The organism is Specibacter sp. NPDC078692, from assembly GCF_040686835.1.
GTDB lineage: Bacteria > Actinomycetota > Actinomycetes > Actinomycetales > Micrococcaceae > Specibacter.
The window spans coordinates 33,961-91,631 of record NZ_JBFBLV010000016.1 but is presented as its reverse complement, the minus strand read 5'-3'; the positions used below and the strand labels follow the sequence as shown (position 1 = coordinate 91,631).

Genomic DNA, 57,671 nt, shown 5'->3' with positions numbered 1-57,671 from the left:
GCCATTGTTGTGGGCGGTGCTCCGGAAGCCGATCTGGGGACCGTTGAGGATCACGTTGCTGCTGTGAATGAGCTGATTGGCCAAGGCATGCGGCTCAAGGAAGCTGTTGCCGTGATCTCGCATGACGTGCACGTCAGCAAGCGCGATCTGTACAGCGCCGTTCTGGCCGCGAGGGGCTAACGGCTCGGGGGTCCTGGCGCGGGTCCGGCTCCGCCCCCGGCTCCGGAGGTCCGGCGTTGCCGCCCACGAACCCTTGCCGTCAAGCTGTGGCGCATGTCACACTTGGTTGACGGTAGTGAGCACGGCGATTGAGCCCGACGAGCAGCCGTTTTGGACCCGCCGTAGCGCCCCACAAGGAGTAGCGCATGTGTCGTCTTTTGCTCCCCAGTATTGCCCTCGCCGCCCTGCTTGCGGTCACGAGTTGTTCTAGCGGTGCGGATGGTCTCGCCAACAACGCGCCCACGGCCGCAGACAGTGTCGCGGCGCAAGAATCCGCCAATGGAAGTTCCGCGCCAGAATCCTCGGATAAGGCAAACATTGAGCTCGAGGCCAATACCAGTGGGCGCGTTTTTCCCTGCAACCTTGTCGATCAGTCACTACTTGCTGACGTGATCTCGGAGCCGATGTGGGATGAGGAAGCAACCTCAATACGGAAGAACGCGGAAAGCTGCACATGGGGTTCAGGTGTTGACCTCGGAGACGAAGTGACGCTCGTGTGGTCGCCCAATCAGTTCGACACACTCAAGCCTGCTGGCACTCCAGTTGGCGGATTGGGTGACTCGGCCTTCACCATGAGCAACCGCGTCAACGATCTAGAACATGATCGGCTACTGGGTCAGACCTCGATGTATGTGGAGTTTGATGAGCACCAGTTCCTGCTGCAAGTGCGCTCGGAGCAGCCGGTCTTTTTGGCCCAGCAGCGGCTCGCTGCGTCAATCATTGAGAACTGCGGCTCCGATTGCGGCCCAGTCAAGGCCGAGCCGAGCTCCAAGCCTGCGCTGGAAGACTCTGCGTGTGCACTGATCTCTGATGAGGAGGTCACCTCGATCACGGGGGTGGTTGCCAGCGGGGAGATTAGCGGTACCACCAGCCAGGGTTGCGGCTGGAATCACAAGGTCACCATCCTTGAGGTGGACGCCGAGCGTTGGGCGGACTTTCAAGAGCTTGAGAATGTGGTGCCGGTCTACGAAGTTGGCGACGAAGCCTTCTCCCGGGGCGAACAACTGATTCTCATGCAGGACGGACAGTACTGGTTCGTGATGAGCACTTCCGGCACAACGCAGGACAAGACAATACAACAGCTTTCAGAGCTCGGTAAGCTCATCGCGTCACGGATGTAGACGGCCCATATAGCGCGCCCGTCAGTCGGCCTCTCGGCCCGCCAGCCTCTCGACCCGTCCGCCGCGGTGCCTCGCAACACCAGCTGTGCAGTTGCACAGCCAAAGCTACAGGAGTAGTGCGTCCATGCGTAGACACCTGTGTTCGGCGAGAACTACCGTGAAGTAGAACACTTTTCCCGCCGCACCGTCCTTGTGAGTCTTGGCTGCCATCTTCGGCGTCGTGGTTCGCAGGGGCTTCAAGACAAAGGAGTCACCATGACCGTGAGCCCAGCCGCCACCCACACCAGCGCCGCCCCGATCAGCGCCGATCAGGCCGAGCGCGAACGCACCCTGCTGGCAAGCGTCCCCACCGGTTTGCTCATCAACGGCGAATGGCGACCCGCAGCATCCGGCAAAACCTTTAATGTGGAGGACCCATCCACGGGAGAAGTGCTGCTCGCTGTGGCAGACGCCGGCGCCGAAGACGGTGCCGCAGCCCTAGATGCTGCTGTCGCCGTACAGGCAGAATGGGCCGCGACCCCTGCTCGCGAACGTGCCGAAATTCTGCGCCGTGGCTTTGACATGGTCACCGCCCGCGCCGACGATTTTGCCCTCCTTATGACTCTGGAAATGGGCAAGCCGTTGGCCGAAGCCCAAGGCGAAGTGAAGTACGGTGCCGAATTCCTGCGCTGGTTCTCCGAAGAAGCTACCCGCACCTTTGGCCGCTACTCAAGCAACCCCGAGGGCACCGCGCAGATCCTGGTCCAGAAAAAGCCCGTTGGCCCCTGCCTGCTGATCACCCCGTGGAACTTCCCCCTCGCCATGGCAACGCGCAAGATCGCCCCCGCCATTGCCGCCGGCTGCACCATGGTGCTCAAGCCCGCCAATCTGACGCCGCTGACCAGCCAACTCTTCGCCCAGGTCATGCTGGAGGCAGGCCTGCCCGCCGGAGTCCTAAACGTTATCGCCACCACCGACGCTGGCGGCGTAACGGGTCCGCTCATCCAGGATTCACGACTGCGCAAGCTCTCCTTCACCGGCTCCACCCCCGTCGGCAAACGCCTCCTCGTCGACGCCGCCGCCAACGTCCTGCGCACTTCCATGGAGCTCGGCGGCAACGCCCCGTTCCTGGTCTTCGAAGATGCCAATCTGGACGCCGCCGTGGAAGGCGCCATGGCTGCCAAGCTCCGCAATATGGGCGAGGCCTGCACCGCCGCCAACCGGTTCCTGGTCCACGAATCCGTAGCCGATGAATTCGCCAACCGCTTTGCCGCCCGCATGGGTGACATGACCACGGGCCGCGGCACCGATCCGGGCACCAAGGTGGGTCCGCTGATCGACGCCAAGAGCCGGGACAAGGTCCACTCCCTGGTCAGCGACGCCGTGGCCGACGGCGCCCGCGCCATCACCGGCGGCGCCCCTGCCGAGGGCCCCGGCTACTTCTACAAGCCCACGGTCCTGCAGGGCGTGGAGCCCGGCTCGCGCATCCTCACCGAGGAAATTTTCGGTCCTGTGGCCCCGATTGTCACGTTCAAAAACGAGGACGAGGCAGTGGCCCTCGCCAACGACACCGAATACGGCTTGGTCGCCTACGTCTTCACGCGCGACCACAACCGCGGACTGCGCATGGCCAACCGCATCGAGACCGGCATGATGGGCCTGAACGCGGGCGTCATCTCCAACGCGGCCGCACCCTTCGGCGGCGTCAAGCAGTCTGGTCTGGGTCGCGAAGGCAGCGTGGAGGGCATCGAGGAATACCTGTACACGCAGTACGTGGGCTTCCCGAACCCGAGCAACGTCTGAGGCAGTTTCTTCTTGGCTATCGTCCCCATCGCCTGAAGAACGACGCCGGAATCCACCGTGCGCGTATCCGTCCCCAGAGTGTGGCTTGAGTTTGGAGACGGGCGGTGACGGTTTCCACAGCGTCCGCCAGATCATCGCGCCCCGCTGGGGTTTCGCCAACGGATGCTGTGAGCGCAACGCCGTAAGCATCTTCTTCGTAGGCCTGGCGCAGGAGCGCCAGGCCTACTGGGGTTGTGGGCCCTAGCATGGTTGCGAGTTCCTGCGCATGCAGTGCCGGGGTGCGCGAGGCATCGTGCGCGTAACCAAAGTCGGTGGCCGTGTCCATAAGTTCACGCCACGCCAACACGGGCAGAGCTTCGCCGCTGGCACCTCCTGTACACCCAGCAGAGGTGGGGGTACGCAGCAGAGCCAGGCGCCGGCGTCGAACATTACCTCTGACCATGGCCGGGATCAACAACAGCAGCACTAGCAGCAACCCGGCACCCACGCCCGGGAGCCAGCGGGGTGCATCAGCAGCCTGCCCCGGACTTCCCGGAGCGGCGGCAGCGGTAGTTGTGGCGGACGTTGTGGTGGGGGTGGCGGCAGCCTCGGTGGTGGGGACGGCCGGCGCGCTGGCGGCAGGGTCAGAACTCGTTTCCTCCTGCGCGTAATCAGGCACAGAACCACGCCCGGGAGTGGGCTCGAACGGGACCCAGCCCAATCCCTCGAAATACAGTTCGGGCCAGGCATGGGCATCGCGTCCCGTGGCCCGGTAGCCGAACAGGGTGAGCCCGTCGCGCTTGACGACCTCCGTGGTGACAGCCCCGGGCGCATACCCCACCGCAATGCGAGAAGGGATGCCCAGTTCGCGCGCCATGACGGCCATGGCGGCAGAGAAATGCACACAATAACCGCTCTTGTTTTTCAGGAAGGATTCCAGCACTGCCATGCCGGAACCGTCATAGCCATCTTCGGCAGGGGTGTCGAGACTGTAGCTGAACTCCGAAGAACGCAGATAATTTTGCAGCGCCATGGCCTGGGCATAGGGCGTGCCGGCGTTCCCCGCCACCGTTTGGGCGGTCTCGCTGACCAGCTTCGGGACGTCGTTAGGGAGGGTGGTGAACACCTGCTCCAGTGTCGGGGTGGGCGTTCCGGTGGCTAGCTCCAACCGGGCCGGGGTCAACTCCGGCACCTCGCTGTGCACCACATAGGACTGGTTGGCGATGGAGGAACCAGCGCCCTTGATGGTGGCAGTGGTGGGGTCCCAGCGCCACTTGCCACCCAAGTCCTCAACGGCAACCGTTCCGGCCGGGGCAGGCAGCCACTCACTACGCAGCCCTGCCGGGGTGATCCAGGTGAGCGTTTTTATCCGGGGGATGACGGGGCTGGCATCGGGCTCCGGAGCAACGTTGTTCAGATCGGGGTCCAGACCCGTAGAGAACGGCGATGGCCGCCACGATTTACCGGTGAAGTCCTCCAAGGTATTGACCCGGATGTATTGGGCGGAGGGGGTGTTGCTCAGGTAGTTGAGGTGCGTCTGAGCCGACTGTTCCCGTAGATTCCGGCCGAGGGAAATCATCGGGTCAAGGCTGGTTGCTCCGCTCTGTTCGTTGAACCGCGTGCCTTGCGGAAAAGCGCCCTGCTTAAAACCGGGCACTACTGCTGGCAGCATCGACATCAGCAGAACCACGGCCGCCCCCATCGCGAGCGCCTGCGGCAGGGTACCGCTGGGGAATCGGGGAACGTCGGTGCGCAGTTTTCCCTCCGGCGCGTACCACCGGCAGCAACCCAGCACCAGCAGGAATCCTGCCGCGGGACCCACGAAACCCCAGAATTCCAGACCGGACCTTGTCATGAGCGCCGATGGCACCATCATCAGCAAGAACCCGAGCGAACTGGCCGCCGGCAAAGCCACGGTAATAGCCAGGGTGTCCAGCAACAGGGCGATGAAGCCTAGACCCGCGGCGATAAGGAAAAACATGGGCTGCACCGACGGCGCCGGTGTCAGAGTGTTCATGATGACGGTGGAGGCTTCGGAGACCATGAGTTGCGCGGACGCGAGTGTTTCGGCAGTGGGAAAGATGCCCAAGATCGCCGTGGTCGGGAAAAAGACCATGGTCAGCCCCAGTAACCAGCCCGCTAGCGCACCGAGCGGCGCAAAGGGACTCAGCCCGGGGCGCCGCCGCAGTAGTGCGGGCAAGAAAAGGGTTGCGGCAACCACGACGGCGGCACGCGGGAACCAGCCGAAATCCACCAGGAGTCCCTTGAGTGCCAGCGAGGAGCCCATGACAGCAGTGAAGATGACCAGCGCCAGAATCCAGCGGGCTGGCCCCGTGTTGGGGGCCCTTGCAGGGGGTGCGCCCTTCCCTCGTGTGCCGTTCCCGCTGCGATCCGAGGCGGACAGCTTGGTGGTGCTCGTGGGGCGCTGATTGGCATCGTGGCGGATTGTCATGGTGCCAGCCTCACGGAGTTGCTGCGGTCAAGCTGCAACCAGACTTCTTCTAGTGGGTCCGATGGGGTCAAGGCCGCAGCCCGCCATCCTGCACCTCGCAGGATTTCTAGGGCCGGCGCAACGTCGAGTGGATCCTGACAGAGGACCAAGGCGTAGGCGCTCTGTGTGGATTCGGCAATGGCGGCAAGCTGCCGGGCTTGGGGCTCGGTGAGTACACCTGTCACGGCCACGAGCGGTCCGCGGCGTCGGCCACGGTGGAGCTTGTGAGCGAGTTGGTTGCCAAACGGGGCAGCGGCATCGGATGGTGAGGGGGTTGTGCCAGTTGCGGTTGTTGCCGAACTTGGCGTAGCTGTCGTTGCATCTCCGCCGAGCTCCAGCGCAGCCAATGCGGCAGCCACGTCAAAAATACCTTGGCTGCCACTGAAATCTTCGGCCTCCGGAACAATGGCCGAGACGGAGGAGGCGAAACCGGGGCTGCCCTCCTGATCCAGGACGCGCAGCAAATAGCCGCGCTCCAGGAGGTGAGCGGTTATGGATACTACCGCTCTGACCGCCGACTCAAAAGTAGCGTTGGTTCGCAACCCCGAACCGGAAAACCCTGAGCCGGAAAACCCTGAACCAGCAGAACCCGAACCGGAGAATCTTGCCCCGGACAGCCCAGCCACCGAAACACCGGTGGCGCTTCTCCTGCTCGGTGCTGACATTGCGCGGTGCGCGGCGCCAAAAGCATCCGGGCGCAAGTCCAACACCATGGCGGCCTCGGGTGCGGTGACAGATTCTTCGGCACGAACCATCAGCTTGCCTTGCCGGGCGGTTACGGGCCAGTGCACCCGGCGCAGGGGATCTCCAGGGCGGTATTCGCGCGTCATGGCATCGTCGTGGCTGGCGTGGGCCAATTCCTTGGTGGTGCGGGAGCCGTCTTGGCCCCGGCCATCAGAGAGTGAGATGGTTGCCAGCTCTATGGCAGCTGGGGCGACGGTGAGTTTTCCGCCGTCGTCCAGTTTTCGCTGCAGGAAGGCCACGCCGAAGGGATCGGAGAACTGGGCCCGCAGCGGTCCCACGCTGAACACTCCGCGACGGGTCGGGACCACCTGGTAGTGGTAGCGGCTAAGCAGGCCCCGCGGCACGGTGGGGTTGGGGAATTCGAAGGTGGGGGAGTCGTGGAAACTGTACGGTAGATTCTCCACGAGTTGGGCCCGCGAGCCGCCGGGTGCGTGTCCTCGCACGTCCAAGACGACGGATACTTCACTGCCGGCGCGGGCTAGTGAGGGGGAGAGGTAGCGTTTGAGGGACAGGCCCGGCTTGAACCAGAACAGTCCGGCGCAGGCCACCCCTGGCAGCGCCAAACAGAAGATGGCCAGCGTCAGTAGATCGCGCCGGCCCAGCACTATCGCTAGCAACAAAGCCAGTGCCCCTGTGCCAAGAAGCAGCCAGCCGCGCAGTGTGAAGGGAGGAAAGGGCGCCACGTCAGAGCCTACTGAAACCGGGCGTCCTTCACGGCGCGCCCATCTGCTTGTCCAGGAACCGGCACCGTGGCCAGCAAATCGGCTATGACACTGGCTGCGGTGGCGCCGCGGCTAGCGGCACCACGCTCTACCAGCAAACGGTGGGCCAAAACCGGTCCGGCCAGCGCACGAATATCATCGGGCAGCACAAAGCCGCGGCCAGACAAGGCGGCCGTGGCCTTCGCCGCACGCAGCAGCTGCAGCAGCGCTCGCGGACTGGCGCCGAGGAGGAGCTCAGGACTGGATCGGGTGGCCTGCCCCAGGGCCACTGTATAGGCGCGTACGGCGGGGGCCACATGGATTGCGGCAACGGTCGCGATCATGGCGGTGACCTGTTCGGCCGTGGCAACGCTCTCCACCTGATCCAGCGGGTTCACCGACTGGTGGGTTTCCAACATGGACAACTCGGCGTCGGTGTCCGGGTAGCCCAGCGAAATCCGCGCCATAAAGCGATCGCGCTGAGCTTCGGGCAGCGGGTAGGTGCCTTCCATTTCAATGGGGTTCTGGGTGGCGATCACCATGAACGGGGCGGCCAAACTATACGTCTTCCCGTCCACACTCACCTGGTGTTCGGCCATGGATTCCAGCAGCGCCGATTGGGTTTTCGCCGACGCCCGGTTGATCTCGTCCCCAATAACAATGTTGGCGAAAATGGCTCCGGGCCGGAACTCAAAGGACTGCGTGGACTGGTTGAAAATGGAGACGCCGGTAATATCGCTCGGCAATAGATCCGGGGTGAACTGGATGCGGTTGACCGTGCAGTGCACCGTGCGCGCCAGCGACTTCGCCAGCAGCGTCTTACCCACGCCGGGCACGTCCTCCAGCAGCAGATGCCCGCCGGCCAGTAGCACCGTCAGCGCCAGCCGTACCTGTTCTTCCTTACCGTCGATCACGGTGTTCATCACGGCCATGATGCGCTGGCTCAGCTGCGCAAATCGCGTGGCCTCCATGGGTGCGGCCGCTGCGTGGTTCGCCGCGGCTTGCGCAGTCGCCGCGGCTTGCGCAGTGCCTGGAACGGCAGCGCCCGCGCTCGGGGGCACACTCGGCGGCACGGGTGCAGAGCGCGAGTTTCCTGCTCCGGTGTCTGCCAGCAATGTCTCGTGCGGGCCCATGCCCCACCTCTCGGGTCGATTCGCTACTTCTACACTTCACTACTTTTCTGCAATGGGCCACAACGCACCTGCGCTGGTCCCTGTGCCCTACGCTACTAGCTTGTCCACCAATTGGGGCCTCTGCGGCGGCAAAAGAAGTGGGCGGTAAAGTAAAAGACCATGTGCACCAATGATGTTCCCCGCCCCTACCGCCCAGAAGAGCTCCCTTCAAAGGAGCACACGCACGACGCCGGCACTCGCCCGGGAGCCTTCGCGCCAGCTCCGGCGCCGCTGCCCGTGCCGGTTCATGACAACCACACACACTTTGACTTTGGTGATTCACCCGTTGATCTGGTTGCGGCGCTGGATGCAGCCGAGGCTGTAGGTGTTGCCGGTGCCGTCCAAGTGGGCTGCGATCTGCCCTCCTCCCGCTTCACAGTTGCTGCGGTTGACGCGGATCCGCGTTTGCTCGGTGCCGTGGCCATTCACCCCAACGATGCCCCCGAGCTGGCCACTGCCGGGACCCTAGATGCGGCCCTGGCAGAAATTGATGCGATGGCGGCCCATCCTCGTATTCGTGCCATTGGTGAAACTGGTTTGGACTACTTCAGAACGGGTGCGGACGGGGTGGCTGCCCAACACCATTCCTTCCGTGAACACCTTGAGATTGCCAAGCAACGGGAGCTGGCTCTGCAGATTCATTGCCGCGACGCGCATGTGGATGTACTCAAGACTCTGGCGGAAGTAGGGGCGCCCCCGCGGTTGGTCTTCCACTGCTTCTCCGGTGATGCTGAATTGGCACAGATCTGTAACGAAAATGGCTGGTATATGTCCTTTTCGGGAACCTTGACGTTTAAGAATGCTCACAATCTTCGCCATGCCCTTGCCGTCGCTGACCCGTCGTTGGTGCTGGTCGAGACCGACGCACCATTTTTGACCCCTCACCCGTTCAGAGGCCGCCCCAATGCCAGTTATATGCTGCCGTACACGGTGCAAAGCATGGCACAACTCATGGAGCTGGATTTGAGCACAATGGGCCACCTATTGCGCAAAAATACGGAATCCGTGTACGGATCTTGGGCAGACTAGTGCTGTTGCTTGCCTCACTTTTATCCAACTAAGCCTTGTCCGTAATGTCACGATTGGGTTACGCTGGGTAACTATTAGCCGTGGTCGGGGAAGGCCAACGGGTGAAATGCTGCTGGAGCTACCGTTCGAAGTTGCTCCAGAGCCACCGTTCGTAAGAACAATTTTGTCATGTGCCGGCCGCAGAATTTTGCGGCCTGTTTCGGTCAGGGTTGCTCCTTACTTCTCCGTGCCCGGGTGCTCTAGTAGTTACGGGAACTCGTGTCTTCTCTCCTCACCGTCAATGGCAAATTGAGCTATTTGAAGCTTGCCTGCCAGGCAGCAGTCTTGTTGGCGCTCGTCGTAGCGCTCTTGGCTTTCATAACGGCCACTAAAACCGTCACCTTGGTGGTGGATGGCCAAAGCAGCTCAGTTCAAGCCTACGGTGGGTCCGTTGGTGACGTGCTCCAGGAAGCGGACATTTCCGTGACCGCTGCTGATCACGTTTCACCGGCTCTAGAGACCAGTGTTGAAAGCGGTTCAGTCATTACCGTCAACACGGCCAAGGAAATTACCGTGAGCCTGGATGGGGCAGAGCAAACTGTCACCACCACCTCCACGAAGATTGGCGGCTTGATCAGCCAAATGGGCATCGCCGCCAATGCTCGGGTTTCCCTCCCCGCAGACGCTCTGCTCGCCAACTCCAGTGGCTTGAGCATCATCACCCCCAAGCAGATCACCCTCGTGGCCGACGGCGAGAAGTCGGTCAAGACCACCACCGCCCACACGATTTCCGATTTCCTGAGCGAAACCGGTGTGACCCTAGCCGAGACTGACCAGCTATCGGCACCTGCCGGGGCACCCGTGGTAGAGAACATGGTTGTCAAGGTGACCCGAGTGAACAACGCAGGAACCGCTCAGGCAACTGAGGATGTCCCGTTCGAGACCGAACAAAGCGTTGACGCGGCACTCTTCAAGGACGAGAAAAAGACCGTCAGTGCCGGTGTTGCTGGCACGTTGGAGAAGACGTTCCGCACTGTCACCGTTGACGGCGTTGAAGTTAGCCGTACCGAAACCGGATCTAAGGTTCTCAAGGCTCCTGTCGCTGCCAAGGTCAGCGTTGGTAGCAAGGAACGCCCCGCGCCGAAGGCTGAAAAGGCTGCAGCCGCCGCAGCTGGTGGTGCCAACACTGGCGCCAGCGCACCGGCCATGTCCAACGAGGCCATGTGGGATGCCATTGCCCAGTGTGAAGCAACGGGCAACTGGTCCATCAATACCGGCAACGGTTACTACGGTGGCTTGCAGTTTGATATCCAGACCTGGCTCGGTGCCGGCGGCGGGGCCTACGCCCCGAACGCAAGCTTGGCCACCAAGGCCCAGCAAATTGACATTGCCAACCGTGTCTACGCCCAGCGCGGACTGCAGCCGTGGGGTTGCGCTCACGCGGCAGGATAACCCTCACACTCTGGCGGCGCTCCACGAAAGCACCGCCGCAAAGCGGCAACCATCACACACTCCTTTACCGGTCTCAAGGCCGGTAGGGGAGTGTGTGCGTTAATAGCGGCTACCATTATTGGGTGACCTCCCCGCAATCCAGCCCCGCAACCCAGCCACTGCTGGGCGCCACCGAAATCCGCCGACTGGCTGAAGAAATCGGTGTGCGTCCCACTAAAACGCTGGGACAAAACTTTGTCATCGACGGCAACACCATTCGCCGCATTGTGGCAGCAGCCAATGTTGACCCCGGTGAAACGGTTCTGGAAGTGGGTCCCGGACTGGGCTCCCTCACACTTGGCCTGCTCGATGCCGCGGCCCGCGTGGTGGCTGTTGAGATCGACCCGGTTCTAGCGGCCAAGCTGCCATCGACGGTGGCTGCGTTCCGCCCGGAGAAGGCTGCCAACCTTGAAGTTGTGCTCTCCGACGCCATGCGCGTCCTTGAACTCCCGGCCGAGCCCACAGCACTGGTAGCGAATCTGCCCTACAACGTGGCTGTCCCTGTTGTCCTGCACTTACTGGAACATTTCCCTTCCCTGCAGCACGGCTTGGTCATGGTGCAAGACGAGGTAGCCGACAGAATGGTTGCCGGCCCCGGATCTAAAACCTATGGTGTGCCCTCAGTCAAGGGCGCCTGGTACTCCAAGATGCGCAAGGCCGGAGTCATTGGGATGAACGTGTTTTGGCCGGCCCCGAAAATTTCCTCCGGGCTGGTGGCCTTTTCACGTCACGAACCCCCGGTAACCAGCGCCTCACGTGAAGAAGTTTTTGCTGTCATTGACGCAGCTTTTGCTCAGCGACGTAAAACACTACGAGCAGCCTTGGCCGGTTGGGCAGGAGGCGCCGCCGAAGCAGAAGCGTACCTGCGCAAAGCTGGTGTAGATCCCAGCGCCCGCGGTGAAGTCATAGATGTGGCAGCCTATGCCCGCATCGCCGAAGCAAAGCTCACTGCCTAGTCCATGAACACCATGAACGAGGCCGGTCTCTGGGCCCCCGCCGAGCCCCGGGTCAAGGTACGCGCCCCGGGCAAGATCAATGCCTTTTTTCAGGTCGGGCCGCTGCGCGAAGACGGCTACCACGCCGTCGCCAGCACCTATTTGGCTGTTTCCCTCTATGAGGAAGTAGCAGCCACTGCCCGTGCCGACACTCTGCCCACGGATATCACCGTCTCCATCCATCCGGATAGTTCCCTTTCTCCGGAGCAGTTGGCAGGCATTCCGCTGGACGGGAAAAATCTAGTGGTGAAGGCTGCCCGGCTGGTTGCCGACATTGCCGAAAACCCTAGTGGTGTCCATCTGGAAATCACCAAACATGTGCCCATCGCTGGCGGTATGGGTGGCGGCTCGGCAGACGCGGCCGCCACACTCGTGGCCTGCGACGCGCTCTGGCATACGGGCCTCTCCCGCGAAGAGCTGGCCCAGCTAGGGTCCGAACTTGGTGCGGACGTGCCGTTCGCGCTCATGGGGGGAGCCGCCGTCGGACTTGGCATTGGGGATGAGCTCACAGCAGCACTCGCGCCAACGCCGCTGCACTGGGTGCTAGTGCCGGCGGACTTCGGTCTGTCCACCCCTGTGGTGTATGGGACGCTGGATACCTTGCGTGCGGCAGGCAGCATTGCGGCCCCGGTTCCGGGGCAAGTTGAGGCGGGAGTCTTGACGGCGCTGCGGGCAGGGGATGCGAAGGCACTTGCACCGTGGCTGCACAACGACCTCCAAGCGGCAGCCGAGTATCTGGCGCCGTCGCTGACGGAGGTGTTGGCTGCGGGCAAGAGTTTGGGTGCGCTGGCTGGGCTCGTCTCCGGTTCAGGTCCCACTCTGGCATTCTTGGCCGCGGACGCGCATCATGCGCAGTTGCTGGCATCGGCGCTGGCCGAACTGGGGCACCCGGGGTTGCCGGTTGAGGGCCCCGTGCACGGCGCACAGATCATTTTGTAGCATTAACGTTTGAACTAATACCGTAAAAGAAAGTGGTACCACGTGGCTCATTTGCTGGGCGGGGAGAACCTCAGCGTCTCCTTCGCGACCCGAACCGTGCTCGACGGCGTCAGCGTCGGCTTGGAAGAGGGCGACCGCATTGGCATTGTCGGCCGTAACGGTGATGGCAAGTCCACGCTGATGCGTCTGCTCGCTGGCCGCCAAACCGCAGATTCTGGCCGTGTCACCGTGCGCGGCGGCGTCCAGGTCAGCTACCTGGACCAGACGGACGTGCTCGACGGCGATGACACCGTGGGCTTCGCGATTGTGGGGGAGGCCGCCGATCACGAGTGGGCCTCCAACCCCAAGATTCGCGAGATCATGGGCGCTTTGGTGGGCGAGGTTGATTGGCACGCCAACATCCACACGCTCTCCGGTGGCCAGAAGCGCCGCGTGGCCCTGGCCAAGCTGCTCATTGGCGATGACGATGTCATCATGCTCGATGAGCCCACCAACCACCTCGACGTGGAAGGCGTTGCCTGGCTGGCACGTCACCTCAAGGCGCGCTGGCGTGCCAATGAAGGCGCCTTCGTGGTGGTCACCCACGATCGCTGGTTCCTCGATGAAGTCTGCACCCGTACCTGGGAAGTTCATGACGGCACCATTGACCCGTTCGACGGCGGTTATGCCGCCTATGTTTTGGCCCGCGCCGAGCGTGACCGCTCGGCAGCCGTCGTGGAATCCAAGCGTGTGCAGCTGGTCAAGAAGGAACTGGCGTGGCTGCGCCGCGGCGCACCTGCGCGAACTGCCAAGCCCAAGTTCCGCATTGAGGCTGCCAATGAGCTGATTGCCGATGTTCCGGAGCCCCGCGATTCCGTGGCGCTGTCCAAGATGGCCACCGCACGTCTGGGCAAGGACGTCATCGACTTAGAAAACGTCTCCCTGACCATTGGCGAGGGCGAGGGTGCCAAGAACCTGTTTAACAACATCACCTTGCGCCTGGCGCCGGGGGAGCGGCTGGGACTGGTTGGTGTCAATGGTGCCGGTAAGACCACCTTGCTGCGCCTGCTCAACGGTGAAGTCGAGCCGTCGTCCGGGAAGATGAAGACCGGTTCAACTGTCAAGACCGCCGTGCTGACCCAGGAGGTGCGTGAGCTGGACGATGTCTTGACCATGCGCGTCGTGGAGGTCATCGAGCGGGAGAAGCGCTCCTTTGAGGTGGCTGGCAAGGAGATGAGCGCTGGCCAGCTCGTGGAGCAGCTCGGTTTCACCAAGGAAAAGCAGTGGACCATGGTGAAGGACCTCTCCGGTGGTGAGCGCCGGCGCCTGCAACTGCTTCGCCTACTGGTGGGCGAGCCCAACGTGCTCATGCTTGATGAGCCCACCAACGACCTGGACACCGACACTTTGGCTGCCGTGGAAGACGTGCTCGATGGTTGGCCGGGCACGCTTGTGGTGGTCTCGCACGATCGTTACTTGCTGGAGCGCGTCACCGATCATCAGATGGCATTGCTGGGCGACGGCAAGATCCGTGGCCTGGTCAGAGGCGTTGACGAGTACCTGGAGCTGCGCGAAAACGCGGGGCTTTCGCCGTCCTCTTCGTCGCCAGCGGCTGCGGTTGCTGCCCCCCCCGGTCCCACCGAAGGTCAGAAGCGCGATGCCCGCAAGGTGCTGAACCGTCTGGAGCGTCAGCTGGGCAAGAACTCGGCCGCTGACGCCAAGATTCACACCCAGATGGCTGAGAACGTGGGCAACTATGATGTCCTCGCTGACCTGCAAGCCAAGCTGGCCAAGCTCGCCACCGAGCGTGAAGGTCTGGAACTGGAATGGCTGCAGGCCTCGGAGGTCCTCGAGTAGCCCTGCCGAGCCTGCCGAGCCTGAACACATACGCACCATTCGTTGTTACTGACGCGTCCAGACACCTTGACGAGTCAGTAACAACGAATGGTGCGTATGTGTTTATAGCTCAGCGCGTATACGCACTGTTCACGCCCAATAGTGCGTATGTGTTCGGGCGCGGAGTCGTTAATTCCTCCACATCCAGCCCCCAACGGCGTCTCATCCCCATGGACGACGTCGGTGCTATCGCCGCCACTGTTTGTGCCTCACCCTTGATTCATGAGCCAGTCAAGAAGCGCGAAGACCAAGGCCCTCGAGCGGGCAATGACAGTCCGCGGCGGGGTCGCACGGCGCAAGGACCTCGTGGCGGCCGGGTTTACCGCGTGGGATCTGGCGCAGGCGCAAACCATGGAGGTGGTGAGCAAGGTGGCCTCTGGCTACTACGCCCTGTCAGATGCCTCGCCTGTTGACGTCTGGCTGGCTCAACACCAAGCCAGACGGACTTGCCTGAGCAAGGTTGCCGACTTGGGACTTTGGCTGCTGAAAAAACCTGAACAAATCCATGTAGCGGCAGCCCATGGCAATAAAATTCCGGGCTTCGTAGTTCACCGAGCCAAAGGTGGCCAGACTCTTATGGACATCCTGCGACAGTGTGTGTGCTGCGGAAGTGAGCTGGAAGCCCTCGTCGTGCTGGAATCCGCGGTGGTGGACAAACAATGCACCATCGCCGATTTAAGAGACGAGTTTGTTCGAAGGCGCGACACCGCGGGGCGCGCTATCGTGGCCATGATTGATCCGCAGTCTATGTCCATCACCGAAACATGCGGGCGCTACCACTTGAAGGGTGCCGGCTATAACGTCCAAGGGCAGGCCTACATTCGCAGCGCCGGTCACTTGGATCTGCTGGTCGATGGAGTTCTGGGCATCGAGACGGACGGCGAAAAATATCACAATGATCCAAGGCAGTGGAAAGAAGATCTACGCAAGGACACCATGTATGTCCTCGAAGGGGTCTGGCGGCTAAGAATTCCGGCCGCAGTGGTGATGTACCAACCAGAACTCATGCTCAGCTGGGTCAAGCAAGCCCTGGCCATGATCGCTTCAAAGTGAGCCGGTTTTTGTGAGCTTTGACACTCCGATGCGTAGATGCGGCAGAAATTAGTGCGGCGCCACGGCCCTCAACTCGCGCAACATGCCATGGCCGTGGCACACTATATTCTCGTGAGCTTCCAGCGGGAGCAGGTCGCTCATGGTCCGCCCTGGTGTAACGGCAGCACCCCAGCCTTTGGAGCTGTGGAGTACAGGTTCGAATCCTGTGGGCGGAACCACCTTCCAAACGGTCAGGCTTGTCGGCCGAGCAGGTACCTCGAGCAGGTACCATGGAACTGATTCCCATTGCGTACGTTTGACATCGGACTAGGGTCCGGGCAGGAGCGCCACTTAGTGAGCCCCCAAGACATCACCAGCAACAATCCGGCGGCTGTCATAGTTCTCGCTGCAGGCGCAGGCACTCGAATGAAGTCACGCACCCCCAAAATTCTTCACACCATCGGTGGTATTTCCATGGTGGGCCACGCGCTTGCGGCGGCCAAGGGGCTCAGCCCGGCCAAGCTGGCTGTGGTGGTGCGCCACGAGCGCGATCTCGTCGCAGCCCACATCTCGGCGCTGGATAGCACCGCTGACATTGTTGACCAGGATGGCATTCCCGGAACCGGCCGCGCCGTCCAGCAGGCCCTCGAGGCGCTCGACGCCCAGGCCCCCGTGGCAGGCACCGTGGTTGTCACTTACGGGGATGTTCCGCTGTTGACCACCGAGCTGCTGGCCGAACTCGTCGCCACGCACAACGCTGATTCCAACGCCGTCACCGTCCTGACCGCGGTCCTTGACGACGCAGCCGGTTACGGCCGGATCCTGCGCGATGCCACCGATGGCACCGTCCTGGGCATCCGTGAGCACAAGGACGCCACTGACGAAGAGCGTGAAATTCGTGAGATCAACTCCGGCATTTACGCCTTCGACGCCGCCGTCCTGCGCACCGCCCTGCAGAGTGTCACCACGGATAACAACCAGGGCGAGATGTACCTCACCGATGTTCTTTCCCTAGCAAGGAACGACGGCGGCCGGGTCGCCGCGGTCTCCACCTCCGACCGCTGGCAGGTTGAAGGCGCCAACGATCGCGTACAGCTCGCAGCGCTGGGCACCGAACACAACCGCCGCATAGTCGAAGGTTGGATGCGCGCAGGCGTGAGCATCATCGACCCCGCCACCACGTGGATCGATTCCACCGTGGAACTGGCCGAAGACGTCACCATCTTGCCCGGCACTCAACTGCACGGCACCACCACAGTGGCGCGCGACGCCGTCGTGGGTCCAGATTCCACACTGACGGATGTCCAGATTGCTGAGGGCGCCGAAGTGACGCGCACCCACGGCACCGGTGCCATCATCGGAGCCGGCGCTCACGTTGGACCCTTCACGTATCTGCGTCCCGGCACCGTTTTGGGCGCCGACGGCAAGATTGGCGCGTTCTACGAAACCAAGAACGTCACGATCGGTCGCGGCTCCAAACTCTCGCACCTGGGCTATGCCGGCGACGCCGAGATTGGTGAGGACACCAATATTGGTTGCGGCAACATCACTGCAAACTTCGACGGCGTCAACAAGCACCGCACGGTCATTGGATCCGGTGTGCGCACGGGATCCAACACCGTATTCGTGGCCCCTGTGACAGTGGGGGACGGTGCCTTCACAGGCGCCGGCGCCATTGTCCGTAAGGACGTTCCCGCTGGCGCGCTCACCTTGACGGTGGCCCCGCAGCGCAACGCCGAAGGCTGGACCTCCGAGCACCGCCCGGGAAGCATCTCCGCGCAAGCCGCGGAAAATGCAAGCAACTAAAACTTCTCACCAACCCCACCACTGCGAGAAAGTAAATCATGAGCGAACTAAGTCATAACGTCGACAGGAAACTGGTTCTGGCAACCGGCCGGGCACACCCGGAGCTGGCCGAGGAAGTGGCGCGTTGCCTGAACACCGAGTTGCTGCCGATGTCGGCGTACAACTTCGCCAACGGCGAGATCTACGTTCGCTCGGGGGAGAGCGTGCGCGGCAAGGAAGTGTTCATCATTCAGGCGCACCCGGCTCCGTTGAACAACTGGCTGATGGAGCAGCTCATCATGGTTGACTCCATGAAGCGCGCCTCGGCCGCTGCGATCACGGTCGTTGCACCGTTCTACCCGTACTCCCGCCAAGACAAGAAGGGCCGTGGGCGCGAACCGATCTCGGCCCGTCTGGTTGCCGATCTGTACAAGACCGCTGGCGCGGACCGCATCATGAGCGTTGACCTGCACACCGCGCAGATCCAAGGCTTCTTCGACGGCCCGGTGGACCACTTGTTCGCCATCCCGCTGTTGGCAGAGCACATCCGCAACATTGTGGGCGACGACGAAGTCACCGTGGTCTCACCGGACACCGGCCGTGTACGCGTTGCTGAGCAGTGGGCCGAGCGTTTGGGCGGTGCCCCGTTGGCGTTCGTGCACAAGTCCCGTGACTTGACGATGCCCAACCAGGCCGTTTCCAAGACTGTTGTGGGACAGGTCGAGGGACGCACCTGCGTGCTCATTGATGACATGATCGACACCGGTGGAACCATCGCCGGAGCCGTCCGCGTCCTCAAGGATGCCGGTGCCAAGGACGTCATTATCGCCGCCACGCACGCCGTGTTCTCCGATCCTGCCGCCGAGCGTTTGGCTAACTGTGGTGCACGTGAAGTAGTTGTCACAAACACCTTGCCGATCCCGGAAGAGAAGCGCTTCCCGACCCTGACGGTGCTCTCAATCGCACCCCTGTTGGCCCGCGCCATCAAGGAAGTCTTCGAAGACGGTTCCGTTACTAGCCTGTTCGACGGCGACGCCTAACACTCGGTTTTTGCTTGCCACACGGCCGCTTTCCTTCACGGGGAGGCGGCCGTTTGTCTCTGCCCGCCCGCCCCGACATGCCTACGCCGTACTCCCTGCCCGGTGACCTACCTCTTGCGCCACACTCTCACCCCCCGATGCCACACCCTCCCGCCCCGGTCCGTGGACACCCTATCCGTTGCCCACTGCCGCATTCCTCGCCTTACCTCATGCGCCGGACTGGTGCTGAGTTCGGCGCATGGTCTTCTTGGCGCCGGACTGGTGACGGGCTTGGCGTATAAAGAACTTTGAGTTACAGCATGCGCTGGATTCAGATGTCAGCCCGGCGCATAAAGTAACGTTCGTTCCTCCACAGCCGGGTACTGGGCTGACCTATCCACAATCACGACGGCGGGGCTGCCGCGGCCGCCGTTGGATGGACACACTAGGGTGCATGACACTTTCAGCAGCAGCAAAGTACCGTTCTGTAGCGGATGAAGTTGCCTGGTTTGGCAAGGTCGCAAGAAGAAAGGACTTGTTGGTCAGGGGATGTACGGCCTGGAGTCTGAAGCAGGCCGTAAGCGCTGGAATTATCAGCCAGGTTGGACGTGGCTACTATGCGCTGCCGGATGCTGATCCGCTTGATATACACCTAGCCCTGTATCAGGCGCGGCGGACATGCTTCACCAAGGCAGAGCAGCTGGGGCTGTGGGTTATTAAACGGCCACTCTTTCCGCATGTTGCCGCAGCGCATGGCAGGCCAATTTCTGGGTGTGTGGTTCACAAAGTCAGTGGACCCCAGACCTTGATGGACATCCTGCGCCAATGCGTCAAGTGTGGCTCCGAGGTGGACGGCCTAGCAGCTCTAGAATCTGCAGTGGTCCTCAAGGAGTGCACCATCCCTGACCTTCGCGCCGAATTCACCAGGCGCGAAGACTCCGGTGCAAGGGCCATCATTGACATGATTGACCCACAAGCCATGTCCATCGCGGAAACCGTGGCCAGATACTACCTGCGCAAGGCCGGGCTTAACGTCCAAGGCCAGTTCTATGTCAAGGGTGTTGGCCATTTAGATCTATTGGTTGAAGGCCTTTTGGGTGTGGAAACTGACGGTGAGACCTACCACAATACAGAGAGCGGGTGGGCTGAGGATCTGCGGCGTGACAACCTGCTGGTGATCAAAGGTTTATGGTGCTTGCACATTCCTGCGAAGGTGGTGCTGGGGAACCCGGACGTCATGTTGGCATGGGTGCGAGAAGCGCTGGCGACGATCACTTCTGCGCCACACTGACGGAGGGATCCGGCGCATAACGTCACTGAACTTCCGGTATGCGCCACACTGCAAGTGAGTTGGGAGCGTGGCCTTCCCGGCGCCGAACTGTTCATCAGTTGAGCGCATAGCAAAAGTAGGGTTCCATATCCAGCCGCCCAGCCCCGCACCCAGGCCAGCCGCACTTTGCTACCCTTCCGGTCTGCTAAACTTGTGCAGTAAACCTTGGCGAGGGACGCTTGAAAAAGTGTCCGTGATCGACTGGGTCCCACAGCTCCTGGCATTCATGTTGCGGATTGTGTTGACCTGTTTAGTCCACGCCCACCATGAAGAAGGAGCATTTTTTATGTCTGAATTGAGCCTCAACGGCGAACTGCGCAACGAATTCGGCAAGGGCGCGGCACGCCGCATCCGCCGTGCCAAGCAGATCCCTGCTGTTATCTACGGCCACGGCGCAGCCCCCCTGCACTTGGTTCTGCCGGAGCGCGAGACCGTTCGCGCCATCCGCGGTGCTAACGCTCTGCTGACCATCACCATCGACGGCGAAAAGCACCTCGCCTTGGTCAAAGACGTTCAGCGCGATCCCGTACTGCAGATCGTCGAGCACATCGACCTGCTGACCGTTAAGAAGGGTGAGCAGGTCATCGTTGATGTTCCCGTGCACCTCGTTGGCGAGCCTGCTCCCTCCATAGTTGTGAACCAGGAAGAAATGACCGTCAGCCTCTCCGCTGATGCAACCGACGTTCCTGTCCGCATCGAGTTCGACATCAATGGCCGCACCGCCAACGATCACGTCCACGCTTCTGACCTGGTTCTGCCTAAGGGCTCCACCTTGGTCACCGAAGGTACCTTGCTGATCGCTCACTTCGCTGAGCCGGTTGTTGCTGCTGAAGCTGACACCGAAGCTGCTGCTGAGTAATCAGCACCACTAATGAGTGAAACTTGGCTTGTAGTCGGGCTCGGGAATCCCGGGCCCGGCTACAGCCGTAACAGGCACAATATTGGCTACATGGTGGTTGAGGAACTTGCCTCCCGCCTTGGAGCCACTTTCAAGACCCATAAAGCTAAGGCTTTGGTGGCCACTGGTCGTCTAGCCATGGGCGGGCACAAGCTGATCTTGGCCAAACCCACCGTCTTCATGAACCTCAATGGAGGTCCGACGGCGGCACTCGCCAAGTTCTATAACCTCCCCGCCGCGAATGTCATCGCCGTCCACGACGAAATTGATATCCCCTTCGACACCGTCAAAGTGAAAATTGGTGGCGGAGAAGGCGGACACAACGGTCTGCGGGACATTTCCCGGACCTTGGGCACCAAGGATTATTACCGTGTGCGTGCCGGTGTAGGCCGCCCGCCGGGCCGTGCCGACGCCGCCAGCCATGTGTTGCGCGACTTTTCCACGGCAGAAAACAAAACCCTCCCATTCCTGATCGATAACGCAGCTGACGCCGTGGAATTGCTGGTCGCCGAGGGCCTGCTGGCCGGGCAGGAGAAGTTCCACTAAAACGCCAATGTGACTTTTTCTGTGGTTTGTTTCACAGTCGCTGTTACAATGGCTCAAGGTCACTCACGCATGTAATTGATGCTCAGGTCATGCGGACGATTCGTGGCCCAGAGGGTGAATAAGTATGATGAGCCTGTGGGGAATCAGCGCATCTCAGCGCCCTCCGGAACGGCAGTCGCGGTCTGAACGAAGGGCACTGGGGGCCGGTGAACGGCACCAATGGTCTTCGCTCGTGCGCCTAGAGGACATAGATATTGTCCGAGCTTATCTGACTGACCCGGCGCTCCATGGGGCTGTCATTCTAGGCCCGCGAGGCGTGGGCAAGACCACACTTGCCCGCAAGGTCGCTCGCCGCCTTGAGAAAAACTCACATGTCGTCAGGCTTTTTGGCGCAGGTGTGCCAACTGACGTTCCCTACTCCATATTCTCCATCCAGTTGGCCAGGCTCAACGCCCGCCAGAGCGAAAGCCCGTCGGCCATTCTAGGCGCGTTGGTTGATCAAATATTTCAGGATGCCCATGGCTTGCCCATAGTGCTGATACTGGATGACCTGCCAGGCGTCGACACTCTGAGTATGGGCGTGCTCATGCACCTAGTTCTCGGAGGCAAGGCGAAGCTGCTCGTCGCGGCCCGGTCGTTAGCAGATTTTCCCGAAGACCTTGTCTGGATGATTAAGGACGGCCTGCTGGCCAGACAACGGTTGGAGCCGTTCTCCAGGGCTGAGGTGCGCGAGCTTCTGTCCAAGGCACTCGACGGTCCCGTTGCCGAATCAGTGGTGGCAACACTTTATGCCGTCAGCGCCGGAAACCCGCTGGTCCTGCAGGCGCTGGTCTACGAATATCTCCAAAGCGGTGTACTGCGCGCCAACGACGGCGTCTGGATACAGGTGGGCAGCCTTGACGAGGGCACCGAGGATGTCCTGCTTGAGCTGGTTGAGTCCCGCATGGCGCGTGAATCACCAGAGATGCGCACCCATCTGGAGAAGTTCTCGCTGCTTAATCATGTGCCGTTGGCTCTGGCTCTCAACGTGTTGGGAGCAGAGGCGGTCACTGCGCTGGAAGACCGCGGCTTTCTGGTTATTGCCGCCAACCGCAGCAAGACAGTGAGCTTTGCTGAACCCTATGTGGGGGAAACTGTCCGCAACCAGCTGTCGGCATACCAAAAGGCCAGCTACTTCGAAGACCTCTCAGAACTTCAGGCTTTGGACGCTGCCCTCTTGAGTCCGCAGGAATTGTTGATCTTTGCCAGCTGGATTAATGAGGCGGGTCTGGCAATGGAGCCAGAAGTGGCCTTGGCCGCAGCTCAGGCAGCGCTGCAGCTATTTGATCCACAGCTTGCCTTGGCCTGTGCCAGCCACATTCGCCCCGACCACCCACTGGCTGTCCAAGCTGCACAAAAACGCAGCCGGGCCCACCACCTCATGGCAAACTATGCCAAGGCTGTTGACGCCCTTGACACTATTTCCATTCCGGTTTTGAACGCACTGTCCCCGGAGGCTTACGCATCCTGGGCCATGGACCTGACAGTTTCGCTCGCCTGTCTGCCCGGCACAAAATTCCGCATCAACAAGATTCTCGCCGAGACCGAGGCACGAATCCTCCAGGCGTCACCAGAGGAGCGCCTGAGCGCCGAAAAGTTCTACAATCTGGCTCGTTTTGAGGTGCACATCAATCGTGGCGAGTTCGCGCAGGTGCTCCATGACCTCAGCATCGCCAGCAAGGATGCCCATGACAGGTCCTACCGCTTGAATTGTGCCTGCCTCCTGACGATGGCTCTCGCCGCAACGGGACATGAGCTTGACGCGATCGAACTTTCACGGGTGGTTGACGAAGAAGCTGAACGTTACAACATTGTCTTGCGAATGAAGGAATGGCGCCTGTTCGGGAGCCTTCTGGCCCTGGTCTGGAGCGGACAGTGGCGAAGTTGCGAGAGCGCCCTGCAGCAGGTCATCGAGTACTCCAACAACTCCCTCCGCTATCGTGGCGGGGGAATGGAACTTGCCCTCGGAATGGCCTACATGTTTGCCGGCAGGGACATGCAGGCGGCTGAAATTCTGCTCATTGCCGCCGCCCAACTGGAAGTCAGGGACACCTACACAAGCTCGGAACTGGTGTATTCAGCGCTGGCCTGCGTTCATGCGCGTCTGGGTGACGAGGAGCAGGGGCGCAGGTATTTGACCCTGGCGAAGGGATCCGTACGTCACAGCATGTGGGTGAACCGGACACTCTCAGACTACTTTCAGGCCCTGGCCACCCATGCGATGGGTGACCCTGCAGCGGTTGGCATGCTCGTGACGGCGGCAGAGCGTGACTTTGCCGAGGGCAGGCCCACGCCGGCCGCCAGCGGACTGCGCGCAGCGATCATGTGCGGCGCCATCGGACAGCATGATCTGCTGGAACAGGTAGCCCAGAGCTGTCAAGGACCGTTGGCCACCATCAGCGTGCTGCTCGCGCGGGCGGCGCGAGCCACACCTGCCACGGGTGAAAACGGTGCCCAGCTGGCCATGGACGCGGCCGGGCAAGCACGCGCCCTTGAGCTGCCGGACTTGGCGCGCCACGCCAACGAGCTTGCACTGGAACTTGCCTCAGCGGCCGGAGACAAGAAGCTGGCCAGGGAAGCCCGGAATGGCATGCGCGGCCTGGAACGGGCGGATGTGCAGGAGCAAGTACAAGGATCCGGCAATGTGCCGCTGACACCACGTGAGCTACAAGTTGCCCGGCATGCGAACAAAGGCATGAGCAACAGGGACATTGCGGGCAAGATCGGAGTTTCCGTGCGAACCGTGGAGGGCCACCTCTATCAAGTGTTCGCAAAACTGGGCATCACCTCCCGCTCTGCGCTGGAAGAATGGGTCCATCTATGACGGGGCCGTTGCGGGGCACGTCCAGTGTACTGAACATGCCGTTTTGCCGACAGGAAGAACTTGCAGACATAGTCTCGGCAATCCGTGGAGAGGATTGCAGAGCCGTCTTCCTGACCGCCGACAGTGGTCTGGGTGGGTCCACAATTCTGGCAAAACTGGCGGAAGTCGCTCAGGAACATGTCCCTGTACTGATGGTGCGCGGTTCGCAATCGCTGGCACGCATCCCCTTTGGTGTGCTGAGCCCGTACCTCAATCTGCAGGACACGCCCACGGAAGCCTTCAGATTGGGAGTGATACGCCAGGTACTGGCGACTATCGATGCCCGCCAGAGTGAACTCGCAGGCGCCGAAGCCGGCGGCGGTGACCTGCCACTGGTGGTGATCGATGATGCGCACGCCATCGACGAAGGCACGGCGGAACTCATTGTCAGCCTTGTCATGTCAGGAACCATCAACGTGGTGGCGTCGCACTCCAAACGGCACAGGCTGCCGGAACCGTTGCCGAGACTATGGTCCACGGGTATGGCCGAGAACATTATTCTGCACCCGCTGAGCCAGGAACAGGGACACACTTTTTGTGAACTCATGCTTTCCGGCCCTGTTTCGCCCGCCACAAGTTGGCATTACTGGTCGACAGCTGCAGGCAATCCCCTGTTCCTGCACCTGCTCGTCAACGAAGCTGTGGAGCAGGGCCACCTGCATCAGAAATCGGGAACGTGGGTGGGAGAATACGAATCCCAGGCGCATGGCAGGGGTTTGGAGGAGGCTGTCCAGACCGTCCTGCGGGGACTGTCTAGGGACGGCCAGGAGGCACTTAACCTCATTGCCCTGGCGGAACCACTGGCGGAATCCGACCTCCGGGGCCTTGTTTCGGAACAGGTCATACAAGAACTACTTGACTGGCCCTTGGTCAGTTACCAGTCGCCGTCTTCGGATCTCTTGGTGCTGGCGAACCCGATCTATGGGCAGGTGATTCGGGAGATCGTCCCGCTCGCCCAGAGTCGGGTGCTTCACGAGCAGCTGATCGGTGATTTGACGGACGACGGCGGAAACAGGGAATCGCTGCTACGCCGGGTCCTGTGGGCGGTTGAGGTGGGCATAGAGGTCGGTGATGCAATCCTTTTGCGCGCAGCAATCCTGGCCAGCAAGCTGTTCCAGTCCACCACGTCCCTGCATTTGGCGCAGGAAATTTACGGAGCGAATTTCCAGCTTAGAGCCACGATGGTCAAAGCCAGGGCCAAATACAACTTGGGCGATTACCGTGGCGCGTTCACGCTCATGGAGTTGCCACAGGATCCTGCCAATGTGCAGGATTTGGTTTTTGGGGCGCTGTTGAGGGCATCGACAAGGTCTGCGCTGGGGATGCCCGTGGCGATGCTCATGGCCGATGCGCAGGACCTGCGGACTGCCGGGGAGAAGCTGGCCTTCGCCGACCCCGGCAATGCGGAAGCCATCATCGGTTACTCCCATGGCAGTGCCTTGATGGTGGAGTTGATAGCACTCTCACGCGCCGGGCGGTACGCGGAGATGACCGAGCTGACGGCTATGCTCTCAGCCCAGCAGGGGCTCCCCGCCGCCGAGGAGATCAACCGGGCAATGGCGCTGACAATGGACTCTGAGCGGTTGACAGCACAAGGCTTCCCGGAGCAGGGCGCGCAGCGGGCAGCTGAGGCGTACTCCCTGGAACACTCGGAGGAAAATGATGTGTTTTTCCTGCCGGAAAGCATCATGCTGCGCCACTTGACAGCGATGCTGTGTGCCGGCTACTGGTCGGCGGCGGCAGCGGTCATGGACCAGTTTTCGTTGGAAGAGGGCCCCATTGTTTTCACCTTCGGCGGCGGTGCCAGTGTGGTGCGGGGCATGGGCTCGGTGCGCGCCGGAGCATTCTCCGACGCGCTCAAGGTCCTCCTCGGCGGCCTTGATTCCCTGCAGCGCAGCGATCCGCAGCAGCTCCTTGGCTATTGCACGGCCATGGCCGCCTACAGTGCTGCACGGCTTGGGCAGCGCGAGCTGGCTCACAGACTGGTGAGAGACCATGTGGAAAGCACCGGCATATTTTTGGTGCTGGCCCATGAACGTGCCTATCTTTCGGCAGCGCGCCAGCTTTTATTGCCCGACGGCGGTGGGCTGGCTGAGCTTTTAGCGCAGGCCGACGTGGCGCATGACTCGGAATCGGCCATGATTGAACTGAACGCGCTCGTGTTAGCACTGGAGCTGGGGGATGAGAGCGTTGCCGCCCGTGTTGCGGACTTGGCTGCCGGAGTGGAAGGTCCCTGGGCCCGCGGCATGTGCCTGTACGCGGATTCGCTACATGCCGGCGACGGACAGAGGCTAAAAGAAGCCGGAGAGCTCTTGAGCCAGGCGGGTGTCATGGGGTTTGCCAGGTTGGCACTGGCCAAATCGTCCGCCCTGCTTAGCGGGGCCGGGTTGCAGGATCAGGCCCGCATTGCACGGCAGGGATTGCGGAAGCTTTCAGCTACGTCCGGGCCTGCGATCCAGCCTGCGAGTTCCGGCAAAGGTGGTGCGCTGACCAAGCGTGAACGTCAAATCGCCAGTTTTGCGGCGCAGGGCATGACCGACCGTGATATTGCCGTGGAGCTGACGCTTTCCCTGCGCACAGTCGAAGGCCACCTGTACCGGGCCTACGCGAAGCTGGGAATCTCCGCCCGTGAGGAACTGCCGCAAGCGCTCTAGCTGGCGCGAGTGTGTCGATCCACCACTTGCGTTGGTATGTCCTGCCGCTAACAACGTGAGACTGCGCAAATCTGAGGGCACTCACCCCTCTTCCCCGTAGCTTCCGCAGCTAACTGAGTACTCATGGACGAAATCGAGTACTCAGTTTTTCAAGAGTCCAGTACTTATCACTCGTGTTTTGCCGTTGGTGGTGTCGTTGACTAGAGGTGTTGTAAAGGTCTCAACGGTCTCACCAGGGGAAGGTTTCATAATGCTCAAATTCTTAACCGCCGTAGTTAGTCATGACGGGACATCAGAAAATTCACTGAGCAACAATTCTCCTGAAGGGTTGATTCTGCAACCCTGCCCTAAACCGGCAGTAACCCTGCACAGCCGTAGCGGCTGTACTCCACAATCGGAGCCGGCGACGGATAAGCCTTCTGAGACCAAGGCTTTCCCCCAGCCGTCGTCGGCTCCTTCCTCTTGGATCATGCTGTTCCCCGCATCACTTCGCGGAGCAAGCAAATGACCGAGCTGAGATTTCTCCCGCACCTGCGCCGCCCAGTTGACAGCTCTGCCAACGCCAAAGACAAGGGCAGCGTCCTGCGGACTAAACACAGTGTGTGGGATGCACGGCCCGTCCAGCCCTCAGCACGCATTACTGAAATAAAATGGAGCGCACGGTACGCCACTAGGCTGCGGATCAGCGATGCCATGGTCTCCATAGTCGTCGTAGCCGTGGCCTACTTGTTGCGATTTGGCATTCCCGCCCTTCAGGATTCATCGAATTTGACGGAAATCGGCTACCTGTGGGTTGGCCTTGCCGTTGTGGTGTTGTGGAACTTAGACCTCGCCTACTGCCGGTCCCGGGAAAAACGTGTCTTCGGTACTGGCGCCACCGAGTACCACCGGGTGGTCCAGGCAACGCTGCGGACCTTTGGCATCATGGCGATCATCCTGCTAGTGTTCCAGATCGATGTGTCCCGCGGCTTCTTTGCGGCGGCACTACCTCTTGGAATCGTTTTAGTCGTTGGCGAGCGGTGGCTGTGGCGCCGGTGGCTGAGCCGCCAGCGAAGCGCTGGAAGGTCGCTGTCCAAAGTTGTTGTGCTGGGAAACCCGCAAGATGTTGAGTACGTCATTGGGCAGCTGCGCGACAACCTGTCAACCGGATACATGGTGGCTGGGGCCGCACTGACAGCCTTGCAGCCAAACATGGAATTGCTGCCTCCATGGTACGGGGTGCCGGTGCTTTCCACCGCTGCGGACATTGCCGACGTGGTTGCCCAAACCGGTGCAGAGGCAGTTGTGGTGGCCGGGGCACTGCCTGGCGGGCCCAAAGCCATCCAGGAACTTGGCTGGCGCCTGGAAGACATGGCCACCGAATTGGTGCTGTCCTCAAGCCTGACCAATGTTGCCGGACCCCGAGTGCATTTCAGGCCCATGGAGGGCCTTCCTCTCATGCACGTGGAACTGCCCCAATACTCGGGTGGCAAGCACGTTTTCAAACGATTCATGGACGTGACACTAGCCGCGACCGCCATGACCGTTCTCCTGCCCGTCTTCCTTGTTCTGGCGCTCATCGTCAAGCTCGACAGCCCCGGACCGGTCTTGTTCTTCCAAGAACGAGTTGGCCGCAACGGCGATAAGTTCAAGATGCTCAAGTTCCGTTCAATGGTGGTTGACGCCGAAGAGAAGCTGGCTTCGCTGCAGGGCAGCAATGAGGGAGCCGGCGTCCTGTTCAAGATCCCCAACGATCCACGGGTCACCCGGTGTGGACGTTGGATGCGCAGGTTCTCTCTCGATGAACTGCCCCAACTTTGGAACGTTCTGGCCGGACATATGAGTATGGTGGGCCCCCGCCCACCACTTGCACGGGAGGTTGCCGAATACCAGCAGCCAGTTCATCGCAGACTCCTGATTAAGCCGGGGATTACCGGACTGTGGCAAATCAATGGCCGTTCGAATCTCGTCTGGGATGAGGCGGTGCGTCTTGATTTGTACTACGTGGAGAACTGGTCGCTCACAGGAGACATTGTCATCCTATGGCGCACGTTCAAGGCAGTAGTTGCGCCCGTCGGGGCGTATTAGGCCAACGCGCTTCAGCGCTAGCCATAACTGAAAAGAAATGGAATTAATATCATGGTCTCGATTCCCCACCCACTGCAGCAGATCAACCTGCTGTCCGAAAATGCCGTTTTGAAAGTTGCCGTGATTGGTGCCGGATACTGGGGGCCCAACCTCGCCAGAAACTTTAAGGCCAGCCCTGACTGGGAGCTGAGCGCAATTGTTGATATGGACATTGAACGTGCCCTGAAAATTGCTCGTCCACTGGGCGATGTGCCGGTCTTTGCATCCCTCGATGAGCTATTTGCAGGCACTGATGTTGATGCTGTCGCCATCGCTACCCCAGCCCGCACACACTATGCCGTGGCCATGGCTGCCATGCGGGCAGGAAAGCACGTGGTGGTGGAAAAGCCCTTGGCAGACCAGTGGGAGCACGGGGTGGAGATGGTGGAATTTGCTGCAGCCGCCGGTCTCACTCTCATGGCCGACCACACTTACTGCTATACGCCCGCTGCACTGAAGATCCGGGAATTGATCGCAGAAGATGCTCTGGGTGAAGTCCTCTTCATCGATTCGGTACGGATCAACCTGGGCCTGATTCAGCCGGACGTGGACGTCTTCTGGGACCTGGCACCCCACGACCTTTCCGTCATCGACTTCATCCTGCCGGGCGGTCTGGCGCCAACAACAGTTGCAGCCCAAGGGGCGGATCCGTTGGGCAGTGGAAAAGCCTGTGTTGGACACCTGACATTTGAACTTCCCAACAACGCCATGGCCCACATCAACGTGAACTGGCTGAGCCCCACAAAAATACGACGCATGGTCATTGGTGGTTCCAAACGGACTCTGGTCTGGGACGACCTCAACCCGCAGCAGCGCCTGAGCGTCTACGACCGGGGTGTCAACATCGAGAAAGCTTCCACAACAGCGGCCCAGCGCAATACGCAGGCAGTGTCCTATCGGCTGGGTGACACCTGGTCTCCAGCTCTTCCTGAAAAGGAGGCATTGGGTGCCATGGTGCAGGAATTCGCCGACAGCATCAGGGGGGTGCGCCCATCCCGCACCGGCGGCTTGTCAGGACTTCGCGTCCTGGCCGTGCTGGAGGCGGCAAGTAAGAGTTTGGCAGCAGACGGCGAACACAGCCGGGTAGCAGATTATGAGTCTCAATTGGAGGGAACACGATGAGTCAACTAGACGGAGCAACAGTTCTTGTCACTGGCGGGGCAGGTTTCATAGGCAGCCACCTGGTTGACCATTTGCTGGAGTCAGCTGATGTTGCCCACGTGACAGTCGTCGACAATCTTGTGAACGGTTCTTTGGACAATTTGGACCACCGGCTCGTCGATCCGAGATTCACGATGGTGGTCGGTGACATCAGGGATGGTTCGGTCCTGGAAACATCCCTCAAAGGTATTTCGGTGGTCTTCCATCTCGCCTGCCTGGGAGTGCGCCACAGCCTGCATGCTCCGGTTGAAAACCATGACGTGAATGCTTCTGGGACGCTCAAACTCTTGGAAGAATCCCGTGCTGCCGGAGTACAACGATTCATCAATGTCAGTTCCAGCGAGGTATTTGGGACCGCACAATTTGTGCCAATGACGGAAACGCATCCGACATGGCCTGAAACCGTCTACGGGGGCAGCAAATTGGCCGGGGAAGCATATGCCCGGGCCTTCTTTCGCACTTATGGGTTCCCAACGGTCGTTGTTCGCCCCTTCAACACCTTTGGGCCGCGAAGCCATTTTGAAGGTGACAGCGGTGAGATGATCCCTCGCACCATAGTTCGTATGCTTGCGGGACAATCCCCCGTAATTTTTGGCAGCGGCGAACAGACCCGGGACTTTATGCATGTTTCGGACACGGTCCGCGGCTTGGTGGGACTGGCCAATTGTGACGAGGCAATTGGGCAGACAGTTAATTTTGGTTCCGGCACGGAAATCACCATGAACACCCTTTGTAAGGTGATTGCACAAGCGATGGACCGCACTGATCTGTCTCCCGAGCACTTGCCCGGGCGTCCCGGGGATGTCGGAAGACTGCTCGTGGATGGATCTTTCATTCAGAAACTGACCGGCTTTCAGCCGGAGATGTCCTTTGAAGCAGGTATCCGTGACGTGGTGAACTGGTTCGCCCAAAAGTCGTCCGACTCCGCCGATCTTATTAGCCGCGTAGCTGACACCAATTGGAATTCCCTATCCGAGGTAGTGTCAAAATGACGGCCCACGTCGACAGCGTCGAAGATGCGGTGCTGGAACGCATCAATGTCATGCGCCCGTGGATGGGAGAGGAAGAAGCCGAAGCCGTGGCTGCTGTCATCGCCTCTGGTTGGGTGGCGCAGGGCCCCAAGGTCGCCCAATTTGAGACGGAGTTTGCCGCTGCCCAGGCTGCGCGGCACGCCGTTGCCACCTCAAATTGCACGACGGCGCTCCACCTCGCCTTGGTGGTGGCCGGGATCAAGGCCGGCGACGACGTCGTCATTCCTTCCTTTTCCTTTATTGCCACAGCCAACGCGCCAACGTACGTTGGGGCACGGCCCGTTTTTGCCGACGTCGAACTTGAAACCGGGAATGTCACAGCCGAAACCATCGCAGCGGCCCTGACCCCCAACACCCGTGCAGTGATTGTGGTTGACCAGGGTGGCATGCCCGTTGACCTTGACCCGATCAGGGCCCTGTGCGACCCGCTCGGGATCACCGTCATTGAGGACGCTGCCTGCGGTGCAGGGTCCACATACCGTGGGAAGCCTGTGGGCGCGGGTGCGGAGCTGGCTGCCTGGTCGTTCCATCCCCGCAAGATCCTCACCACGGGGGAGGGTGGCATGCTCACCAGCTCCCGTGCCGAATGGGCGCAAAAGGCTGCCAAGCTGCGTGAACACGCCATGAGTGCATCGGCCGCCAGCCGGCACTCCTCGGTCCTGGCACCTCCTGAGGAATACACGGAGATTGGCTTCAACTTCCGTATGACTGACATGCAGGCTGCCGTGGGGCTGGTCCAGCTGGGCCGGCTTGCCGAGGCAGTGCAGCGTCGACGGGACATCGCTGCCGAATACACCGAAGCACTTGCCGGTGTGCCTGGACTGAGAATTTCAGCGGACCCCGACCACGGCACCAGCAACTTCCAGTCGTTCTGGCTGGAAGTGCTCCCGGGCTACGGCACCACCCGGGAAGGGTTGCTGGAACACCTGGCGAACCAGGGCATATCCGCACGCCGGGGCATCATGGCCGCCCACCGCCAGCCCGCCTACCGCGGCAGGGATACCGGAACCGCCAGCCTGGCCGTGACGGAAAGGCTCACCGACAACACGCTCATCCTGCCCGTGTACCACCAGCTGGACCCAGACGACCAGGACCGGGTCATTGCCGCGGTGCGCACAGGGGGAAGGAAGTAGCCATGCCTGAGATCATCCTCGTGGCCGCAAGCGGGCTGGCGCGTGAAGTTCTGGCGTGCATCCGAAATTCGGGAACCGCCGACGTGATCGGTTTCCTTGACGATGACCCAGCACTGGCCGGCCGGGACCTCGACGGTGTGCCGGTGCTCGGCCGGATCAACGACGCCACGGCCTATCCCACCGCATCATTCGTGCTGTGCGCAGGCAAGGGTGGAACACGGGAGAAGATCGCCTTCGTGCTGGCAGGGTTGGGCATCGGCAGTGTCAGGTACACCTCGGTGGTGGACAAGAGCGTGGCGGTGACCGACGGATCAATCATTGGTGCCGGCTGCATCCTGCTGGCCAACGTGGTCCTGACGGCCGGGGTCAGGCTCGGCAGCCATGTGGTGGCCATGCCCCAGGTGACCTTCACGCACGACGACGATGCGGACGACTTCGCGACCCTCGCCGCGGGCGTCTCACTGGGAGGCGGGGTCCACGTGGGACGCCGGGCCTACCTGGGCATGAACTCCAGCGTGCGCGAACACCTCTCCATCGGTGCCGGGGCCACTGTCGGCATGGGTGCCGCAGTCCTGCAGGACGTGCCCGACGACGAAACCTGGGCAGGCGTTCCGGCCCGCCCGCTGCGTGGGGGGCAAACCCCGGCGCCGGCTCCAAACTCCACGAACGGGAGGCACTGACATGGAATCGATTCCCCTGGTCGACCTGCAGGCACAGCAGGCGGAAATCGCGGATGAAATTCGCGAGGAAATTGACTACATACTGTGGTCGGCGGCGTTCATCGGCGGCCCGGCCGTGGCCCGCTTTGAAAAGGCCTACGCAGAATTCACCGGGACCCGGCATTGCGTGGGAGTTGGCAACGGCACGGATGCGCTGGAACTCGCGCTTCGCGCCACCGGGGTGCGGGCACGAGGGGAAGTGATCCTCCCGGCAAATTCCTTTGTCGCAACAGCGGAAGCCGTGGCCCGCATTGGTGCCGTGCCGGTGTTTGTGGACGTGGACCCGCTGCACCTTCTCATAGACCCGGAGAAGGTTGCCGACGCCGTCGGTCCCAGGACCCAGGCAATCGTCCCCGTTCACCTCTTTGGCCAGTTGGCGCCCATGCCCCAGATCATGGAGATTGCGCTCGCAGCCGGGGTGCCCGTCATTGAGGATGCGGCCCAGTCCCAGGGAGCGCAGCATGCCGGTCAGGTGTCTGGATCGTTCGGGGCTGCCGCAGCCACCAGCTTCTATCCCGGCAAGAACCTTGGTGCCGCAGGCGACGCGGGTGCCGTCACCACCAACGATCCCGAGATTGCTGCGATGGTGCGCGTCCTCGGCGCGCACGGCAGCTCCTCTAAGTACGTGCACGACGTCGTCGGGATGAACTCGCGCTTGGACACCATCCAGGCAGTGGTGCTCAACGCCAAATTGCAGCGGCTGCCGCGCTGGAACGCCATGCGGCGCGAGGCCGCAGCCCGCTACAGCGCGATGCTGGGTAGGGTTCCCGGCGTAGTGGCTCCGGTTGGCCGGGCTGATTACGAGGACGCATGGCACCTGTACGTGGTTCAGGTGGATAACCGCGATGCCGTGCTGGCGGAGTTGAATGCCGCGGGCATCGGAGCCGGAATCCACTACCCAACGCCCATCCACCTGACCAAGGCCTTCTCCTACATTGGCAAGGGTCTGGGTGACTTCCCGGTAGCCGAGGCTGCAGCGTCCCGGATTCTGTCATTGCCCCTGTTCCCGCACATCTCGGTGAAGCAGCAGGAACGGGTTTTCGGGGTGGTTCGAGGGAGTCGTCGGGGTATTTCGATGCAGGTGGGGGATAAGTTATGAGAATATTAGTCTGTCCACACGAAATGGTCATGGGTGGCAGTCAAATAAATGCGATCGAATTTGCTTCGAAGATAAAAAATCATGGCCATGAAGCAGTGATTTACGCGCCCTCAGGAATTTTGGTGGATTACGCCAGAAGTCTTGGATTACAAGTTATCGAATCGCCGGATGCGTCTTCCAAATTAGAGCTCAAGTGGATGCTCGGCCTCATGAAGATTGTCAAGAATCATCAAATAGACCTGATACATACCTATGAGTGGGGGCCTTCCACAGCAGCAATGTTCAGTGCGCATCTGCTGCAGGCGACCCCCATGCTAATGACTGTTCTATCGATGGAAGTTCCTGAATTTCTTCCAACACATATACCCATCGTCGTCGGCACAAAAGAACTCTACGAAAAACAAATAGAGAAACGACCGGCGGTTCTAATGGAGCCGGTAATTGACTTGACAATTAATTACCCGCAGGACCAAGCGCAAGCTAGAAAAAGCCTTGAAATAGCCATGGATGACTTTGTCGTAAGTATTGTTTGCCGACTAACCACGGAGCTTGAAAAGGCCCAAGGAGTATTGAGAGCCATCGCAGTTGCCGGTGAATTGGCAGCAAGAATTCCGATGAGACTTATTATTGCAGGAGATGGGCCAATCTTGGCTGAAGTTACAGACCAAGCAAATGCTATTAATAAGCAAGTTGGGCGTGAGGTTGTCATAATCACGGGCAATTTAACGGACCCATCGCCAGTTTATGCATGTTCTGACGTCAGTGTGGGAATGGGATCGTCAGCGATCAAAGGTATGGCTTTTGGGAAACCATTAATAGTTCAGGGCGCCGGGGGGTATTGGAAGTTACTTACACAAGAGACGTACCCGGAATTTCTTGATCACGGGTGGTACGGGAAGAACGGTGGCGGAGACGATGACCTAAAGCGAAGTCTTGTTGCTCTGGCTAAATCTCCTCAGTACATACATGAATTAGGATTATTTGGACGACAAATCGTTGAAAGCCGATACAACATTGAGTCCGCAGCAATTGAACTGGCAAATCTCTACAATCAGACAAGGTCGTGTTCATCAGTACAAACTCTGAGATCATTCAAATCACTTAAGTCAATAGCAATATCAACCATGCGGATAACGAAATACAAGTCCGTTGTATTGACGCGAAGGGCTTTCAACAAGCTGAAGCGACTCAGCGGACTGAAGAGTGATTCCCCATGACCGAGTCTACTAATTTGTCGACTCCAACTCTGAAAAATGCCTTGGCCTGGAGTGGTTTGAGCAACTTAGTTTTGCGGGTCGGAACATTGAGTATGGGCATAGTTCTGGCCAGAATTCTTTCCCCTGAGGACTTCGGTGTCTACGCTGTCGCGTTAACAGTTCAAACCATCCTTATGACCATGGCTGATTTTGGGCTAAGTGCTGATCTAATCCGAAGCAAGGATCATGAAAGACGTGCTCCGACAGTTGCCACATTGGGCGTGCTTACCGGGTTAATATTTGCAACAAGTATGGCTTTTTCGAGTACCTTCGTTGCGAATAGTATGGGAAGTCCTGAAGCTAGCGATGTCATATTCATTCTATCTTTCACCCTGGTTCTCAGCGGTGTTGGAATAGTGCCGTATGCCAAACTGCAAAGAAACTTTGAACAGAAAAAGATATTCTCGATATCGATGGTGGACTTCATAGTCAGCACGACTGTGACAATTCTTCTCTTAGTTCTTGGTCTGGGTGTCATTTCATTGGCCTATGCGCGGATTGCTGCGCAAGCCTGTGCCGTAGTCCTCCAGTTCATCTTGGCGAGACAGGGTCTTAAATTTGGCTACAATAGATCGCTGGTCATGTCGGTGCTCAAGTTCGGTGGTCCCATTGCCGCGGCTAACCTGCTTTCGTGGTCGCTGCTAAGCGTTGACAACGTCGTTATCGCCCGGTTGGCGGGACCGGTTTCACTTGGATTTTACGTACTGGCTTTCAATATCTCCAATTGGCCAATGAGTGCCCTTGGGCAAGTTATTAGATCGGTATCTTTGCCCGCCTTCTCGAGAGCGGCCGGTGAAGGTAACGGCCAAAATCTAACAACGGCCGTCGCCCTGACCTGGGGTATTGGACTGCCAGCGGGGCTGTTTTTAGCGGTTCTATCGGAACCATTGATTAGTCTGATATATGGTGAAAAATGGAGTCTTGCTGCCCCAGTTCTTGCGGCCCTGGGAATCTTCGGCGCCTTTAGGCTCGTTTTTGACGTTTGGGTTGCGTATTTATTGGCCTGCGGCAAATCCTTGGCCGTACTATTGGTCCAAATAGTATGGTTTTGTTCCTTGATTCCTGCGATGATCGCAGCAACTCATTTGTTTGGGATCGTCGGAGGCGGTTGGGCTCATGTTGTCGTCGGAGTCATGGTTGTGCTACCGGCTTATATATGGGCACTTCGTGGTACGCGGGCGGATTTGCGGGGTCTGGCAAAAGTTGGTTGGCCACCCGTCCTGGCTGGAGTTCCCACTTGGTTCGTCGCACATTTTGTAGCAAATTTAGTGTCGTCGCCGATTTTGGCAATCGGTCTAGGTGGAATTGCTGGGGGTGCCGTATATGTCGCGCTTCTTTTCCGGTGGTATGCCAGAATCGTTCGTTCCGCGCTCCTAATGAAACAAGGGGCAAATAATCATGTTGCGGATGTAATTGGGAACGTATCCAATGGTTTGAATCCAAGATCAGATGCAATCACTGAATCCAGCAGTACCTGAACGTTTAGTCTTGAACTTCCCGGATATGTGGTCATGTTGAAAGGAGAATTTATGATGTCAGTCCATAAGTATGTTGGTGGAGCTGAGCTTAGTGCGTGCGGCTTGACTGCCATAAGTGGTTTTTATGCCGTTGTCGACGTCCTGTTGGTGCGGCTTGCCGTCATACTACATCCAGATTTTCCCGGTTTGACTATTTTGACCTGCAATCCATTAAGGCCCTTAGAAACTTTCGGGACGGTATGCGGGCTTTATGCAAATTTACCCAATACGGCCGGTCAGAGAAAGGGGGCTTGTGTGCGAATGGGTCGCGTCGGCATTTGGGTCAGACGCCGAGGGGATGCCAGCGGGCGAGCTTCTTTTGCCGTGTTCCTCCGGGTACTGGATGAACGATTTTGCGGAATCAATTTGGTTGGCAATGATGAGTACGAACGTGGCCCTACTCGCCCAGTTCTTCGGCGGTCTGTGTTGTCTGCGGAAAACAGAGATGGGGGCCGCTCAAATGTCGAGTGCGGCGGATGATTCTCGGGTCTCAGGTCTCGCAATTGTGGCTGCTGTGGAGCGCCGCCAGCGTGTGACGCCATCAGCACGACCAATGGGGCCCCCTGCTCGGGTCTCTGTTGTTATACCTTGCTACAACTACGCACGCTTTCTTGGTGCTGCAGTTGGTAGCGTCCTGGCGCAAGAAGACGTTCAAGTCGATGTAGTCATTGTCGATGACGCATCAACCGACGACAGTTTGGATCTTGCGCAGGTACTCTCGACCGCAGACGACCGCATTAGGGTTATCAAGCACAGCCAAAACAAAGGGCCTGTAGTGACCTTCAACGACGGGCTTGCTGAGACCGATGGGGAGTTCATTGTGCGTTTGGATGCAGACGACATGCTGACTCCAGGTTCGCTTAGTCGCTCTGTTGCATTGGCGAGGGCATGGCCCAGCGTTGGGCTCGTCTATGGACATCCAATCCACTTCGAAGGGGCGCCTGCGAAATCAGTCCGAACTACTGCCCGAAGCTGGACGGTTTGGCCCGGTGCCGAATGGCTCCAGCGACGATGCGCCGCGGGCAAGAACGTAATTACTGCCCCTGAAGCACTCATGAGGGCGGCCGTCGTAGACGAAGTCGGTGGGCAACAGCCACTGGCCCATTCGCACGACATGGAGATGTGGATGCGGATCTCAGCTCATTCGGACGTGGGTCACATTGAAGGCGCAGACCAGGCATGGCATCGTGACCATGATCTAAGTTTGTCAGCCCGGGAAGTGAACATGGTCAGTGACTTGTTTGACAGGCGGGAAGCTTTTGAGGTGCTTTTTGCTGCTGATCTTCCTTCCAAAATCCAATCCGGGAGACTGTCGCGAAAGGCGAAGGAGGCACTCGCCATTGAGGCACTGACCCGGGCCTGCCACTTATATGATCGGGGGCGCGGCACTGAAGACGCAGTCCTTGAGCTATTGGAGTTTGCGAATCAGACTTGGCCCGGGTCGACAGGATCGCGACAGTGGCGGGCGTTGCAACGACGGATTCGTATTGGCACCCAACTTGTGCCGCATTTGCCTTGGTATGTGGCGCAGGCAGCCCTCCGCCGGTTCGTTGGCGAGGCTGAATACCACAGGTGGTCACGTGACGGTGTCTGAGAATGTGGGCTGAGTTGTGCGGAAAATACTTTGGAAAGGAAGAACCGGTATGTCTCTTAACGAGTTTTCAGGCAGTGTGGTCATCGCTGCGGCCAACAGCTGGGATGGAGTGCGCATGGCTGACCGACAATTGGCCGAACGCCTGTCGCAGCACGTTCCCGTTCTGTATGTAGATCCGCCGCAGTCGGTCGCATCACGTTACCGACAGCACGGACCCGGGGCAGTGTTCCGGACAAAGCTTCTTCGTCGGGTCGGCCCTAGACTAGCACGCCTGACTCCCGAGGCACTGCCCGGGCTTGCTCGTCCGGCCGTGGCCAGAGTCAACTCACTGGCCGTAGCACGACAGATTCGATGGGCAGTGAATCACCTTGGGGGTAGTATCCACTCGACGATTGAGGCTAATGTTCTCATGCCCATTATGGGTCGATGCGGAGAGTTGCAGAGGGTCTACTGGGCCCAGGATGACTTCGTGGGCATGGCACCGCTAACTGGGCAGGACCCGTCTGCACTGGCACGTGCGGAGGCACGATTGACTGCGACGGCCGATGTGATTATCGCTGCAAATCCTTCCGTGGCTGAGACGTTGCAGTTGCACGGGCATACCGCAGCATTGATCCCCTACGGCTGCGATTTCGGTGTATTTGGCAGAACTCATCTGGTCAGCCCTGCGCAAGATATTCGTTTGGTCCGGCCGATGGCGGTGTTCATGGGGCATCTGGGTGATCGCATCGATTTGGAAATTCTGGAAGCAGTGGCAGAGTCCAACGTCTCCCTCTTGATCGTGGGGCCGTTGCATCCCAGAACTGACTTGAACCGGTTCAATGCGGTATTGGCACACGGAAATGTCCAATGGGTAGGGGAACGGCCGTTTGAGGACTTGCCACGCTATCTGGCGCATGCCGAAGTGGGAATATTGCCCTATACACATTCGAAATTCAATATCGGTAGTTTCCCACTGAAAGTTCTCGAATACCTCGCAGCGTCCCTGCCCGTTGTTGCGACAGGGCTGCCGGCGATTTCGTGGTTGAACTCTCCTCATATTGATATAGCTGAAGGTCCTCAGGGTTTCACCAAAGCAGTGCTGGAACGGCTGGGGTCTATGCGGGACGAAACGGGGGACAGCGACCGCCGAGCATTCGCGGCTGGCCACTCTTGGGAAGCGCGGGCACGATCATTCCTTGAGGCGATGAACCTTGCGGCGCCATCTGAGGCCGGTACGACGTCGATTTCTGATGTAGAGGGGCAGGCGGGCGGCCTCAGTCGTCGATGACTGGATCTGTATTGGCGCTTCAATGGAAATCCGCCAGTAAGCTCCGGCGATTCCCATGACTAGGAACAACGTCCCCGCCGACATAGGGAATGAGAAAACATCAAAAAATCCGGCCGTTACCGTGCCAGAAAGTAATGATGCAGCCAAAGCTGAACCAACCAGCCGTGACTGTGGAGCGGTAACCGTTCGTCGCCCCCGGATACACACGACGATGCTGGTGACCAGGACAGCACCAAACGCAGCCAGCCCGACAAATCCGAGTTCTATCAGGATACCGAGATACTGGTTGTCCAGAATCCGATATTGCGGCAGGAAGGTTCCGAATCCCCTTCCAAACCAGGGGCTTCTGGCAACAAATTCGCCGACGAGACCATAACTGTCTGTTCTTGATGTAGTACTGGAGTCTTCCGAGATGCCCTGAAAGAGGTTGAGGATCGTTCCCAGCATGCCGGGGACAGCTAAGTACATGACGCCCACCAGGGCTACAGCGGCCGCACATGACCGAATCTTCACCTTACGTGGCAAACTTGGGAAGAGTGCCAACATCCCAATTGCAACAGCAAGAAATGCTGAACGTGAAATTGAGAGCATTATTGCTGGAGCCATGATCGCTACAGGCGCCCAGCGAAGCAAGGCACTGCGCCCTTTGTCTGTCAAAGCCAATGCCAAGGATATGGGAAATATCATCGCCAGCACGGCTGCATATTCAAGAGGACTTTGTGCAGTGGCTGCAGATCGAGTGAATCCACCGCGGTCCCCGATGGCGGAAAAGGATTGGGTTGAAATTAATCCTGGGATTTGAATATAATCCACAAGCGATAATTTAGTAATGAATTGCAGGATGCCCAACACCGCAAGCAGAGCCCCTGCTAAGGCGAGACGCCGGAGGAGTGCCACCAAGCGTTCCATGTCCGCGATCCCGTCATTTGCAACGAACAACACTCCTGCCCACGCAACAAGTCGTAACAGTGAAGTATCCACGGTCGATGCTTCGAGAGGTGGCAGCGGCCGTAAACTGGCAGCAACGTAGCTGGCAGTTGCGCTCCCCAAAAAGATGAGCTTGGCGATCCGAACAGGTTGGACAGATTTGGATTGCGCGGGGTGATTTCGCTGGATGTGGAACCAGCACCACCACAGCGCCAGCCCAAGTGCAAATAGGGTAGCTAAAGAACCTGCACTTCCAAGAGCGCCGATACGCCGGTCGGAAGGGATGGCATACAACAACAACATGTAGATACTCAAGACGGACACTGCATCCATCGCTTTTGTTCGTACGGCTACCCGTATGCCGCTGCTGCCCTTACGCGCCATGGGTGCGGTGTTATTTCGTCTTTTGGGGCGTAGATTTGACAGGATTATCATCCACCACTGATTCGCTGCCCGGCCTCAATCGACTACTGGATTTGAAAGCTTCCGGTTGTCCGACGGATAATTCCGGGATCGGTGCAGGTACTTCGGGAATGGCACGCGGAATGTCTGAGCTGGACTGTTCGGCGTCCGGCAGAATTTTCGCCGCGCGACGAGTTCGACGATTGACGAGGATTCCATCCAATAGGCCCGTGAACAGGAGCGTCATCGCCAAGCCTGCCACTCCGAAAATACCGGTATATTGCGTTCGGGTTTTGGAAATCAGAGTCGGCTTAATGGCAACGGTCAATGGTGCAGATGTGATGCGCGATGCTGGTGGAACGTTAAGATCAACCTGTAACGACTGCAAGGTGGTGGGAACACTGTCAAGTACTGCCTGCATCGTAGCAAGGGCACCTGCCGGGGTGGGGGCCTCTGCTGTAATGAGAAGAATGGGCCCGCTGGTGGTGTGATCTTGACCCGCATCGAACTCATATCCGGTACGATCTCCGAGCAAATCCTGCCTTGACTGATCGGATGTTAGTGACTTTGACAGGATATCCAGAGCTTGGTTAAGGCCGCCCATATATAAGAACGGATTTCCGCCAGGTCCCACTACACTTGAGGGGGGAAGCAGCGCCGCGCTGGCGGTTGCGGAATAACTGATTGGTGCCTCGTCGAAAACGAGGTAGGTCAGGCCGCCTGTAATTAGCAGGCCGATCACGACAAAATACCATCGCCGAAGCAGGGTCAGTCCAAGTTCACGTAAGTACAATTAAACTCCCTGCTTCATTCGAAGTCGGTGTGGGGCGTCGCACATTAAGTAGTATATAGACTTCCGGTCTAGGACCGTCCTCGGATCACGCGCGGGATCCTTTCCAGCTTGATTTTTGATGTAATTGGGCGCCTACATGCCTGCAATTTCTCCTATTTACGAATTTTAGGCGGGCGCGAGCAGGTTTCTTGGTAGTCCGCAGAAGGCTCCAACGTAGGTACGGCTACTCCGTAACCACTCGGCTCCGTACTCAGGCATCAACTCAAGGCTCTCTTCAAGCTTAAAGTCTTGCCATAAACGGCCACGGCCGGCTCCTCCAACCACCAGTTACTGAATGACTCCCAACTAGGTTCACGGGGAGGGGCATGGCAACAAGTGGCAGCACCTATAATTGATTTTAATCTTGGCCGAAGGTGCCTGGGCAGATGGAGCTAGGTCCCTATGACCAGATTAGAGCTATTTCGTTTGCTTGTTCGACGGTGGTATGTCGTGTTACTGATCGCTGTTCTGACTGCATTTGGCATCGGAATGGTGCGGCATCCACAAGCGGTTTATTATACTAATGTCAATGTCATGTTTCTCCCGCCAGATGGCGTGTTGATGGACCAGACAGAATCACTGATCAACTTTGCAGCCCTGATTGAGCGTCAATACAATCAGGGACAGGCGCCCCTGAGACTATCGTCCAACGATGCCACGCTATACGGAGCCGGGGTCCGTAGTGGCTCTTCTGTTGCCTTGTACGATATCGGTGGTCAATGGCAGACCAACTTCAATCGACCAGTTCTGCAAGTCGAGGTAGTCGGCCCTACGAAGGCAGACGTACAGGATCAAATAGAGACGATCCTTGCGAGGATCCATGCTATTTCCGTGCAGACTCAACAAGCAGCCGGTGTTTTACCATTGCAGATGATACGAAATACCGTTTCTCCGGACCCTCCGGTAATCTCTGCAGTTCAGGGCAACCGCTTGAGGGCAACCGCCGGAATAGTCTGTCTGGGCCTCGTATTGGCTGTCGGTACCAGCTATCTCGTTGATAGGATTCTTCAGCGAGTACGCCCGTTTCGGTCGTCGCGCCCCTGCGAGTAAAACAGGGGTGGTGGATGATGCCGTTACTTGCCAATCTTGTCACCAAATCGCAACGTCTGCTGGACGGGGCAAGCCGCCGCATTTGAGGTGGACATCCGCCCCAGGACTCTGCCTTGTGAACGACTGACGACTAGTGCATGCAGCTGAACAAGTCACTCGGCGGCTTATCGGCGCCGGCTGACTACGGAGCACATTGTTGCACCAATCGGGTGCAACAATCCCGGCTCGATGGGTGACGATTGCGTGTTCGTGTGCTCTTCATCAGCTGCACAGTTGGTTCATGCAGCGAGGAGTCGTTAGTAGGCCTGAGGCAAGAAAAATACGACGGTCGTACCTCGGAAAGGGACACGCCTAATTATTACTGGGAGGCGGCCAGCGGCCACCAGCCTAGATGGCCTATTCGCAGGCCAAGTGGTTCATAAGCCGCAATTATTCGTGCCGTTGAGTTGATAGATGTGCACGGCATTTCCGTTCGCAAAAACGTCACTGATGGTGCTGTTTACCACGGGGACTGTCCTGCCCTCCCCAAGCACTGCGGCTGAGGTGGCATTGCTGCACTTGAGTGACAGTGTCACATGCTGGTTGGTGTTTTTTGCGGAGCCGGCAAAGACATAGATCTTGCCGTCGTGGACCTTCACGCTGGTGTCGATGGCCCCGCTCGTTGTCGCTGCGCCGTCCAGCGACGGTGAATTCAATACTGCCGCTAGGGACTTGATCTGGGCATTTACAGCCGTGACGTACGGCAGGACTTGGGCCCCGCAATTGTCACGGAGCACGTGCTGGGATATGCACGTTCCGCCAAAGTTGTGGTTGAAATAGATGATGCCCCGAGCCCCATGGATGAGGCTGCTCCACACGGCAGCCTTGATTTGAGGTCCAGTAATGGTGGGCGCACTGTTGTCAGTGAACGGATGCCCAACCTCAACAAAGCCCCACACCGGTTTGGAGGCTTTGGGGCTGACCAATGATCGAATCTTCTCGACGGTCCATCCGTAGTTCGAAGCCCGGCGGCATTCGTCCTGTGTCAGCTGGCGCTGCGGCGATACAAGCGTCCCTCCCTCGCTAATGCCACAAATATAGGGGTCGCTGAACCAGTAGTTGTCATCCGAGATCACGTCGGCGTAGTCATTGACAAACTTTGCTGCCTGGTCGTCGCTCTGCCAAAAGGTAACGCCTTTGCCGAAATTGGCAAAGAGCATGCTCCCATTTGTGGCCGCTGCTTTGTGCTGAGCCATGATCGTGTATCCGCATTGGGCTTTTGCAGGGGAACAGATGTCGCCTTGGCCGGGCCAATTTCCCGTCCAGGCTGCTGTCCCCGGTCCGCCCCACATGTCGGCTTCATCAGGGAGCAACGTTCCTGAGGTCAGGGGGTTCTCCCAGCTGGGTATCAGGCTCATTCCAGCTTGTCGGATCTGGTTTACATTGGAATTGGCGGTGAGTTCGATGTAGGTGTTGATGCCGGCGGCCTTGTCCTTGACCGTGTCTGACGGATCCACGACACTTTCGTACCAAACGCCTACGGGGAAGTCGTCCATGGAGCTTGGTAGGGGATTGTTAAACTCCTTGTAGTAGCCAACACCGCCGTCAACGGCCCGAAGTGTGACGCCAGGTGGCAGCGTTCCGGTGGGTGGTGCTGTCCCTGGAGGTGTGCTGGGTGCGACCGTTGGTTTGACCGTCTTCGACGGAGCCGCCGTGGGTGTGGCAGTCGGCGGCACACTCGCACTGGCACTGGTACCGGTTTCAGGGGTGAATGATACATCCACGAAGTAATTTGAATTCAGGTAACTGTTGCGGGGGAACGTGTCGCCCTGTCCGTAGGCGTAGACGCCGCCGCCGGCAGGAATCGTCAGTGGGCCGTTGCTCTTGGCCTTGTCCAGCCCGTGCTCATCGGCTGAATAGCGGCCGTTTGGGGCAATGTAGGAAGCCACATACTTTTGATCCTTGGAGATCTTCACTGGTTGGCGCAGCGTGACAGTCTGCCAGCCGGAGGCGGTTCCCGCCGACGCCGGCAGCGTTGCGGTCGCGAGGACCTTTCCCTGTGGGGACCAAAGGTTGGCAACGTGGGGGCCGGTGTTTTCCCGGGACTTGTAAAAACGAATGGCTGTGACTGTGCCATCTTGAGAAGAAATGAACTTTGTTCCGAGTTCAACGGAGACAGTGTCCGGATCAACGAGGTTCTTTGGAACCTGATCTTCCAGCACTGACACGGTGTCTGCGTAGCTGGGCGCGCTGGCGGTGGTTGCCGTGACCAAGACCGGTACAAGAAGCGCCAAGGCGGCCAAGGAAGCGATCGTTATCTTTGGGTGCGGGACGCGTCCCAAGCGTTCCGATTGCCGTCTGGGATGCGTCTTTGCAGATGTGATGCGCATGATGGGATAGTCCTGAGTGATCTTAGATTTGACCTAGGCAATCTCCCCCCCGAGATCAAATCGTAACATGGCGGCAGGTGTCCTGCGTCACATTCCCGGGTTGTTATTTCATGTCAGGAACCCCGGCTGCTTTCGTCCCTGTCCCAGCCTCCACCGTTCGCCATTGATTTTCCCTTCCGCATCTTGCCCGAGACGGCAAACGATGCATAGATCCCTGCATCCGCCAAGGCCATCGGTCCGGTGATGCTGTGCAGCAAATGTCCCAGTCCCGATCCCTGGGGGGCGCCGGCCGCCAGCTGGTGGTTGCCGTGGTAGACGCGCCGCAGAGTTCGGTGCAGTTCCCGGGTGTGGAGTGGAACGCGGACCACCGCGGGCGCCGTCGGAAGCACCGATTTCTCTTCCTCCTCGAAGAGGGAATCCACGTAGGCGTCATCTGCCGTGGCATCAGGGAACCGTGGGAAACGGGCGTGGCCGGCTTCGCTGACGGCATAGGCGCCGGCACCCCACAGGTGCTTGTTCATTTCCGGAATCCGCTGCCTGGCCCGGTAGTAGGCCCGCACAAGCCAAGCCGCACCGGCAGTTTCGTAGCGGTAGGCCGGACGGGCGGCCAAGGCACCGGGTGCACTCAGATGACGGAACACTTGGGCCACGGCGTCCGGGGTCATTTCAATGTCAGCATCCAGGTAGAGCCTGGGCCAGCGCGAACAGGCGGCATCAGCCGCGTTCAGTGCCGCAATCTTGGAGTTCGTCTTCACCTCAAGGACAGTGACTCCGGGAAAGGCAGCCGCTATCTCGGCGGTGTCGTCCGTGCATCCGTTGCACGCCACGATAACGTCGATGGCGCCGGACGCGGCAAGTTCCGCGAGAGGTCGCAGTGTCCTTGCGATGACGGACGCCTCATTATGGGCGGGAATGATGATGGCGCCGGATGGGAAATCAGCGAGTGCCAGCGGCGAAACGGCAACAGGGGCGGGTGCGGGCACGGATTGGGGGAGCTCGTGCCAAGGCCGCACCCCGGTCAGGGCACGGAAAGCCTCGCGGTTTTCGGGCTTGTAGGATCGAGCCAGTTCGCCCGCGGCGCCAATGCTTCTGACGATTGCGGCGTAGGCCCGTGAGTGGTGCGCCCGGGCGTAGCGGACCCGGTTCACGGCCATGAGCGCCACGAGGTTCGCTGATGCGCCGGAACCGCCCCGGCTGTGCGTCATGGACGCGGCGGGTTCAAACCAGATGGAGTGTCCCAGCGCACGCACCCTGCGGCAGTAGTCGGTCTCTTCCGAGTACAGGAAGTACCTCTCGTCCCACTCGCCAACACCGGCCACCACCTCGCCTGCGATGAGGAGCGCGGCACCGGTGGCCCAGTCAATGGTGTGGGGGTAGTCGTAGCTTTCGGTGTTGTAGTCGATCTCCGAAAGCCAGTCCGGCCGGTCGGCAAGCTTGCTGCCCAGAACAGCGTCACCCATGGCCTTGACAAGGCTGGGTTCACGGCGCAGAGAGGTGTATGTGGTGCCGTCCTCATCCAGCAGCTTTGGGACAACCATCCCGGCACCGGAGTCCCTGAGTCGGCGGCGCATGGTGGACACCGCACCCGGGACAATGCGGAGATCGGGATTTAGCACCAGCACATCATGGTGGGCCCCGGCATGCTTCAGGGCCGTGTTGATGCCGCCGGCGTAGCCCAGGTTCCCGCCGGTCTCCACCAGAACCACATCCGGGTGGGCGGCGATCCGGTCAACAGTGCCGTCGCTTGAGCTGTTGTCCGCAATGACAACCTTCAAGGACTGTCCGGCGGCCTCTTCCCGCAGACAAGCAATGAGGGGGTCGATGTCCCCGGCGTTGTTATAGGTCACCAGGACCACTGTCACATCGGCCAACTCTTCAGGGCCAAAGAAGGCTCCAACGTCCCGGCTTGGTGCGAGCGGCACGTCACGCTGTGCCGGTGGAGCCCCGGGGGAGTGGCCGGCAGGCAGCCGGCCAACGCTGCTGTGCATGCTCATGCGCATGTATGCCTCCGGGCCCTGCACCAGATAGCGTTTGGCCAGGCGCCGCGGTTCCAGTGCGAGCCTCCACGCCCACTCCATCCCGGCGTCGGAAACCATTTGTGGTGCGCGCCGGATTCGCCCTGCCAGGAAGTCAACCACGGCGCCGAACGCCAGAAGCACTGAGGCCCCCGTCAGGGCACCGTATTGGGCGATCCACAATTCCTGCCGGGGCTTGCCGAGCCCCACTACGAGCATGTCCGTGCCAGCTAGGGCAATGTCCCGGGCCAAGCGCTGGGACGTGGCAGCATTGGCGAGGGCGGTGCGTTCCGGCGCCCACCAGCCGGAGATCTTGAGGTTGGGGCGAAGCCGGGAAAACTGCCTTTTCAGCAACTCGTGGGTTTGTTCGCTACCGCCCAGAAAGCCAATGCGCAGCCCCGCTTTTTCCGCCTCGTCCAGCAGCGGGTGGATGAGGTCGCTGCCCGCCAGACGGGGCCAGTCCTGACCGGTCAGCGCCGTCGCCTTGGCGCGAAGGGGGGCCCCATCCAGGAGGGTGAGCCAGTCAACCGAGTCGTTCCTCTCCATGATTCCGCCCCAGCGGCTGCCCACACCAAAATGCATGACATGGTCCAGATTTGCCGACACCACCGCCAGTGGATTGCCCCGGGGCGCCCTCGCCGCAGCCATGATCTCGAGGACTGCCTCGTCGAACCACCGAAGGTCCACCTGGGCACCGCCAATGACGGCACAGGGCAGGCCCTGGATCCGGCCGGAAAAGCTGGTGTCAGCCCTTGTGGCGGGTCCCGCGGAGGCCAGCGGCTGCGGCACGTTCATGGCCGGCAGTCCGAATAAATGCTCAATATCCCAGCTAAACATCGAAACCCCTGTGGTTGTGATTGTCGCGGCCACGGGCCCGCACGGAAATAGTGCACACGTTTCCGGAGGGGACCAGCTGTAGCTGAGATTAGGGGGCCAAAAAGGCTGCCACTAGAGTGGCAGATCGGGTGTTAGTGGAGTAGGTACCCACAGCATGGCAGGGCACTACTTGGCTGCACGGCAGGGGGTGCGGGGGAGAAGCCGGGAGTCAGCGTGCTGACGCGAGGGCCACTACGTGCTCGGCAATGGCCATGGATGAGGTGGCGCCGGGGGAGGGCGCGTTGCGCACATGCATGATGCGGGCGTTGCCGGTGATGACAAAATCGTCCACCAGGCTGCCATCCGGATTCATCGCCTGGGCGCGGATGCCGCGGTGTCCGGGCATGACGTCGGACAACTCAAGTTCCGGTACGTAGGCCCGGGCCGCGTCGATGAAGACCCGGCGGCTGAGAACTGTGCGGCCCTCGCGGACGGCAGCCGGAACATTTCCTGCCGCGAAGCGCCAGAAGCCGCCGAAGCCGGCCACCGCGGCCAGGTCCCGCGGTGCAAGCTGCAGCGCCCGATAAGCCTCCCGCCCACCGGCCAGGAAGGCATTGGGGCCCACCATGATTTCGCCGTCGATCCGTTTGGTCAGGTGCACGCCCAAGAACGGGTAGCGGGGGTCCGGCGCCGGGTAGATGAGGCCGTTGACGAGGGCGCGGCGTTCGGGGCGCAGCAGAAAATAAGCACCGAAGAACGGCGCGATGCGCGGATTGGCGGAGTCGCCGGACGCTTTGGCGAGCCTGTCGGATTGCAGGCCTGCGCAATTGATCACCAGGTCAAAGGAGCTGGACGTGCCGCCGGTCGTCACGGAAACCCGGGTGCCGCCGTCGGTCATTGCGGTGACCTTGTGCCCAAGCCGAACCGTGCCGCCGGCCTCCGTAAAGTCCAGTGCCAGGGCGCGTGTCATGGCGGCGTAGTCGGTGATGGCCGTGGTGGGGGAGTGCAGCGCTGCAAGGCCGCGGGAGTGCGGTTCAATGCGCTGCAGTTCGGCGGCACCGATCATGCGGACGCCGGGGACCCCGTTCGCGAGCGCCCTGTCCAGGATTAAGCGCAGTCGTGCTAATTCCGCATCGTCGCGCGCCACCACCACCTTGCCGCATTCCTCGTAGGGGACATTGCGGCGGGCCGCCACCTCCTGGAGCAGCCCCACCCCGCGGCGGCACAGCGTGGCCTTCAGGCCGCCCGGCTCGTAGTACAGGCCCGCATGGACCACGCCGCTGTTGCGCCCGGTCTGGTGGGCGGCCAGGGCGGGCTCTTTCTCAAACAGTTCCACGGAGGCGGCCGTCCCCGAGAGCAGCAGCTCCCGTGCCACGGCCACGCCCACAATGCCCCCACCCACGACGGCGGCCCGCACCTTTGTCACGGCCGGGTCCTTTCGCGGAGGTACTCCGCCAGACGCTGTGCCGCGGGCGGAGCCAGGAACCCGGTGGCCTCGATTTTTTCTAGGGCCAGGGCCGAATGAACCGGACGCGGGGCCGTTGGCTCCTGACCGCCAGCCCCGGAGTCACGGCCGGCCAGGTAGTCGGCCGCGCCGACACCCACCACGGAAGAGCGCGGCCGGCCCAGCAGTTCAAAGACGTCTGCGGCAATGTCCGCCCAAGACTGCACGGGGCCTGAACTACTCACGTTGTAGGTGCCATGCGGTGCGCCCGTCTTCAGCAGGTGCAAGATGGCGGCGGCAATGTCCTGGGTGAACGTCAGGCGGCCGTGCTGATCGTTGACCACGCGCGGGGAAATGCCGCGTTCCGCCAGCGATGCCATGGTGGCGACAAAATTGCCGCCGCCGCCCACCACCCAGCTGGTCCGCACAATGTAGTGCGCAGGAACCGTGGATGCGGCGGCGTCCCCGGCTGCCTTGCTTTGTCCGTAGACGCCCAGGGGAGAGAGCGGCTCGTCCTCGGTGTGCAGGGCGACGCTGCCGTCGAAGACATAGTCGCTGGAAATGTGCACCAGCGTGATCCGGTGTGCCGTGCAGTGCACGGCCAGGGCTGCCACGGCCGAGGCGTTGACAGCCCACGCCGCAGCCCGGCCGGCGGAGGTTTCGGCGGCGTCGACAGAGGTGTAGGCAGCCGCGTTGATGATGGTGCCGTACGCGGAAAAGTCGGTGTCGGCGAAGGGGGCCGGGCCGGCGAGGTCAAGCTCGGTACGGGTGGCAAACTCGACGGTGGGATCACCGACATATATCTTGCGCAGGGCCAGGCCCAGCTGGCCGTTTGCGCCAAGGACCAGTGTCTTCCGGGGGAGCATGGGCACCACCTGCGGCAGGAACGGGTGGTCACGGTCCTTCTCGGACATCTCAGCCCGGTCCAGGGGGATGGGCCAGTCTATGGCGGCGGTGGGATCGGCCAGGTTCAGGAAGGTGTAGGGGGCGCCGGCCGACCAGTGAGCATTGACCAGATAGCTGTAGGCGGTGCCGTCCTCCAGTGTCTGGAAGGCATTGCCCACCCCGCGCGGGATGAAGATGGCGGTGGAGGCATCCAGCACGGCCGTGAACACGGAGCCGAATGAGGGGCCCTGACGCAGGTCAACCCACGCCCCGAACACGCGCCCGGTGGCCACGGAAATGAACTTGTCCCACGGTTCGGCATGAATGCCGCGCGTGGTGCCTGCGAGCTCATTGAAGGAGATATTGTTCTGGACCGGCGAGAAATCCGGAAGGCCCAAGGCCAGCATCTTCTCGCGCTGCCAGTTTTCCTTGAACCAGCCGCGGTTGTCCCCATGCACGGGCAGATCGAACAGCAGCACGCCGGGAATGGCGGTGGTGCGCGATGCAAGCGGCTTGCCGAACGCCGGGCCGGGCTCCGCGCCGGGCATCTACCCGACCTGCCCGGAGATGACCTGCCCGGTTGCCGCGGCACCGGAGGCCTGCCCAGATGCGCCGTGCTGCACCTGCTCACCGGCGGACGAATACTTCGCCTCCGCCGCAGACTTTTGCCCCCGCCACCAGTCCTCGTTGTCCCGATACCAGGCGATGGTCCCGGCCAGGCCAACGGCAAAATCCGCGTGCGAGGGAGCCCATCCCAGCTCGGTGCGCAATCTGGAGGAATCAATGGCATAGCGGAGATCGTGCCCGGGACGGTCCGTGACGTGGTCGTAGGCGTCGGCGGGCTGCCCCATGCCCACCAGGATCGCCTCGATGACGTCCTTGTTGTTCCGTTCCCCGTCGGCACCGATCAGGTACGTTTCGCCCGGCACACCGCGCTCCAGGATGCGCAGGACTGCGGAGGAGTGGTCATCGGCGTGGATCCAGTCGCGCACGTTTTCACCGGACCCGTACAGCCTGGGCCGGACGCCGTCGATGATGTTGGTGATTTGGCGTGGAATGAACTTCTCCACGTGCTGGAACGGGCCGTAATTGTTGGAGCAGTTGCTGATGGTGGCCTCCACCCCGAACGACCGCACCCACGCACGCACCAGCAGGTCAGAGCCCGCCTTCGTGGAGGAATACGGGCTGGAGGGGTTGTAGGGTGTGTGTTCCGTGAACCGCTGGGGTTCGTCCAGCGCCAGTTCCCCGTACACCTCGTCGGTGGAGATGTGGTGGAACCGTTTCCCGTGCTTACGGACCGCATCGAGCAGGACATAGGTTCCCATGATGTTGGTCTGCAGGAAGGGCAGCGGATCGGCCAGTGAGTTGTCGTTGTGGGATTCAGCCGCATAATGCACGACGGCGTCAACCCCGGCCACCAGCGAATCCACCAGTTCCGCGTCGCAAATGTCGCCCTTGACGAACCTGAATCGGTCCGTGGGCAGCCCCGCCAGGGACGATTCATGGCCTGCGTACGTCAACTTGTCCAGCACGACCACCTGTAAATCGGTGTGAGCCATGACATAGTGAATGAAGTTGGCACCAATAAAACCGGCGCCGCCGGTAACCAAAAGTCTCAACATGACCCCAGCGTAGTTCCACAGCAGCTGTTTCAGTTGTAAGGACGGTAAAAATGCGTGGCATCATTCTCGCCGGAGGAACCGGCAGCAGACTGCACCCCATCACCTTGGGCATCAGCAAGCAGTTGGTCCCGGTCTATGACAAACCCATGATCTACTACCCGCTGTCCACGTTGATTCTGGCTGGCATCCGGGACATTTTGATCATTACCACCCCGCACGACGCCGAACAGTTCCGGCGGCTGCTTGGCGACGGTTCCCAGTTCGGAGTCAGCCTCAGTTACGTACAACAGCCCTCGCCGGACGGGCTGGCGCAGGCCTTCGTGCTGGGGGAGGACCACATTGGACACGAAACCGTGGCGCTGGTGCTCGGCGACAATGTCTTTTATGGCCCGGGACTGGGCACCCAATTGCAAAAGCACGAGTACCTGACCGGCGGTTCCATCTTTGGCTACTGGGTCAAGGATCCGGGCGCCTATGGCGTGGTGGAATTCGACCGCACGGGAAAGGTGGTCTCGCTGGAGGAAAAGCCGGCCGTCCCACGCAGCAACTACGCGGTTCCGGGTCTGTACTTCTACGACAATGACGTCATAGAGATTGCAAAAAACCTCAAACCCTCACCCCGCGGGGAACTGGAAATCACGGACATCAACAGCGCCTACCTTGAGCGGGGGGATCTGCATGTCGAGCTGCTGCCCCGTGGCACCGCCTGGCTGGACACTGGGACATTCAGCGACCTCAATGACGCCTCCACCTTTGTCCGCACGGTGGAAAGCCGGCAGGGCCTGAAGATCGGCGCGCCGGAGGAAGTGGCCTGGCGCATGGGATTCCTCAGCGACGACGAGCTGCGGGCCCGGGCGGAAAGGCTGCTCAAGAGCGGTTACGGCGCCTACCTGTTGGGCCTGCTGGACTAGGAACCAGCCCCGGGGTAAGCCGGGCCTTTGATGCCCCCAACACCAAGAGATGCGACAATTAGGTGAGATGGACGTGATGTATTGCTTTGCGTCCGGCGCAGGCCGATCGACGGCCCGCCGCACTAGCCTAGGAGCATACATTTGGTGTCTGGAACAGCCGATCATGGCCACAACGGGCCGCTGACTGACACGGAGGTCTTGCGCATCCGCAACGACTTCCCCATCCTTGACCAAGAAGTCAACGGCCATCCGTTGGTTTACTTGGATTCGGGGGCCACCTCGCAAAACCCGCTCAGCGTCATGGAGGCGGAACAGGAGTACTACGAGCGACGAAATTCCGCAGTGCACCGCGGCGCCCACACCCTAGCCGTAGCTGCCACGGATGTTTTTGAAGATGCCCGCAGCGCTGTTGCCGCCTTTATTGGCGCCGACGACAACGAACTCGTTTGGACGCAGAACGCCACCGCCGGGCTGAACTTGATTGCCTACTCGTTTGGCAACGCCAGCGTTGGCAAGGTGTCCGACGCCGCAAAGAAGTTTGCGATGGGCCGAGGCGACGAGGTCTTGGTGACCGAGATGGAACACCACGCGAACCTGATTCCCTGGCAGGAGCTGTGCCGCCGTACCGGGGCTACCTTGCGCTTCATTCCCATTCACGATGACGGCACGCTGGACATGGAAGCCGCCGCCACGCTCATCACCGAGCGCACCAAGGTCCTGGCCTTCACCCATGTTTCCAACGTCACCGGCGTCATCAACCCGGTGGCTGAACTGGTGGCCCTGGCGCACGCCGTTGGCGCGCTGGTGGTTCTGGACGCCTGCCAATCGGCCCCACACCTGCCCCTTGACGTCAAGGCTCTGGACGTGGACTTTGCGGTGTTCTCAGGCCACAAGATGCTGGCGCCCACCGGCATTGGTGGCGTATACGGTCGCGCCGCGCTGCTGGATGCCATGCCGCCGTTCCTGACCGGCGGATCCATGATCACCACCGTCACCATGGAAGAGGCCGGTTACCTGCCAGCCCCGCAGCGTTTTGAGGCTGGCACCCAGCCCATCTCGCAGGCTGCAGCCCTCGCTGCCGCCTGCAATTACCTGAGCGAGACGGGCATGGATCGGATTCATGCGTGGGAAGCAGAGCTGGGCCAGCGTCTGGTGAGGGGGCTGGAAGGGATCGAAGGAATCAGAGTCCTCGGTCCGACGTCGGGCATTCCCCGGGCAGGATTGGCCGCCTTTGAAGTGGCGGGAGTGCACGCGCACGACGTCGGACAGTTCCTTGACGCTGCCGGCATCGCCGTCCGCGTGGGGCACCATTGCGCCCAGCCGCTGCACCGCCGTCTTGGTCTGAACTCGTCCACTCGGGCGAGCACTTATTTGTACAACACAACTGCCGAAGTTGACGCTTTCCTGGCCGCGGTGGCCGGGGTCCGCAGCTACTTCGGCGTGGAAGGTGCCTCACTGTGAGCGCGTTGGATTCGCTGTATCAGCAGATCATTTTGGAAGAGTCCAAGACCCGGCGCGGCGGTGACTTGCGCGATGATCAGTTGGACGGGCAGCATTTGCCGGCCAACGTGGGCCAATGCCACCAGCTGAACCCGGTCTGCGGGGATGAGATCACGTTGCGGATCGAGACGGCCGAGGATGAGGTGAGCGGCATCCATTGGGCGGGGGATGGCTGCTCCATTTCCATGGCGTCGGCCTCCATTCTCAGTGACATGGTGGTGGGCCTGAACCGCGCCGAGGTGGCTGCGTTGATTGCGAATTTCCGCGAAGTGATGCGTTCACGCGGGAAGTTGGTGGCGGACGAGGAGATCCTCGGCGATGCCGCCGCGCTCTCAGGTGTCTCGAAGTTCCCGGCCCGCGTGAAATGCGCCATGCTTGCCTGGGTGGCCGCTGAGGACGCGCTGAACCAGACCAGCTAGCTTTTGCCCGTCCAAGAGGCCGCTTTGTACTTGCTTTTGTGGCTGGCCTACTTGTTTATTGCGAACTCTATTGCGATGCTGCACGCTCGCGTCTAGTCTCGGGTTGAGTCCAGCCCCGTCGGGAGACGGTGGCGGTTTGGGGAACCGAGAAAAAGGCGTTCAGGGTAGCAATGAAAAATGCACAAGCAGGTCTCAGTACAAAACCCCGCACGGGAACTGGCAAGGTGAGCCCTTACCAGTGGCCACTGGCCGTCCTGGCAATGACGGCAGTCTGGGCCCTGGTCGGTGTGACGTTGGTACTGGGGCCGGTCAGCGGCGCTTCGGCTGCGGATCCATGCGGCGCAGGCAGCAACCCGATCTCCTGCGAAAACAGCAAGCCCGGCACCGATCCGTCCGTGTGGGACATCTCCGGCGCCGGGGACTCGGATATTCAGGGATTCTCTACCGATATCAGCGTCAATGTGGGCCAAACCATGGGCTTCAAAATTAAGACAGACGCTCATAACTACAGCATCGATATCTACCGCACCGGTTGGTATCAGGGGCTGGGAGCCCGGAAGATTACCTCCATCAGCCCGTCAGCTGCCTTACCCCAAGTTCAACCGGAGTGTCTCTCCGACGTTGCCACCCAGCTTTACGACTGTGGAACATGGGGCCTTTCGGCGTCGTGGGCGGTTCCTGCCACCGCCGTTTCCGGCGTGTACGTGGCGCTATTGAAGCGCCAAGATAACGGCAATAGCAGCCACATCACCTTCATTGTCCGCAATGACGCAAGCCATGCACAGGTAGTGTTTCAAACCTCCGATCCAACTTGGCAGGCCTATAACACCTATGGCGGTGCCGATTTCTATCAGGGCGCGGCCATTGGGCGGGCCTTCAAGATCAGTTACAACCGTCCGGTGGTGACGCGCGGCGATGTGGATGGACGGGATGCTTACTTTTCCAGTGAATACGCCATGGTGCGGTTCCTGGAACAAAACGGCTACGACACCACCTACATTGCTGGTGTTGACACTGATAGGCATGGGACCCTGCTGACCAACCACAAGGTGTTCTTGTCCGTGGGTCACGACGAATACTGGTCCGGGGCTCAGCGAGCTAACATCACGGCAGCGGCCAATGCCGGGGTCAACTTGCAATTCCTTTCCGGGAATGACGACTACTGGCGCATCCGCTACGAGGCCTCAACCACTGACAACACCAGCTACCGCACCATCACCTCCTACAAGGAAACGTGGTCAAACGCCAAGATCGATCCGGCGGCGGATTGGACAGGAACGTGGCGGGATCCTCGTTTTGCCTCCCCGGCTAACGGCGCCGGAATTCCTGAAAACGCACTCAGTGGCACCATCTATATGTCCAATTACACAGATTTACCCGTGACGGTGTCCGCCGCGGAAGGAAAAACGCGGCTGTGGCGGAACACTACCCTCACGTCTTTGGCCGCAGGAACAAAAGCCGCTCTGGCGCCCCACACCGTGGGCTATGAATCGAATGAAGACCTTGACAACGGCTTCCGGCCGGCGGGCTTGATCCGGCTTTCAACTACGGTCGGGAGCACCCCGCAATACCTCCAGGACTATGGAAACGCGGTATTGCCGGGTACCACCACGCACAACATCACGCTGTATAAGAATGCTGCCGGGGCCTTGATTTTCTCTGCTGGCAGCGTGCAATGGTCCTGGGGGTTGGATGCCACCCACGATGGCAATGGGGCACCCGCAGATCCGCGCATGCGCCAAGCCCAGGTAAACCTCTTCGCTGACATGGGAGCGCAGCCGGCAACCCTGGATTCAGCTCTGGTGGCAGCTAGCGCCAGCACGGACACCACTGCCCCGGTGGTAGTGGTGACCTCTCCGGCAAACGGCTCCACGGTTGCCAATGGCACAAAGGTCACGCTGAGCGGAACCGCAACGGACAGCGGAGGTGTGGTGTCCGGCGTCGAGGTTTCCACGAACGGCGGGACCACCTGGCACCCTGCCACGGGAACCAGCGCTTGGAGCTACAGCTACATCCAGCACGGGCTCGGGGCCCAGAACACGCTGGTTCGAGGTATTGACGACAGTGCCAACTACCCCACAGTACCCACAACTCTGCAGGTCCAGGTTGCGGGCCCATACAGCGTCTTGGGCAATGAAGAGCCGAAGGTCATCGACTCAGGTGATAGCGGGGCCACCAATCTTGGTCTGCGCTTCACCCCCACTCAGAATGGCTTCATTTCAGGCGTGCGTTTCTACAAAAGCGCAGCCAATACAGGAACGCATACGGGCGCAGTGTGGGACGCCGCAGGTAATGAACTGGCATCCCTGACGTTTTCCACTGAAACTGCCAGCGGATGGCAAAGTGCACGGTTTGTCACCCCAGTAAAGGTGACGGCCGGGCAAAGTTACGTGGTCTCCTACCAAGCCCCCAACGGCCGCTACTCCTACGCCACCGGCTACTGGGACTACAAGGGCCTGTCCGCAGCACCCTTGACCGTGGCAGGTGGATTTGGTGCGGCTCCAGCAGGCGTTTACAACACCAACGGAAGTTTCCCCACGGACAGCTACGAAAACAGCAATTACTACGTGGATGCCATCTTTGAAACAACAGACACCTCACCGTTGGTGGCGACGGGTCAGGTGCCTGCTGGTGGTGCTGGCAGTGTTGCGGTGTCGACGCCGGTGTCTGCTGTGTTGTCTAAGGATGTGACGGCGGGCAGTGCGGCTCTGGTGTTGAAGACGGCGGCTGGTGTTTCGGTTGCTGGTGCTTCTTCGTATGATGCTGTGACGCGGAAGGTGGTGTTTACTCCGTCGGCGGCGTTGGCGATGAGAACCTCGTATACGGCGACGGTGAGTGCTACTGGTGTTGGTGGTGGTGCTGTGACGGCGGGTGCTGTGTGGTCGTTTACGACGGTGAAGCCGGATTCGA

42 protein-coding genes and 1 tRNA gene (1 of these 43 running past the window's edge) are annotated in these 57,671 nt (G+C 60.2%); 32 read left to right on the top strand and 11 right to left on the bottom strand.

What is annotated here, in order from left to right:
- Nucleotides 1–180 carry the 3' end of a 16S rRNA (cytidine(1402)-2'-O)-methyltransferase gene (gene rsmI, locus AB0O97_RS12385; protein WP_363882967.1) on the top strand. Its footprint begins 756 nt before the window's first position, so the window shows 180 of its 936 coding nt (coding positions 757–936); its start codon lies off the left edge, out of view; the stop codon is at nt 178–180.
- A 185-nt stretch (nt 181–365) separates the two neighbouring features.
- A complete protein-coding gene (locus AB0O97_RS12380) occupies nt 366–1,340 on the top strand; it encodes a hypothetical protein (protein ID WP_363836885.1) in 975 nt (324 codons plus the stop codon).
- A 105-nt stretch (nt 1,341–1,445) separates the two neighbouring features.
- Here the strand turns inward: AB0O97_RS12380 and AB0O97_RS12375 are convergent, their stop codons facing one another.
- A complete protein-coding gene (locus AB0O97_RS12375; RefSeq protein WP_363836882.1) occupies nt 1,446–1,580 on the bottom strand; it encodes a hypothetical protein in 135 nt (44 codons plus the stop codon).
- A 15-nt stretch (nt 1,581–1,595) separates the two neighbouring features.
- Here AB0O97_RS12375 and AB0O97_RS12370 point away from each other — a divergent pair, with 15 nt between their 5' ends.
- Nucleotides 1,596–3,122 carry an NAD-dependent succinate-semialdehyde dehydrogenase gene (locus AB0O97_RS12370; RefSeq protein ID WP_363836879.1) on the top strand — a complete coding sequence of 509 codons (1,527 nt, stop codon included), beginning with the start codon at nt 1,596–1,598 and terminating at the stop codon, nt 3,120–3,122.
- Between the two features lie 16 nt (nt 3,123–3,138).
- Here AB0O97_RS12370 and AB0O97_RS12365 read toward each other — a convergent pair whose 3' ends face one another.
- The 3 genes from AB0O97_RS12365 to AB0O97_RS12355 are packed head-to-tail and all read right to left on the bottom strand — an operon-like array spanning nt 3,139 to nt 8,170.
- Complete coding sequence (locus AB0O97_RS12365; protein ID WP_363882964.1) at nt 3,139–5,553, bottom strand: DUF3488 and transglutaminase-like domain-containing protein; 2,415 nt, start codon at nt 5,551–5,553, stop codon at nt 3,139–3,141.
- Entirely contained in the window at nt 5,550–7,019 is a 1,470-nt protein-coding gene (locus tag AB0O97_RS12360) for a DUF58 domain-containing protein (RefSeq protein ID WP_363882961.1), read from the bottom strand. Before AB0O97_RS12360 ends, AB0O97_RS12365 begins: the two co-directional genes overlap by 4 nt.
- Nucleotides 7,020–7,027: 8 nt before the next feature.
- Nucleotides 7,028–8,170 carry a MoxR family ATPase gene (locus tag AB0O97_RS12355; protein WP_363882959.1) on the bottom strand — a complete coding sequence of 381 codons (1,143 nt, stop codon included), beginning with the start codon at nt 8,168–8,170 and terminating at the stop codon, nt 7,028–7,030.
- Nucleotides 8,171–8,329: 159 nt separating this feature from the next.
- Between AB0O97_RS12355 and AB0O97_RS12350 the strand changes: the two genes are divergently transcribed.
- The 24 genes from AB0O97_RS12350 (at nt 8,330) to AB0O97_RS12235 (ending at nt 39,569) form a co-directional block, all read left to right on the top strand.
- Entirely contained in the window at nt 8,330–9,238 is a 909-nt protein-coding gene (locus tag AB0O97_RS12350; RefSeq protein ID WP_363882956.1) for a TatD family hydrolase, read from the top strand.
- A gap of 258 nt (nt 9,239–9,496) precedes the next feature.
- Entirely contained in the window at nt 9,497–10,669 is a 1,173-nt protein-coding gene (locus tag AB0O97_RS12345) for a transglycosylase family protein (protein WP_363882953.1), read from the top strand.
- Nucleotides 10,670–10,791: 122 nt separating this feature from the next.
- On the top strand, nt 10,792–11,664 hold the full coding sequence (rsmA, locus tag AB0O97_RS12340; protein WP_363882950.1) for a 16S rRNA (adenine(1518)-N(6)/adenine(1519)-N(6))-dimethyltransferase RsmA: 873 nt from the start codon (nt 10,792–10,794) through the stop codon (nt 11,662–11,664).
- Nucleotides 11,665–11,676: 12 nt separating this feature from the next.
- Nucleotides 11,677–12,642, top strand: coding sequence for a 4-(cytidine 5'-diphospho)-2-C-methyl-D-erythritol kinase (locus AB0O97_RS12335; RefSeq protein ID WP_363882972.1), 966 nt, complete (start codon nt 11,677–11,679; stop codon nt 12,640–12,642).
- Nucleotides 12,643–12,684: 42 nt separating this feature from the next.
- Nucleotides 12,685–14,478 (top strand): ABC-F family ATP-binding cassette domain-containing protein, encoded by a 1,794-nt coding sequence (locus AB0O97_RS12330; protein WP_363882948.1) that lies wholly within the window; start codon nt 12,685–12,687, stop codon nt 14,476–14,478.
- A 261-nt stretch (nt 14,479–14,739) separates the two neighbouring features.
- A complete protein-coding gene (locus AB0O97_RS12325; RefSeq protein ID WP_363882945.1) occupies nt 14,740–15,570 on the top strand; it encodes a hypothetical protein in 831 nt (276 codons plus the stop codon).
- A 143-nt stretch (nt 15,571–15,713) separates the two neighbouring features.
- Nucleotides 15,714–15,788, top strand: a tRNA-Gln gene (locus tag AB0O97_RS12320).
- A gap of 115 nt (nt 15,789–15,903) precedes the next feature.
- Nucleotides 15,904–17,355: a bifunctional UDP-N-acetylglucosamine diphosphorylase/glucosamine-1-phosphate N-acetyltransferase GlmU gene (glmU, locus tag AB0O97_RS12315; protein WP_363882944.1), complete on the top strand. Its 1,452-nt coding sequence runs from the start codon at nt 15,904–15,906 to the stop codon at nt 17,353–17,355.
- 38 nt (nt 17,356–17,393) lie between these two features.
- Nucleotides 17,394–18,374, top strand: a complete 981-nt coding sequence (locus tag AB0O97_RS12310) for a ribose-phosphate diphosphokinase (RefSeq protein ID WP_363882941.1) — start codon at nt 17,394–17,396, stop codon at nt 18,372–18,374.
- Nucleotides 18,375–18,807: 433 nt separating this feature from the next.
- A complete protein-coding gene (locus tag AB0O97_RS12305) occupies nt 18,808–19,644 on the top strand; it encodes a hypothetical protein (protein WP_363836853.1) in 837 nt (278 codons plus the stop codon).
- A 325-nt stretch (nt 19,645–19,969) separates the two neighbouring features.
- The gene (locus AB0O97_RS12300; protein ID WP_363836852.1) at nt 19,970–20,542 is read left to right on the top strand and encodes a 50S ribosomal protein L25/general stress protein Ctc; all 573 of its coding nucleotides are present in this window, start codon (nt 19,970–19,972) and stop codon (nt 20,540–20,542) included.
- A gap of 12 nt (nt 20,543–20,554) precedes the next feature.
- Entirely contained in the window at nt 20,555–21,127 is a 573-nt protein-coding gene (pth, locus tag AB0O97_RS12295; protein ID WP_363882938.1) for an aminoacyl-tRNA hydrolase, read from the top strand.
- A gap of 124 nt (nt 21,128–21,251) precedes the next feature.
- Complete coding sequence (locus tag AB0O97_RS12290; RefSeq protein ID WP_363882936.1) at nt 21,252–23,990, top strand: LuxR C-terminal-related transcriptional regulator; 2,739 nt, start codon at nt 21,252–21,254, stop codon at nt 23,988–23,990.
- Between the two features lie 35 nt (nt 23,991–24,025).
- The gene (locus tag AB0O97_RS12285) at nt 24,026–26,683 is read left to right on the top strand and encodes a LuxR C-terminal-related transcriptional regulator (RefSeq protein ID WP_363882933.1); all 2,658 of its coding nucleotides are present in this window, start codon (nt 24,026–24,028) and stop codon (nt 26,681–26,683) included.
- A gap of 504 nt (nt 26,684–27,187) precedes the next feature.
- Nucleotides 27,188–28,750 (top strand): sugar transferase, encoded by a 1,563-nt coding sequence (locus AB0O97_RS12280; protein WP_363882930.1) that lies wholly within the window; start codon nt 27,188–27,190, stop codon nt 28,748–28,750.
- A gap of 51 nt (nt 28,751–28,801) precedes the next feature.
- Nucleotides 28,802–29,911 (top strand): Gfo/Idh/MocA family oxidoreductase, encoded by a 1,110-nt coding sequence (locus tag AB0O97_RS12275; protein ID WP_363882927.1) that lies wholly within the window; start codon nt 28,802–28,804, stop codon nt 29,909–29,911.
- Nucleotides 29,908–30,942, top strand: a complete 1,035-nt coding sequence (locus AB0O97_RS12270) for a GDP-mannose 4,6-dehydratase (RefSeq protein WP_363882925.1) — start codon at nt 29,908–29,910, stop codon at nt 30,940–30,942. Before AB0O97_RS12275 ends, AB0O97_RS12270 begins: the two co-directional genes overlap by 4 nt.
- Entirely contained in the window at nt 30,939–32,114 is a 1,176-nt protein-coding gene (locus AB0O97_RS12265) for a DegT/DnrJ/EryC1/StrS family aminotransferase (RefSeq protein ID WP_363882922.1), read from the top strand. Before AB0O97_RS12270 ends, AB0O97_RS12265 begins: the two co-directional genes overlap by 4 nt.
- A 2-nt stretch (nt 32,115–32,116) precedes the next feature.
- On the top strand, nt 32,117–32,794 hold the full coding sequence (locus AB0O97_RS12260) for a NeuD/PglB/VioB family sugar acetyltransferase (RefSeq protein ID WP_363882919.1): 678 nt from the start codon (nt 32,117–32,119) through the stop codon (nt 32,792–32,794).
- A 1-nt stretch (nt 32,795) separates the two neighbouring features.
- Nucleotides 32,796–33,932 (top strand): DegT/DnrJ/EryC1/StrS family aminotransferase, encoded by a 1,137-nt coding sequence (locus tag AB0O97_RS12255; RefSeq protein WP_363882916.1) that lies wholly within the window; start codon nt 32,796–32,798, stop codon nt 33,930–33,932.
- A complete protein-coding gene (locus AB0O97_RS12250; protein ID WP_363882913.1) occupies nt 33,929–35,149 on the top strand; it encodes a glycosyltransferase family 4 protein in 1,221 nt (406 codons plus the stop codon). Before AB0O97_RS12255 ends, AB0O97_RS12250 begins: the two co-directional genes overlap by 4 nt.
- Nucleotides 35,146–36,666, top strand: a complete 1,521-nt coding sequence (locus AB0O97_RS12245) for an oligosaccharide flippase family protein (protein ID WP_363882910.1) — start codon at nt 35,146–35,148, stop codon at nt 36,664–36,666. The genes AB0O97_RS12250 and AB0O97_RS12245 overlap by 4 nt, the downstream gene beginning before the upstream one ends.
- A gap of 592 nt (nt 36,667–37,258) precedes the next feature.
- On the top strand, nt 37,259–38,299 hold the full coding sequence (locus AB0O97_RS12240) for a glycosyltransferase family A protein (protein ID WP_363882907.1): 1,041 nt from the start codon (nt 37,259–37,261) through the stop codon (nt 38,297–38,299).
- 529 nt (nt 38,300–38,828) lie between these two features.
- Nucleotides 38,829–39,569, top strand: coding sequence for a glycosyltransferase (locus AB0O97_RS12235; RefSeq protein ID WP_363882905.1), 741 nt, complete (start codon nt 38,829–38,831; stop codon nt 39,567–39,569).
- Here AB0O97_RS12235 and AB0O97_RS12230 read toward each other — a convergent pair.
- Together AB0O97_RS12230 and AB0O97_RS12225 are read right to left on the bottom strand one after the other, a co-directional pair.
- Nucleotides 39,471–40,880: an O-antigen ligase family protein gene (locus tag AB0O97_RS12230; protein WP_363882903.1), complete on the bottom strand. Its 1,410-nt coding sequence runs from the start codon at nt 40,878–40,880 to the stop codon at nt 39,471–39,473. The two genes, AB0O97_RS12235 and AB0O97_RS12230, sit on opposite strands and share 99 nt — an antisense overlap.
- 10 nt (nt 40,881–40,890) lie before the next feature.
- Nucleotides 40,891–41,691, bottom strand: a complete 801-nt coding sequence (locus AB0O97_RS12225; protein WP_363882901.1) for a hypothetical protein — start codon at nt 41,689–41,691, stop codon at nt 40,891–40,893.
- 441 nt (nt 41,692–42,132) lie between these two features.
- Here AB0O97_RS12225 and AB0O97_RS12220 point away from each other — a divergent pair, with 441 nt between their 5' ends.
- Nucleotides 42,133–42,780, top strand: coding sequence for a hypothetical protein (locus tag AB0O97_RS12220; RefSeq protein ID WP_363882899.1), 648 nt, complete (start codon nt 42,133–42,135; stop codon nt 42,778–42,780).
- Nucleotides 42,781–43,196: 416 nt separating this feature from the next.
- Here AB0O97_RS12220 and AB0O97_RS12215 read toward each other — a convergent pair whose 3' ends face one another.
- The 5 genes from AB0O97_RS12215 to rfbB form a co-directional block, all read right to left on the bottom strand.
- The gene (locus AB0O97_RS12215; RefSeq protein WP_363882897.1) at nt 43,197–45,149 is read right to left on the bottom strand and encodes a DUF4082 domain-containing protein; all 1,953 of its coding nucleotides are present in this window, start codon (nt 45,147–45,149) and stop codon (nt 43,197–43,199) included.
- A 113-nt stretch (nt 45,150–45,262) separates the two neighbouring features.
- Nucleotides 45,263–48,001, bottom strand: a complete 2,739-nt coding sequence (locus tag AB0O97_RS12210) for a WecB/TagA/CpsF family glycosyltransferase (protein WP_363882895.1) — start codon at nt 47,999–48,001, stop codon at nt 45,263–45,265.
- Nucleotides 48,002–48,209: 208 nt separating this feature from the next.
- Nucleotides 48,210–49,406: an L-2-hydroxyglutarate oxidase gene (gene lhgO / locus AB0O97_RS12205; protein ID WP_363882893.1), complete on the bottom strand. Its 1,197-nt coding sequence runs from the start codon at nt 49,404–49,406 to the stop codon at nt 48,210–48,212.
- Complete coding sequence (locus tag AB0O97_RS12200) at nt 49,403–50,857, bottom strand: bifunctional dTDP-4-dehydrorhamnose 3,5-epimerase family protein/NAD(P)-dependent oxidoreductase (protein WP_363882890.1); 1,455 nt, start codon at nt 50,855–50,857, stop codon at nt 49,403–49,405. The genes lhgO and AB0O97_RS12200 overlap by 4 nt, the downstream gene beginning before the upstream one ends.
- The gene (gene rfbB / locus AB0O97_RS12195) at nt 50,858–51,931 is read right to left on the bottom strand and encodes a dTDP-glucose 4,6-dehydratase (protein WP_363882887.1); all 1,074 of its coding nucleotides are present in this window, start codon (nt 51,929–51,931) and stop codon (nt 50,858–50,860) included.
- A gap of 50 nt (nt 51,932–51,981) precedes the next feature.
- On the opposite strand from rfbB, the gene rfbA reads away from it, so the two are divergent.
- The 4 genes from rfbA to AB0O97_RS12175 form a co-directional block, all read left to right on the top strand.
- Nucleotides 51,982–52,842 (top strand): glucose-1-phosphate thymidylyltransferase RfbA, encoded by an 861-nt coding sequence (gene rfbA, locus AB0O97_RS12190; protein WP_363882884.1) that lies wholly within the window; start codon nt 51,982–51,984, stop codon nt 52,840–52,842.
- Between the two features lie 144 nt (nt 52,843–52,986).
- Nucleotides 52,987–54,303, top strand: coding sequence for a cysteine desulfurase (locus tag AB0O97_RS12185; RefSeq protein WP_363882881.1), 1,317 nt, complete (start codon nt 52,987–52,989; stop codon nt 54,301–54,303).
- Entirely contained in the window at nt 54,300–54,761 is a 462-nt protein-coding gene (sufU, locus tag AB0O97_RS12180; RefSeq protein ID WP_104108828.1) for a Fe-S cluster assembly sulfur transfer protein SufU, read from the top strand. Before AB0O97_RS12185 ends, sufU begins: the two co-directional genes overlap by 4 nt.
- Before the next feature lie 170 nt (nt 54,762–54,931).
- Nucleotides 54,932–57,671 (top strand): N,N-dimethylformamidase beta subunit family domain-containing protein (locus AB0O97_RS12175; RefSeq protein WP_363882878.1); only part of this gene is annotated, 2,740 nt, incomplete at its 3' end.

Excerpts from the sequence above, each read along its gene's own strand:
- AB0O97_RS12240 (WP_363882907.1), top strand. The coding sequence starts at position 37,259 with ATGGGGCCCCCTGCTCGGGTCTCTGTTGTTATACCTTGCTACAACTAC.
- AB0O97_RS12200 (WP_363882890.1), bottom strand. The coding sequence starts at position 50,857 with ATGCCCGGCGCGGAGCCCGGCCCGGCGTTCGGCAAGCCGCTTGCATCG.
- AB0O97_RS12220 (WP_363882899.1), top strand. The coding sequence starts at position 42,133 with ATGACCAGATTAGAGCTATTTCGTTTGCTTGTTCGACGGTGGTATGTC.
- AB0O97_RS12370 (WP_363836879.1), top strand. The coding sequence starts at position 1,596 with ATGACCGTGAGCCCAGCCGCCACCCACACCAGCGCCGCCCCGATCAGC.
- AB0O97_RS12255 (WP_363882916.1), top strand. The coding sequence starts at position 32,796 with ATGGAATCGATTCCCCTGGTCGACCTGCAGGCACAGCAGGCGGAAATC.
- AB0O97_RS12350 (WP_363882956.1), top strand. The coding sequence starts at position 8,330 with ATGTGCACCAATGATGTTCCCCGCCCCTACCGCCCAGAAGAGCTCCCT.
- AB0O97_RS12380 (WP_363836885.1), top strand. The coding sequence starts at position 366 with ATGTGTCGTCTTTTGCTCCCCAGTATTGCCCTCGCCGCCCTGCTTGCG.
- rfbB (WP_363882887.1), bottom strand. The coding sequence starts at position 51,931 with ATGTTGAGACTTTTGGTTACCGGCGGCGCCGGTTTTATTGGTGCCAAC.
- AB0O97_RS12270 (WP_363882925.1), top strand. The coding sequence starts at position 29,908 with ATGAGTCAACTAGACGGAGCAACAGTTCTTGTCACTGGCGGGGCAGGT.
- AB0O97_RS12210 (WP_363882895.1), bottom strand. The coding sequence starts at position 48,001 with ATGTTTAGCTGGGATATTGAGCATTTATTCGGACTGCCGGCCATGAAC.
- AB0O97_RS12280 (WP_363882930.1), top strand. The coding sequence starts at position 27,188 with ATGACCGAGCTGAGATTTCTCCCGCACCTGCGCCGCCCAGTTGACAGC.
- AB0O97_RS12300 (WP_363836852.1), top strand. The coding sequence starts at position 19,970 with ATGTCTGAATTGAGCCTCAACGGCGAACTGCGCAACGAATTCGGCAAG.
- AB0O97_RS12250 (WP_363882913.1), top strand. The coding sequence starts at position 33,929 with ATGAGAATATTAGTCTGTCCACACGAAATGGTCATGGGTGGCAGTCAA.
- AB0O97_RS12230 (WP_363882903.1), bottom strand. The coding sequence starts at position 40,880 with ATGGCGCGTAAGGGCAGCAGCGGCATACGGGTAGCCGTACGAACAAAA.
- pth (WP_363882938.1), top strand. The coding sequence starts at position 20,555 with ATGAGTGAAACTTGGCTTGTAGTCGGGCTCGGGAATCCCGGGCCCGGC.
- AB0O97_RS12290 (WP_363882936.1), top strand. The coding sequence starts at position 21,252 with ATGATGAGCCTGTGGGGAATCAGCGCATCTCAGCGCCCTCCGGAACGG.
- AB0O97_RS12365 (WP_363882964.1), bottom strand. The coding sequence starts at position 5,553 with ATGACAATCCGCCACGATGCCAATCAGCGCCCCACGAGCACCACCAAG.
- AB0O97_RS12215 (WP_363882897.1), bottom strand. The coding sequence starts at position 45,149 with ATGCGCATCACATCTGCAAAGACGCATCCCAGACGGCAATCGGAACGC.
- AB0O97_RS12355 (WP_363882959.1), bottom strand. The coding sequence starts at position 8,170 with ATGGGCCCGCACGAGACATTGCTGGCAGACACCGGAGCAGGAAACTCG.
- AB0O97_RS12245 (WP_363882910.1), top strand. The coding sequence starts at position 35,146 with ATGACCGAGTCTACTAATTTGTCGACTCCAACTCTGAAAAATGCCTTG.
- AB0O97_RS12325 (WP_363882945.1), top strand. The coding sequence starts at position 14,740 with ATGAGCCAGTCAAGAAGCGCGAAGACCAAGGCCCTCGAGCGGGCAATG.
- AB0O97_RS12305 (WP_363836853.1), top strand. The coding sequence starts at position 18,808 with ATGACACTTTCAGCAGCAGCAAAGTACCGTTCTGTAGCGGATGAAGTT.
- AB0O97_RS12260 (WP_363882919.1), top strand. The coding sequence starts at position 32,117 with ATGCCTGAGATCATCCTCGTGGCCGCAAGCGGGCTGGCGCGTGAAGTT.
- AB0O97_RS12275 (WP_363882927.1), top strand. The coding sequence starts at position 28,802 with ATGGTCTCGATTCCCCACCCACTGCAGCAGATCAACCTGCTGTCCGAA.
- AB0O97_RS12265 (WP_363882922.1), top strand. The coding sequence starts at position 30,939 with ATGACGGCCCACGTCGACAGCGTCGAAGATGCGGTGCTGGAACGCATC.
- AB0O97_RS12285 (WP_363882933.1), top strand. The coding sequence starts at position 24,026 with ATGCCGTTTTGCCGACAGGAAGAACTTGCAGACATAGTCTCGGCAATC.
- AB0O97_RS12310 (WP_363882941.1), top strand. The coding sequence starts at position 17,394 with ATGAGCGAACTAAGTCATAACGTCGACAGGAAACTGGTTCTGGCAACC.
- AB0O97_RS12335 (WP_363882972.1), top strand. The coding sequence starts at position 11,677 with ATGAACGAGGCCGGTCTCTGGGCCCCCGCCGAGCCCCGGGTCAAGGTA.
- rfbA (WP_363882884.1), top strand. The coding sequence starts at position 51,982 with ATGCGTGGCATCATTCTCGCCGGAGGAACCGGCAGCAGACTGCACCCC.